Below are 56149 nucleotides of genomic sequence, written 5' to 3' on the forward strand. Positions count from 1 at the left end.
ACCAGCAGGGCATCCGCAAGTTCGTGATGCTGAACGCCCATGGCGGCAACTCGCCCCTGATGACCATCATCGCCACCGAAGCGCGGGTGCGGTTCAACATGCTGGCGGTCGCGACGAGCTGGACCCGTTTCGGCCAGCCGGACGGCTGGATTTCGCCGGCGGACAAGGCACTCGACATCCACGGCGGCGACATCGAAACCTCGGTCATGATGGCGCTCCATCCAGACAGGGTCGACATGGCCAAGGCCGACCGCTTTTCCTCGCGCCAGGAACAGTTTGCGGAGCGCTTCAAGCATCTGCGCGCCTATGGGCCCCACGCCTTCGGCTGGAGGATGCGCGACCTTAACGCCATAGGCGTCGCCGGCAACGCCGCTGCGGCAACGGCAGCACGCGGCGAAATCCTGATCGCCCATGCTGTCCGAGGCTTCATCGAACTTCTCGAAGACGTCAGGGATTTCGATCCGAACGATCTGGCCTGAATGGCCGGCAAACACTTTGTTTGCGCTTTTGCGCTATCAGAACTGCAGCTGACAGCGTCCGACAGAGAACCCCATGGCGAAGATCATTGCGCTCGGCGCCTATTTCTACCAGGCCGTCATCGCCTTCGGCCTGCTGATCGTCGTCGCCCATTGGCTGGCGCCGGCCGACTATGCCAGCTACTCGCTCTTCATCTCCATCTGCCAGTTTGCTGCGATCGCCGCCTTCGAATGGGTGCGGTTTGCCTGCACGCGCTTCTACCCTGGGCCGGATGCTGCAAGCGAAGCGGCGGAGCGGCGCGCGATCCTCGTCGAAGCATTCGCCTGCGCCGCCCTCTGCCTGATCGCGGCTTGCCTGTCGCTGTTCTTTGGCGTGCCACCTGTCGTGGCGCTTGTCGGCGGCCTCGTCTCGATCGCGCAGGGCGGCAGCGACCTGCACCTGACCATGCTGCGCTTCCGCCAGGACTTTCGCGCCTTTTCCGTACTGCAGGGATCCCGTGCCACCATCCTCGCCGCCGGCACACTTCTCGGCGCGCTGGTCTCCCCCAGCTTCCTTTCGACGGTCACCGGCCTGCTCGGCGGCTATGCGGCCTATGGCCTGCTCGCGCTTCTCCTGTCGCGCCGCGCGAAGACCCGCCCTGCCGCAGCGCTCGACAGCGCCCGGGTCCGCAAACATCTCGTCTATGGCAGCGTTTCGGCAGGTGCCGCGACAGCCGCCATGTTCGCGCCGCTGGCGCTGAAGGCGATCTTCACCGCAGCGCTCGGAACCACGGGCGCCGCCGGCGCGCTGCTCGCGCTCGACCTTTTGCAGCGCCCCTTCGTGCTGATCGTTTCCGCCCTCCAGGCGATCCAGTATCCCGAAATCGTCGCCGCGCATGACCGGGCCGAAGATCGCGCCGCCCTCCCCCGCCAGCTCGGTCATTACTACGCCTTGCTGACGAGCTTCGCGCTGATGATGGCAGCCGGCATCTTTGCCGTGCTTTTGCCCGCCGCCTGGCTCGTCATCAGCCCCGACCTGCAGCAAGGTTTCCTCGCCACCGCGCCCGCCATCATCGTGCTCTCGCTTGTTCGCACGCTGACGCAGATCATGCTGCCGACGCCGCTGCACTTGAAGCAACGCCTGGCGCTGATCCTGCTGCTCGCGGTGATCGACTGTGCGTTCCTGAACCTCGGCGCGCTGACGGCCCTGCTCACCGCCGGGCCGGATGGCGCAGCACTCGCATGGGGCAGCGCCGTCGGCGCGATCCTCGCTGCCTTGGTCGGCCTGCGGCTGATGTCCTCGCTTGCCTTCGAGTTTTCCTGGCCGCCTGTGCTCTTCGCCGCCGCCGGGCTTGGCGCGGCCGTGTTTGCGTTCATCCTCTCCGGCGAAACCAGCTTTGCCACAATCGGCGCCGGCATCATCGGCGGCGGCTTGCTTTGCCTGCTCTCGCTCAACCAACTGCGCCTCATGCTGCGGGCGCCGGGACCTGGATCGGCATAGGCGCTAACTGAAACTGCACGATTTTCCGGTTAGATCGCCGCCGAAACGAGCGGGGGAGCACATCCATGAACATCGTCGTCGGCATAGCGACCGCGGGCCGCCGCGAAGTCCTCTCCGAAACCCTGTTGCATCTGACGCGACAGACCCGTCTGCCCGACGCGATCTTCGTCTGCCCGAGCGCTGCGGATGATATCGACGAGGCCTTCGCCCGGACATTGCCGGTTCCCGTCACCATCGTCGCGGGCGAGCGCGGGCTCACGAAACAGCGAAATGCCATTCTCGACCGCGCTGGAGCCGCGGATCTGTTCGTCTTCTTCGACGACGATTTCCTGCCGCGCGGCGATTTTCTTGCAGAGGCGCAGAGGCTTTTCGAGGCAGCACCCGATCTCGTCGTTGCTACCGGGCTCGTCCTCGCCGACGGCATTCATGGGCCGGGCATATCGGTCGAAGACGGCCTGGAAATCCTGCGACGTGATGGCGCAACGACCGCGGGCCACCCGCCGACCCCGGTTTACAACGCCTACGGCTGTAACATGGTCTTCCGATTTTCCGCCATCGCCGCCGACAAGACCCGCTTCGACGAGCGCCTGCCGCTCTATGGCTGGCAGGAGGATGTCGATTTCTGCCGCCGCCTTTCCAAGCGCGGGCGGATCGTGAAGTCTGACGCTTTGCGCGGCGTGCATCTTGGCAACAAGCGCGGCCGCACCTCCGGGCTTCGGTTCGGCTACTCGCAAGTTGCCAATCCGCTCTATCTCTTTCGCAAAGGCACCGTCAGCCTGAAATGGGCGCTGCGCCTGATGGGCGGCAACATAGCCGCCAATCTCGCCGGCAGCCTCAAGCCGCAAGGCCTTGTCGATCGGCGCGGCCGCCTCAAGGGCAACGCCATCGCCTTTCTCGATCTCCTGCGCGGGCGCATGGATCCGCAACGCATGCTGGAACTCTGATCGTTTCGCGCGCCCTAGGCTGCGACGACTAAGCTCGCTGTGCCGCCAGCATATTGAGCAGCACCACCGCACTTCCATCCCAGGAAAAGCGCTTGGCATTGTCGTGGCCGGCCTGCGTCAGCTCGCGGCGCAAAGGCGCGTCGGTGGAGATCGTCCGCATGGCCTCGACCAGCGTTTCCGTCTTCAACGGATCGAAGTAGCGCACCGCATCGCCGCAGGCCTCGCGCACCGGTGGAATGTCGGCAGCAAGCACCGGGCAGCCTTGCGTCATCGCCTCGAGCGGCGGGATGCCGAAGCCTTCGTAAAGGCTCGGAAAGACGAAGGCGACGGCGCGGCGCTGCAGCCCGGCGATCTCCGCGTCGGTCAGACGTCCGGGAAAGATCAGATTGCCCTTCGATGTCGGCGCGATGTCGCGAAACACCGATGGATCCGTGCCGCCCACCACGACCAGCTTGTGGTCACCGACACCCAAGGCCTCGAAAGCGCGCACGGCAAACTCGACATTCTTGTTGGGCTTCAGCGTGCCGACCAAGAGGAAGAAGGGCGTGTCGGCAAGTCCGAGCCGCGCGATGACGCCGTCGTCGGGCTGAAGGCCCGCGAAGTGGTCGGTCGCATTGTAGATCACGTCGATACCGGCCGAAGGCACGCGGAAGACCTCGGCAAGTTCCTTGCGTGAGAAGTTCGAGACCGTACCGATCTTCGCCCTCCGCGCAAGAAGATAGCCAAGCGTTCCATGGAATATTCGGTAGCCTCGACCAAAGGAGGCCGGATGGCGAAAGAGCGTGACGTCGTGGATCACCACCACCTGGTCGCCATGCAGCACCGGTCCGCTGCCGCCGAAGCCGATGAGCGTGTCGCGGCGCGACCGCCAGAAGAGCGCCCCCTGCTCCCAGAGATGGCCTGGGCCGGAGCCGAAGCGCTCCACCGAAATCGCCTTGAGGCCGAGATCGTCGACAGCCTTGCCCGGCGCAAGCAGCCGCCAGCGCACGTCCTTCAGCGCATGCGGCACGGCACCCGATGCGATGCGGTGATCCAGCGCCCGGGTCATCTCGCGGGCGAAGCGCTGCACGCCGGTAAGCGGCTGGGTCAGGAACCGACCGTTGATGGAAATCGTCTTCACATACGCACCCCTACGATATGCCCCGCACTCTCGCCGATCTTGATGAAAGGAGGGTTATCGGGATCGTAGCGAGCAACGCCGCCCGACCGGCAAAATCGCCTGCGCCATTTGCGCATCGCCGCCGCATCTCCTATATGAGACGCGACTAGGATGCCTGCTCCCGCATCCGGAAATCCCAGAGGTTCCCATGACCGAAACATCCCCGCAGAAGCCGATCCCCGTCACCGTGCTCACCGGCTATCTCGGCGCCGGCAAGACGACGCTTTTGAACCGCATCCTCAGCGAGAACCATGGCCGCAAATACGCGGTCATCGTCAACGAGTTCGGCGAGATCGGCATCGACAACGACCTGATCGTGGAATCCGACGAGGAAATCTACGAGATGAACAACGGCTGCGTCTGCTGCACCGTGCGCGGCGACCTGATCCGCGTGGTGGAAGGCCTGATGCGCCGCCCCGGCCGCTTCGACGCGATCATCGTCGAGACGACGGGCCTTGCCGATCCGGTGCCGGTTGCCCAGACCTTCTTCATGGACGATGACGTGCGCGCCAAGACCGAGCTCGACGCCGTCGTCGCGCTGGTCGACGCCAAGCATCTGCCGCTGCGTCTCAAGGACAGCCGCGAGGCGGAAGACCAGATCGCCTTTGCCGACGTCGTGCTTTTGAACAAGACCGACCTCGTCAGCCCCGAGGAACTGGAGCGCATCGAAGCAACCGTGCGGGTGATCAACCCGTCGGCCCGTATCTACCGCACCCAGCGTTCAGACATCGATCTCGCCAAGGTTCTCGACCAGGGCGCTTTCAACCTCGAACGGGCGCTCGAAAACGATCCGCATTTCCTCGACCAGGACGATCACGAACACGATCACACCTGCGGTCCCGACTGCGGCCACGATCATCACCATCACCACCATGATCACGACCACGATCACGACCATCACCACCACCACGATGCCCCCTCGCCGATCCACGACGTGACGGTGCAGTCGATCTCGCTGCGCGGCGGTGAGATGAACCCGGATCGCTTCTTCCCCTGGATCCAGAAGATCACCCAGACGGACGGCCCGAACATCCTGCGTCTGAAGGGCATCATCGCCTTTGCCGGTGACGCCGAGCGTTACGTCGTTCAGGGCGTGCACATGATCATCGAGGGCGATCACCAGCGTGCGTGGAAGGAAGGCGAAAAGCGCGAAAGCCGCCTCGTCTTCATCGGCCGTGACCTCGACCGCGAAAAGCTCGAACGTACGTTCAAGGCCTGCGAGGCGCAGCCGAACTGATGCCGACTGTCGCTCCCCTCGATCTCGAAGGTCACGTTGTCGGCGTGGCCTTTCTCAAAGGCGTCCCCTTCTTCGCCGAAGCAACCGGCGCCATTCACCGCCTCGATCTCGGCCACAAGACGACGGAGGTCCATGAGGGCCTTTTGTCGCTCGTCGTCGACGAAGCCAACGACACGCTGCTGACCGGCGGTGAAGACGGCAAGGTCATGCGCACCGCCGCAGACGGCACGACGTCGCTGGTCGCCGAAGCGCCGCGCAAGTGGATCGCCCAGGTTGCCGCCGGCCCGCAAGGTGCCGTTGGCTATGCCTATGGCAAGACCACGCACGTGAAGCTTGCCGACGGCGCGACGAAGGAATTTGCCGAAGACCGCACCGTCGAGGGCCTGGCCTTCGCGCCGAAGGGTCTGCGCATCGCGGCCGCCCGCTACAACGGCGTGTCGCTGCACTGGGTCGGCATGTCCGGCCAGCCGATCGATCTCGAATGGAAAGGCGCCCATACCGGCGTCACCTTCTCGCCGGATGGACGCTTCCTCGTCACCACCATGCAGGAAAACGCGTTGCATGGCTGGAAGCTCGACGCCAAGCCCGGCGCCGAAGCGCGCCACATGCGCATGACCGGCTATCCGGCCAAGGTGAAGTCGTTCTCTTGGTCGGCCAAGGGCAAGTGGCTCGCCTCCTCGGGCGCGCCGGCCGCCATCGTCTGGCCCTTCCAGGGCAAGGACGGCCCGATGGGCAAGGCGCCGCTCGAACTCGGCACCCGCGCCGACATCATGGTGACCTCCGTCTGCTGCCATCCGGCCGAAGACATCGTCGCCATCGGCTACCAGGACGGCATGATCCTCGGCGCCCGTTTTGCCGACAGCAAGGAAGTGCTTCTGCGCCGCCCCGGCAAGGGCGCGATTACCGCCATGGCCTGGAACAAGGATGGCCGGCAGCTCGCCTTCGGCTCGGCCGAGGGTGATTGCGGCGTCGTCGATATCGCCGGCTGACGGGTGGCGCATGACCGCATTGAATGAGACGCAGCGCTACGAAGGCTCGCTCGCCACACCGCTCGCCGATGGCGCGGTCTGGAGCCTGATCCGGGCGGAAGCGCGCGCGCTTGCCGCACGTGAACCGGTCATGGCGCCCGCCCTGATGCCGATCATCGATGCCGGATCGGATGCCGAATTGCTGGCCGGCGTGCTCGCAGCCGGCTTGGCCGTCGCGCGCGTCGACGAACGCTCTCTTGCGCAGTTGCTCGCCGACGTCTTCAAGGCAAATCCTCAGATCCTGCTGGCGACCGAAGCCGATCTTCAGGCGGTGAAAGAGCGTGACCCGGCCTGCCCGGGCCTCAAGCATGTGCTGGTGAACCTTAAGGGCTTTCAGGCACTGCAGACCTACCGCGCTGCTCACCAGCTCTGGGTCGACGGCCGCCGTGAAGTCGCGAGCTGGCTTTCGAACCTCGCCTCGCTCGTCTTCGGACCCGACATTCATCCGGCCGCCTGCATCGGCAAGGCTGTCATGCTCGACCATGGCTCCGGCATCGTCATCGGCGAAACCTCCGTCATCGAAGATCAGGTCTCGATCCTGCAGAACGTTACGCTCGGCGGTACCGGCAAGGAAACCGGAGACCGCCACCCTAAGATCCGCCGCGGCGTGATGCTCGGCGCCGGCGCCAAGATCCTCGGCAATATCGAGGTCGGCGCCTATAGCAAGGTCGCCGCCGGCAGTGTCGTCCTCAAGACCGTTCCGCCGCGCACCACCGTCGCGGGCGTGCCGGCAACCGTCGTGCGCATCCATCGCGTCGATGAAATTCCGGCAGCGGAGATGGACCAGACGATCGTCTGACCCATCCTGTTGCCCGTCAGATCTTCACCAGCGCCGCGGTGGCATACATGAATGCCGCACCGGCTGCGAGGCCGGCCAGAACCGGCGGCGTCAGGAACACGTCGCTCCTGCGCTCGCTCTGGCGCATCAGATAGGCGCCCACTTCGACGATCACCTGCAGGATCGCACCAGCCCCGACCGCCAGCGCCAGCGCCGACCACTGCGCCGACGTCGCAAGACTGCCGAGCCACATGCCGATGACGGCTGGACTGCCAGCAAGCAGCGTCAAGCCGACGAAGACCGGGAACGGCGGCCTCTTCTTCAGGATCGGCGCGGCGATGCCGATGCCTTCGGTGACGTTGTGGAGCGCAAAGCCGAGCGCGAGGAAGGTGCCGAGCCCGGCGGAGCCGGCCGTAAAGGCGGCGCCGATCGCCAGCCCCTCGCCAAGATTGTGCAGGCCGATGCCGAGCGCGATGTAGGTGGAGAGCGCCAGCCCGGTCGGGGCACCGCTACGCCGGCCGATTGCCATCAGCAGGAGGAAACTGCCCAGGCCTGCCAGCACCACCATGACAGGGCCCTGGAAGATCGCCGCCGCCTCGCCGGCAAGCTCGATCGCCTCGCCGCTGGCATCAACCAGCAGGAAGCCGAGCAGGCCGATCGTCAGCGACAGCAGAAAGGCCATGCCCTCGCGCCCAACACCACGCAGCACCGGATAGAACATCAGCCCGACGGCCACGGGCACGATGCCGACGATGATGCCGACCAGGGCTTGCAGCCGCAACTGGCCCGTCGTCGCCTGGGGCGTCGGCACGGCAACCGCTATTTCATGCGCAAAGGTGGCGCCGGTGTTGGTCACCACCTTCACGGCATGCGCCTCGCCTAGCATCCAGGGAAACGGCAGCTTCAGCCATGCGGCCCCGCCACGCGCGATCGGCCCCGGCGGATCCTGGGTGAATTGCCAATAGGCGTCGTCCACCTGGACCTGCGCCACCGTCATCGGTTCCGACCCGCCGGCGCGAACAAGCAGGCTGAGACCGCTGTCGTCGAACACGGTCCTTTCGAAGGTCAGGTTCTCGACCGGCGGCGCACCGTTGCGGAAGCCCGACAGCGGATCGGTCGACACGAGCCAGGCAACGGCGATGCCAAAGACGATGAGAGGCAATGCCAGCCACACCAGGTTGGTCTTTGCCGCGCGAATGGCAGCTCTTGGCATCTCGTTCATGCGAGCGCCTCCACCACATCGAACATGCCGACCCAGCCGAGCTCGGTGAACTCGGTCTGGTGCGGGTGAAACATGTAGAGCCCGGGTTCGTGCTCGGCAAAGGTGAATTCGAGGATGCCGCGCTGCGCCTGGCACTGGGTGATGAGATCGACGGTTTTCAACGTCGGCGTCAGCGTCGTGCCCTGATCGTAATAGTCGAAGAAATTGGCGTGCAGGTGAAAGGAGTTGATCGGATCGAACTCGATGACGTTGACGAGATAGATGCGCACCGGCTTGCCCTTCACGATCCGGATCGGCCGCTTCATGAAGGCGTGCGCGACGGTGTTGACCGCATAGAATTCGTTCTCGGCATCGAAATTGGTGTCGAAGGCGTTCATCACCATCACCAGTTCCTGCCAGCCGGCATTCTCTGGTGTGCCGAGCAACCTGGAGCGGGCGACCTCCACATGCTCCGGCCGCCGATCCGGGTCCGGATCGATGACGAAGGCGCCGTACATGCCCTTGTGGATATGCCGGCGCAGCGGCATCGCGTGGCAATGGTAGAGATGGCAGCCGAAGGGCTTGGCATCGAACTCATAGATAAATTCGTCACCGGGATCGACCATCCCGGCACCCGGCACACCATCCATGCGCGCCGCGTGAATACCGTGGAAATGGATCGAGTGGGGGTGTGACGCGTAGTTGCGGAAAACGATCCGCAGCCGCTCGCCTTCCTTGGCCCGCAGCGCCGGGCCGGGAACCCGGCCGTTATAGGTCCAGGCGGGAAATTTGATGCCGGGCGCGATCTCGATTTCGCGATCCTCAGCCGTCATCTCGAAGGTGCGCAGCGTCCGTCCGTCCGGCAGCGTCGAAACCGCGCCGGTATCCCAGTCGGTGAGCATGTCCGTCGGATCGAAGCCGTTGACGGCGCTATCGACCTCGCCGACCGTCATCATCGCGCCATGCCCCATGGCGGGCATTGGCTCTTGCCCCGCCGCTGCCGGTGGCGCGGCATGACCGACATGGCTCGTCTGTTGTTGTCCGAGGGCGGCGCTGGTGCAGATCGCCGTCCCACCCGCGGCCGCCAGCCCACCCATCAGCAGACTGCGCCTTCGCATCAGGTCCGGTCTTGTCGGCTTGTCCATATTCGCCCCTCTCCCTCATTGCGTAACACGCGCCGCGTTGTGCCCGACTGGGCGCCAAAAAAGCGGTCCACATGCTTCTGCAAATCATTTGCAACAACAGCAATAATGCAAATGCAACCCATTCGCAACTGACTCGGGCACGCGGGATGGTCCGCAGGGACCGGCAGGTCCGCGCGCTCTGGGCGACGCCCCTTTAGCGATCCTGAAACGAAAACGTCCCCGGACAGCGCGCGGCTTCGGGGACGTTGGGTTGGACTTCGGCGCCGGACCGGAAACGGACATGTCCGCATGGCCTCGGCAGGCGGTGGTCGCGCCTCACCATTCGAGTTCGAGTTGCGGCACCCCGTTGGAGGTTTTTTCGATCGTACGGCCGTTCTCGTCCACCGTCGCCGTGACCCGCTGGCGGAAGGCCGAGAAGCTGTCGAACGTGACGACGTCGACCGGTGCATCGAACTTCATCGTCAGGCGGTAGCGCCCCGGCTGCGCCGTCAGCGCCTGCACCGAGAGGATCTCGCCCTCGAAGGCCTGGCCGAGATAGCGCCCCTTCACGCGGGATCCGAGCATCCAGGGATTGAACGGCGGACGGTTGCCGACAGCGGCGTGCAGCGTGTTCCAGTCGCGATAGCCGTACTGGGCGGCGATCAGTTCGAGCGAGCGGGAATGGCCGATGGTTTCGCCTTCGGATGCAAGGCGGGTACGCAGACGCTTGGCCTGGTCTTTCAGGGCGTCGAGCGAGGGAAGCGGGCTTGATCCGCGCGTCATGAGAAGGTCTCCTGCAGCGGCATGCATTCCTTGAAGATGGGAGCCCGCATTGCCACCGGTTCGCATGCCGTTTCGGCTGACCGTGTCTCAAAAGAAGGACTTCACCAAAGCGTGACGCTCGCGGACGGCAGGGACCTTCACCCTGCCGCTTCCTTAGGGGATGCCGCTTCGGCTGTCAAACATAGCGCTGAACCGGCGTCCGCGCGAAAGACGATTGCGCACGCGCAGAAGCTGTGGGACGACTACCGGATACGACGGAGGAGGACGTGATGACCGAAATGACGATACTTGCATTCGCGCTGGTTGCCTTCATCGGCATCGCGACACCGGGCCCGACGGTCCTGCTCGCACTCACCAATGGATCACGCTACGGCGTCAGGCGTGCAAGTGCCGGCATGGTCGGCGCCGTGCTCTCCGATTTCGTGCTAATCGGCGCCGTCGCGCTTGGCCTCGGCGCGCTGCTGGCGGCCTCCGAATTCTGGTTTACCGTCGTCAAATGGCTGGGTGCTGGCTATCTCGCTTTCCTCGGCATCATGCTGCTGCGGTCGAAAGGGACGATCCAGGTGGCAACCGAAGCGGGCGGGACTGCTCCCGTTTCCTCTATGGCGATCTTCCTGAAAAGCTACCTGGTCGCTGTCACCAATCCCAAGGGCTATCTGTTCTTCACGGCGTTCCTGCCGCAGTTCATCGATCCGGCGGCGCCGCAGGCGGCGCAATATGCCGTGCTCGCCCTCGTCTTCGCCACCGTCGATTTCACCGTGATGTTCGGCTATGCGCTGCTCGGCGCGAAAGCTGCGGTCTTCCTCAAACGATCCGGGGCCATATGGCTCGATCGCCTGTGCGGCGGCGCCTTGCTGGCACTGGCCGGCTCGCTCGCGCTTTACCGCCGCGCCACCGCCTGAGATGCTGTTTCGCCAAGACGTGCTCGCTGGCATCGCCAGCGGCGACGTGACCTTGGCCTTCCGGCGTTGGACCAAGCCGACGGTCAAGGCCGGCGGCACCTTGCGCACCGCAGTCGGTGTTCTCGCCATCGATGCCGTCGACGAGATCGAGGAAGGCGCGATTACCGACAGCGATGCCCGCAAGGCCGGCTTTGCCGATCGCGCCGCCCTCGCGAAGGAACTGGCCGCGCGCCCCGAAGGGCGCTGCTACCGCATCGCCTTCCACCGGGCCGGTGACGACCCACGCATCGCCCTGCGGGACGCGGCCGCCCTCAACGATGAAGTGCGGGCAGAAATCGACCGCAAGCTCGCGCGTTTCGACGACAGCGCCGGCATGGCCTGGACCCGTCCGGTGCTGCAACTGATCGCCGCCCGTGACGGAACGACTGCGGCGGAGCTGAGCGCCGCCATCGGCATGGAAAAACTGAAGCTCAAGGCGCGCATCCGCAAACTGAAGGAGCTCGGCCTCACCGAAAGCCTCGATGTCGGCTATCGCCTGTCCGGCCGCGGGCGTGCCTATCTCGGCGGAAAATAGCTCGCGTGAAAAAGCGGACGGTGACGCGGACACGATCGGTCATTCCTTCCAATCCCGATCGCCGCTGTTGCGTGACTAAAGCAGGTGTGAGACGACTTGCCACCGAAACGGACCACACCCATCAGGCAGGACGAGGAGACAGGCATGATCGGCTATACGATGGTCGGAACGGCGGACCTGAGGCGCGCCGAGCGCTTCTATGATCCGGTGATGGCGCTGATCGGCCAGGAGCGCTGCTATTGCGACGAGCAGGTTTCCTCCTGGGGCCGTAAGGACGATGACAAGGCGCCGCGTTTCTTTGCCTGCCATCCCTTTGACGGCGGGACGGCCTCCGTCGGCAACGGCGCCATGACCGCCTTCCTGGTGGAGAGCCCCGGCGTGATCGACCGGCTGTTCGAAACAGCCATGGCGCGCGGCGGCAGCGAAGAGGGAAAACCGGGTTTCCGCCCGCAATATGGCGATGGCTTCTACGCTGCCTATGTGCGCGATCCCGACGGCAACAAGCTGGCCTTCGTCTGCTACGATGCCCGCGAGACGCAGAGTACGTCCTAGTCCGTCTTAGCGGCGCGTTGACCGGCCGAACCAGATCGCGACGGCCGCAAGCATCAGTGCGAGCACGCGCCGCACCAGCCGCTCGCGTGCCGGCGAGTTGAGGACCGGCTCCAACGCCCCGGCCAGAAGCACGATCGCCGCGTGAACCGCGGTCGCAACACCCACATAGAGCGCGGCAAGCGTCAGGTTCTGCGGCAATAGCGGCCGGGTATCGTCGACGAAGGTCGGAAGCACGGTGACGAAGAACAGCGCCGCCTTCGGATTGAGCAGATTGGTGATCAGGCCGCGCCGGAAATAGAAGGATGCGGGCTTGCCGCTCGGCCCCGCCTCCTCGCCGTCACCGTTCCAGGCTTCGAAGGCGAGATAGAGCAGGAAGCCGACGCCTGCCCAGCGAAGCGCCCCATAGAGCATGTCCGACTGACCGACGAACTCGGCAACGCCGAAGGAGGCGGCAAGGCCGACGATCGCGAGGCCCAGCGCCACGCCGGCGGCGGTCGCCATGCCGGGCCTGCGCCCCTCCGAGGCCGCGACCATGGCGAGATAGGCCATGTTCGGCCCCGGCGTCAGTTCGATGATGGAGGATGTCAAAAGAAAGGGCAGCAGGGTCGCTGCCCGAAAATGAACGGATCCATGCGCGAGACTTCCATCCGCTTGCAACAGGGCCCACCGGCTTGCGGCAAGGCCTTGTCTGCAAGGTCAGGTCAGCGACACCGCATTGTCAAGGAAGATCACGAACCCATCAGCAGGGAGCGCCCGGCATTGCATGCGTCTGCCCCCTCGCCGATCAGATCGAACCAGCGAGGGAGCAGCGAAAAATCCGTCACTGCAGGGTTGGCGACGGAAAGCGATCTCAGGCGGCGCGGCGAACCGGCGGCATGGCGAGCTTGCGGCCGCTGGCGACGATCAGGCCGGCAGCACCCTCGAGCCAGCTGTCGCGAAGCTCGAGCGCCAGGAACCGGTCGCGTTCGAACGGACCCGGCATGACGAGATGCTGGGTGCGGCTGGCAAAGAAGCCGAAGCGCTCGTAATAGGCCGCGTCGCCGACGAGCAGGATCGCGCCGTGGCCGCGGTTCTTGGCCTCTTCGATGGCAGCGCGCATCAGCATGGCGCCGATGCCCTTGCCCTCATGCGCCGGGTCGACGGCGAGCGGACCGAGCAGCAGCGCCGGCACGGCATGGCCTTCGCGGCTGACGCCGGCCTCGACGTTCCAGAGGCGCACGGTGCCGATCACGTGACCGTCGACATCGCGGGCGACGAAAGCAAGGCCTTCGGCCGGCAGCCGGCCGCTGCGCAGCTTCTCCGACGACTTGCGACGCCGCTCCGGCCCCATGGCACGGTCGAGCAGGTTCTCGCGCGCGACGACGTCGCCCGGATTCTCGGCATCGATTACAAATGTAGTGGGCGCGAAAAACGCGCGCAGAGCGTCAACAACAGCGGCCATCGGGGCCTCCCGTCATACGACAGCGCCGCGCGTCTATTCAGACGCGCAAAGGTCGCTGTAACACCTTTAGCTGCTGCATAATTTTGTCCTTAAATCGAAACCGATTTAGGGAATTATGCAGTAACCGCTTCAGGCGGACCGAACGAAAATTGTGAAATGGCGCTCCCGCCCAAGGACGGGAGCAGACCGGATCAGATCACATAGGCCTTCAGCGGCTCGAAGCCGTTGAAAGCGACGGCCGAGTAGGTCGTCGTATAGGCACCGGTGCCTTCGATCAGAACCTCATCGCCGATCGAAAGCGTGATCGGCAGCGGATACATGTTCTTCTCGTAGAGCACGTCGGCCGAATCGCAGGTCGGGCCGGCGAGAACGCAAGGTTCCATTTCGTCGGTGTCGCGCGCCGTGCGGATCGGGTAGCGGATCGCCTCGTCCATGGTCTCGGCGAGACCACCGAACTTGCCGATGTCGAGGAACACCCAGCGATGGGCGTCGTTGTCCGACTTCTTCGAGACGAGAACGACTTCCGCCTTGATCACGCCGGCGTTGCCGACCATGCCGCGGCCGGGCTCGATGATCGTTTCCGGGATGTGGTTGCCGAAGTGCTTCTTCAAGGCACCGAAGATCGCCTGGCCGTAGGCTTCCGCCGTCGGCACGTCCTTCAGGTACTTCGTCGGGAAGCCACCACCCATGTTGACCATCTTGAGCTCGATGCCCTGCTTGGCCAACTGCACAAAGACGCGCTTGGCATCAGAGAGCGCTGCATCCCAGGCATCCAGCTTCGTCATCTGCGAACCGACATGGAACGAGACGCCGTAGGAAACGAGGCCATGCTGGTGAGCGTAGACGAGCACGTCGACGGCCATCTGCGGGACGCAGCCGAACTTGCGCGACAGCGGCCATTCGGCGCCTTCGCCATCGGTCAGGACGCGGCAGAACACGCGGGCGCCGGGGGCTGCGCGGGCAACCTTCTCGACTTCCTCGTGGCTGTCCACCGCAAACAGGTTGACCCCAAGCGCGTGGGCGCGGGCAATGTCGCGCTCTTTCTTGATGGTGTTGCCGTAGGAGACGCGGCTGGCGGTCGCACCGGCGTCGAGCGCCATTTCGATTTCGGCGACGGACGCGCAATCGAAGGAGGAGCCCATGCCGGCGAGCAGGCGCAGAATTTCCGGCGCCGGGTTTGCCTTGACCGCATAATAGATCGAGCTGTCCGGCATCGCGTGGCGGAAAGCCTTGAAATTGTTGCGCACGACGTCGAGGTCGACAACAAGGCACGGGCCTTCCGGTCGTCGGGTGTTGATGAAGTCGATGATGCGAGCCGTGGTCATGGCCATATTCCCCTGATCCAAGATGCCCCGCTTTCGCGGAGGACAAAGGGCATACGCGCACATGCTCTGGAACCAGCCGGTGGAGACCCCGGAACCATGCATGCGCTCGATGCGCGAACGGTGAATCAAAGCCCGCCTAGGCTTCAATTCGGCTTTGTCTGCCATGGATTGGAGGGGGTAACCCAACCGCACTTCCGGCAATGAAGGTGTGCCTCTTCAGTAACCCCGGCTGTTGGAAAGCCGGCAGACACCAGAAAGGCCCGCACCGTCGTTGCTTCAAGATGTCCTCGCATTTCCCGGTTGGCCGGAATAGCGACTGGAGGGGTTAGTTCCAGGTACCTTACCGATACCCTCACCTAATCGAGGGTCGGCGGACACCCACAGGCACGTGCGACTTTGGGCAAGGGCGTAGGTAAGAAAAAAGCCCGTCGTAATCAAGAGTTTTTTCACAACCGCGGTTGAATTTTTTTCCAACCGGGCAAAACTGTCGATGTTCACAAATCCTGAACGACAAGCGCCGGATCGATCACCGATCTAAAGCATTGAAAGAAGACTATTATTTTGAGAAACCGGCGCCAATGCCAGAACCCGGCGCGATGACGCAAGCGACGGACAATCTGCCGCCGGCATCATCGACGCGGAAAGAGGCCTTCGCCGGCGAATCGGCGAAGCACGATTGAGAACACGAAAGAAAGATCGCCATGGACACACTCACCCGTATCCGCGCCTTTATCGATGTCGTGGACGCCGAGGGGTTCTCGGCCGCCGCAAGGCGTGTCGGCAAGTCGAAGGCGCTGCTTTCCAAATATGTGCGCGAGCTTGAGGATGAACTGGGTGCGCTGCTCCTCAACCGCACGACACGGCAATTCTCGCTGACCGAGGCCGGCCACACCTATTACCGCACCGCGTCGGAGATCCTGAAGGAGATCGACAATCTCGCCGACCTCGTGCGCGCCAACAATTCCGACCTTAAGGGACGGCTGCGCATCACCGCGCCGCGCACCTTCGTCGATGCGGAGATCGGCCAGTCGCTGGTCGATTTCGGCAAGCAGCATCCCGAACTCTCGCTCGAAATCATCTCCGACGACCGGTTCGTCGATCTGGTAGAGGAAGGCTTCGACGTCGCCATCCGCATCACCCGGCTCGAAGATTCGACGCTGATCGCCCGCAAGCTCGACGATTTCCAGGTGCTGATCTGCGCCGCCCCCGAATTCCTGGAAAAGGCTGGCCCGATCGCTCACCCGACGGACCTTTCCAAGCTGCCCTGCATTCTCGATACGAACGGCCGCTCCTATTCCAACTGGCGCTTCGTCGAGCCTGACGGTTCTGCCTTTACCGTGCCCGTCAGCGGCCCGATCGAGGTCAACAGCCCGCTTGCCGCCCTCAGGGCCACCGTCTCCGGCCTCGGCGTATCGATCATTCCGGATTTCATCGCCCGCCCGAAAGTCGCCACCGGCGAACTCGTAACGCTGTTCGACGATTTCCTGCCCCGCGACCGCGGCATTTACGCGATCTATCCGCATCGCCGCTACCTCCCGACCAAGGTCAGGACCCTCGTCGACTTCCTGCACGCCTGGTTCCGCAAGCCGCGGTGATCGGGCACCTAAGCCTCAAAGTCCCAATTCTGTCCCATTTCCGGTACATTCCCGGAAACGAATCGCGGAGCGATCGCTCCAGCCGAAAGGATTGCCGCCACATGAGAACCAAATGCCTCGTCATGGCCGGCCTTGCCACCTTGGCTGCCCCGTCGCTGGCCTTTGCTCACCCGCATATCTTTGCGGAAGCGCGCCTCGAGGTGGTCTCCGACGACAAGGACGAGATCAGCGAACTCCGCAACGTCTGGCGCTTCGACGAACTGTTCTCCTCCAGCGTCGTGCTCGATTTCGACAAGAACTCGAACGCGACACTCGATCCGGACGAGCTGGCGGAAGTCGGCCAGACGGTGATGGAGTCCCTGTCCGAGTACAATTACTACACGACGATCCTCGACAACGGCAAAACCATCAAGGTCAACAAACCGGACCACATCACCGTCGACTACAAGGACGGGCAACTGCTGATGATGTTCGCGGTCAAGCCGGCCGAGCCGATGCCGCTCAAGGGCAAGCTCTCCTTCGGCGTCTACGATCCAACGATGTATACCGCGATGGACTTCGCGAACGACGATGACCTGACGGTCGTCGGCGACAAGATCAATGCCTGTGAGCACAAGGTCGTCCGCCCTGATCCCGACGAAGTTCTCGCCGAGAACAAGGACACCTTGACCGATGCCTTCTGGAGCGATCCGACGGGCACCGACATGTCGAAGCTCTTTGCAACCAGGATCGAGATCTCATGCTGAATACCCGCGGGATTGGACGCCTGGTCACGGCAGCGCTCATCGTCACGGCGCTCTCCGCAACGATCGCCGCGGCCCAGTCGCCCCTCGGCATCGGCACGGCCGAGCCGGCGTTCAAGACGACCGGTTTTCTCGGCGGTTTCTTCGCCTGGATCAACATGGAGCAGCAGGGCTTCTATCGGCTGATGACCAACGCGCTGAAGGGGATGCGTGAGAACCCCTGGCAGCTCTGGTCGCTGGTCGGCCTGTCCTTCACCTATGGCGTGCTGCATGCCGCTGGCCCCGGCCATGGCAAGGCGGTGATCTCCTCCTACATGATCGCCAACGAGACGGAGCTGAAGCGCGGCGTGCTGCTCTCCTTCCTCTCCTCGATCCTGCAGGGCGTGGTCGCGATCCTTTTGATCGGCGCCGTCTACCTCATCCTGCGCGGCTCATCGATCAGCATGACCAGCGCGACGCGCTGGCTGGAGATTGCGAGCTACGCACTGATCGCTGCCTTTGGCGGCTGGCTGCTCGTGCGCAAGCTGCGGTCGATGCTGCGCCCGGTTGCGGTGGCTTCCGTGGCCGGCGGCGGGCAGGTCCATCTCGCGCACGATCACCATCACGATCATCATCACAGCCACCATCATGAACACCACGGGCACAGCCATGGTCCGGGCGAGGTCTGCGCGAGCTGCGGCCATGCACACGCCCCCGATCCGTCGATGCTGAAGGGCGATCGTTTTGCGCTGCGCGAAGCCTGGTCGGCGGTCATCGCCGTCGGCCTGCGTCCCTGCTCCGGCGCGCTGATCGTGCTGTCCTTCGCACTCCTGAACGGGCTTTACCTCGGCGGCGTGCTTTCGGTCTTCGCCATGTCGATCGGCACGGCGATCACCGTCTCGATTCTCGCCACCATGGCCGTTACCGCCAAGGGCTTTGCGCTCCGTTATGCGGCAAACGGCGCGGCGGCTGCCCGGATCTCGAACGGTATCGAGATCGCCGGCGCTGTCCTTGTTCTGTTGCTGGGATTGGCGCTGCTCGGCGCGGCGCTACAGAGCTGACACAGACGGCCTGATCAGGCCGTCACAGTCCGCGCTTGCGCTGGTAGCGCGCGCGGAGCCAGAAGAGCAGGAAGAAGCCGAGAACGAAGATCACGCCGAAGGCGGCGGCAAGCCAGGGCGAGATATCCCCGAGCTTGAGCATGATGGACGGCAACACGAAGAAGCCGAGGCCGGCGACGACGAGAATGATCGCAGCGGCGATCGCCGGTGACTTTTCCTTGTTCTGCATGACTTCCCTGCTGTTGTCTGCCGCGGCCTGAGCAGCCGGCGCCTATTTGGACGCCTGCCGCTCCAGGTCCGAGCGTATATCTTCAAGCCGCCGCTTCTGGCGACCGTCTTCATCGAAATTATCAGCTGCAAGCCAGGTTTCGAATGCGGCATTGAGCAGCGGCCATTCGCTATCGATCATCGAAAACCAGGCCGTGTCGCGGTTGCCGCCCTTGGAAATCATGTGCTGCCGGAAAATGCCTTCGAAGGTGAAACCGAGGCGTGCCGCAGTCTGACGGCTGGCCATGTTCTCGCTGTTGCACTTCCATTCGTAGCGGCGGTAGCCCAGATCCTCAAAGACGTGCTTTGCCATCAGGTAGTGGACTTCGGTCGAAAGCGGCGAACGCGCCATTGCCGCGCCGTGCGCCACGGAGCCGACCTCGACGACGCCATTGGCAGGATCGGGGCGCATGTAGTTGGCCATGCCGACGACAATGCCGGTTGCCTGGTCGCGGAACACTTCGGTGACCCAGCTGGACTTCTGCTGAGCCGCCGTCAGCCAGGCGTCGAAGTCTTCGATCCCGGCGAAGTCCGGCTGCGCGAAATACTTCAGCAGCGGATTGATCGCCATGCCGCCGAGGCCGTCCCAGAGATCCTGCAGATGCCGGTCGCGCTCATAGGGCTCAAGCTTGACGAAACGCCCTTCGAGCGCGACGCCCTTCGGCGCCGGGCACCCTTTCCAGTTCTTCAGGTCCTGCATCGGCCGCTCCTCCTTCATCCCTGCCCTTCGGCATAGGCCAGAGTGGCGGCCGACACAAATTCAAACTGGTGATGACCCCTGTTCGAACCGGTGATGAAACCGTGCCGGCCGAACCGATCCCCTACGCGGTGGCCGGCACCTTGGCGGCCGAAACCGTCGCCTCGATGTGATCGACCAGCGCATCGGGAAGACCGAGGCGGCCGGCGAGCAGGTCGAGATAGCCGCGCTCCGCACGGGTTTCCGGCTCGATCGTCAGGCGCGACGCGGTGTAGACCTCCACGCGCTCCTCTTCGGTCTTTGCCGCGCCGACAATCGCGTCGATATCGACCGGGTTGGCAAGCTCGCCCTCGAGGAAGCTGGTGGCATCGGCCGAGAGGCCCGATACCGACAGCTTGTCCATGATGTGCTGGCGCTCGGCATCGTCGATATGCCCATCGGCGCGCGAAGCGGCGATCATCGCGCGCACCAGCGTCAGCGCAAAATCATGGCTGACGGCTTCCGGCGCGGAGGCAAAACCGGAATCGGCCGGCGGCGGCAGAAGTTCCGGGTCGCCCTTGGCGACCGTTGCGCCGCCGGGCGTGTTGCCGGCCTGATAATTCTTGTAGGCCTGGTAACCGAGGCCGGCGATCGCCGCGAGGCCGCCGAGCACGGCGGCGTTGCCGGCCAGCTGGCGACCCGACTTGGTGCCGAGCAGAACAGCGGCGATGGCGCCGCTCGCCAGCGGATTGTCCTTGGCAAGCTGCGTCGCCTGGGTCGCGCGATCGCGCACCGTGCCGCCGGCACCGGGCACTTGCGATCCCAGAAACTGATCCAGCAATTTCTTCGCGTCGAACATCGGGTTTCGCTCCTTGTCGGTTCCGGGCGTGTGAAGACAAATGGGATGGCGCGCCGCCCGCGATCGCGCCGTCGAATGGAGTGAGACATAGGAACGTTGCAGCGGAAATACAAATTCGCGCGAGAGATGCGCCTCCAACAAAAAAGCCGGGCTCTCGCCCGGCTTTCGAAATCGGATCGTGCCTTTTGTTGCTCAGCCCTTGAGGGCAAAGGCTTCTGCCGCAAGCTTGGTGATGCCGGCCCAGTCGCCCTTGGCAACCAGTTCCTTCGGCGCAACCCAGGAGCCGCCGACACAAACGACGTTGGGCAGCGTCAGATAGTCGCGCGCATTGGCAAGGGAAATGCCGCCCGTCGGGCAGAAGAGCGTGCCGGCAAGCGGCGAGGACAGCGACTTGAGGTAGGCGGCGCCGCCGGCCTGCTCGGCCGGGAAGAACTTCATGACGTCGTAGCCTTCTTCACGCAGGCCCATGACTTCGCTCGCCGTCGCCGCACCCGGCAAAAGCGGCACCTCGTGGTCGTTGGCCACATCGATCAGTTCCTGCGTCGTGCCGGGGCTGACGATGAACTTCGAGCCGGCTTCGACCGCGGCTTCGAACTGGGCGGCGTTGAGGATCGTGCCGGCGCCGGCAACGGCACCTTCCACTTCGTTGGCAACGGCGCTGATCGCTTCGAGCGCTGCCGGCGTGCGCAGCGTGATTTCGATCGCCTTCAAACCGCCGGCAACCAGGGCGCGCGCCAGGGGCACAGCAGTGGCGACGTCATCGATGACGAGAACCGGCACGACCGGCTGCAATTTGAGGATGGAAAGAAGCCTGTCGGATTTCGCGCTCATGCCGATCGTCCTTTTTAAAACGATTGAATATGCCCTCCGCATACTCCCCCGGCCACCGGTTGTCGAGACCCAAGGCGGCGGGAGCGCGGCTTTCGCATGTAAGGCAACGGTAATATGCAACTTGCGACAAAGAGATGACTTGAGCCTTTGCGTGAAAGCGATAGGTTGAAGGCCGCGGGCCCTCGAAATGGCGGATTTTCCATGGCGAAGGAAATAGAGCGCAAGTTTCTGGTCGCTTCCGATGGGTGGCGAGAGCGTGCGGACAAGGGCATTGACCTCAGGCAGGCCTATGTCGTGACCATGGACGACCGCTCGCTGCGCGTGCGCATCCACGGCGACAAATGGGCGCGCCTCACCATCAAGATCGGCAAGTCGGCGCTCGTCAGGAACGAATACGAATACGACCTGCCGATGGAGGATGCCCGCGAGATGCTGACCCAGGCGGTCGGGATCGTCATCGAGAAACGTCGCTACCGCGTGCCGCACAAGGGCTTTACCTGGGAAGTGGACGTCTACGAAGGCGCGCTCAAGGGCCTCGTCGTTGCGGAAGTGGAAATGAAGCGCGAGACCGACATGCCGGCGCTGCCCGATTGGGTCGGGCAGGAGATTACCGGCGATCGCCGCTACTCCAACCAGTCCCTCGCCACCGAAGGACTGACGGAACCGCAACCATGACTTACGCCTTCGAACCTGGACGGCCTTTTTCTGAAGACTTCCGCACGATCGCCGCCGAACAGCTCACACAGGCGGTGATGACGCTCGAGGATCGGCCTGACGGGGTGCACGAGGCGATCCATGACGCCCGCAAGAATTTCAAACGCCTGCGCTCGCTGTACCGTCTCGTCGCAGCGGACGTGCCGCTTTTTCAGAAGCATGAAAATGCGCGCATCCGCGACATGGCCCGCAACCTCTCAACCGTTCGGGACGCGGCCGCACTGGTCGAGAACGCCCATTACCTCAAGGCAGCCGCGTGCAACGAGGAGGAAGAACGGGCGCTCGACCATGTCTGCGAGCGGCTGACGACCCGCCGGGACCGCATCACCGCAAGCGCGACCGATATCGAGGACCGCGTGGCAGCCACCATCGTGCGCTGCGAGCAGGCACTGCAGGCCCTCAGCCAAGTGACATTCGACGATCGACGCCGCAAGACCGCAGACCGGCTGACGAAGGGATGGCGGCGCACTCTGAGGCGGGCCAAGCGCGCCAGGCAGGCATGCAGCGAGACTTCGGAAGCCCCGGCGTTCCACGAGCTGCGAAAGCGGGCGCAGGACTACCGCATGCATCTCGGCCTGATGCACGCGGTCTGGCCTTCCGCCCTGCAGGCCAAGCGCACCGAGGCTAAAGCGCTGGTCGACACGCTCGGGCACCTCAACGATCTCGCGGTCATGACCCAGTTGATCAACGAGGATCCGGGGCTTGCCGGTAACAGTCAGGATCAGGCCCACCTCATCGCGGCCGTCATCGACCGACAGGGAAGCTTGCGCAAGCACGCTCTTGATCTCGCCGCCGAGGTCTTCCAGGAGGAACCGGACGACGAAAGCCGAACGATCCGGTTGCTCTGGCTCGACGCCGCGCGCTGATGTTTCGGCGAAATTTCGGCGGGCGGACCGACTGTCCGCGCCGCGACAGAGTGCCCCTGGGCCCCGCCGCGATTGCGCTTGCGGCGCGAAAGCTGTATTTGCACCGGCCATGACCGACATTTCCACGACCCCGCTCGCCCAGACCCATGGTGAGACGCATGGCCAGTTTCTGGTGGCCGCGCTCTATCATTTCGCACGCTTCCCGCGTTTCGCCGACTTTCGCGAACCGCTGCAGGCCGTCTGCGACGAAAACGGCGTCAAGGGAACGCTGCTTCTGGCGCATGAAGGCATCAACGGCACGATCGCCGGCACGGATGCCGGCATCGCCGCGGTGCTCTCCTTCCTGCGCGCGCAGCCCGAATTCGGCGCACTGGAGCACAAGGAAAGCCGCGCATCCTCCATGCCGTTCCTGCGCATGAAGGTGCGGCTGAAAAAGGAAATCGTCACCATGGGCGTCGAGAACATCGACCCCAACAAGATCGTCGGCACCTATGTCGATCCAAAGGATTGGAACGCGCTGATCTCCGACCCCGAGACGATCGTCATCGACACGCGCAACGACTACGAAACCGCGATCGGCATCTTCAAGGGTGCGGTCGATCCGCAGACCAAGACCTTCCGCGAGTTTCCGGACTGGGTGCGCAACCACACCGGCCTGCACAACAAGCCGAAGATCGCCATGTACTGCACCGGCGGCATCCGCTGCGAGAAGGCGACCGCCTTCATGAAGGAACAGGGCTTCGACGAGGTGTACCACCTCAAGGGCGGCATCCTGAAATATCTCGAGGAAGTGCCGCAGGAAGAAAGCCTGTGGGAAGGCGCCTGCTTCGTCTTCGACGACCGCGTCTCCGTCACCCATGGCCTAGAGGAAGGCGAGCACACGCTCTGCCACGCCTGCCGCCAGCCGTTGACCAAGGCGGACCTGGCTTCACCACACCACGAGGACGGCGTCGCCTGCATTCATTGCCACGAGGTCCGCACCGACGAGGACCGCGAACGCTACCGCCAGCGCCAGAAGCAGATCGAGCTGGCCAGGAAGCGTGGCGAACGCCACCTCGGCAGCTGATATCCGCTTGGGCGTCCACCCTTCGCTGGCGCGAGAGGGAAGCGCACCTCATCCGCCTGCCGGCACCTTCTCCCCGCAAGCGGGGCGAAGGGACTTGCGGCATCGCTCCAGCCCACAAAACGAACCCCACCTTGCGCCTGCGACTTGCAGGCGGTTCCGCGGGTACCGAGAGCTCCGGTCCGCGGCGCCCAAGCGTGGCAGGTCCCCTCGCCCCGCTTGCGGGGAGAGGGTGAGGGGCGGTTTCACTCGCGAACGCAGTCAACCCGGCAACGCTTCGCATTCCTCAAGCGCCAACGCGCTGCGGTCCCATTCATGGCGGCTACGGGTAAAAATCGCGTCGGTCGGGCGAAACACCGAGGGGTCGTCGAGCGTGCCGGCATAGATCGACACACGCGGATCATCCGGCGGACCTGAGCCGTATACCTGGCTGCCGCAGGTCTCGCAAAAATGGCGGATCGAGGGATTGCCGTTTTCGGCGCGCGTCTCGTAGCCGCGGCCTGTACCCGACATCGTCACATCGGCGCGGTCGAAGATCATATAGCAGCAATGGCCGGTCCCGGTCGTACGCTGGCAGTCGCGACAATGGCAGAAGCCGGAAAAGAGAGGCTGAGCCTTCAGCTCATACCGGATCGCACCGCAGAGACATCCGCCCTTCATGACACTCATGGTTCGTCCTCCTCGAAGTGCCAGGAGGATAGCCATGCAAGTCATGCGGTCAAAGAAAAACCGCGCGCCGGGGTGCGGCGCGCGGTCGATGGTTCGCTTAGGCGAGATGCTTACCAGCTCGGGATCAGCGCGCCCTTGAAGGTGTCGTTGATGAAGGCACGCACCTTTTCGTCGTGGTAGGATTCGACCAGCATCTTCACCCACGGCGCATCCTTGTCGGCCTTGCGCACGGCAATGACGTTGGCGTAGGGCGACTTTTCGCCTTCAATCGCAATTGCGTCCTTCTTCGGATGCAGGCCGGCTTCCATCGCGTAGTTGGTGTTGATCACGGCCGCGTCGACGTCCTGCAGCGAGCGCGGCAGCTGGGCGGCGTCGAGCTCGGCAAACGTGATGTTCTTCGGGTTTTCGGTGATGTCGGCCGGCGTGACCTTGAGGCCAGCTTCTTCCTTGAGCTTGATCAGGCCCTTGGACGCGAGAACGAGCAGCGCGCGGCCGCCATTGGTCGGGTCGTTCGGGATCGCGATCGTGGCGCCGTCCTTGATCTCGTCGAGGCTCTTCACCTTCTGCGAATAGACGCCCATCGGGGTGGTGATGGTGGTGCCGACGCTGACGATGTCGAAGCCGCGATCGGCGATCTGGTTGTCGAGATAGGGCTGGTGCTGGAACGAGTTGGCGTTGAGGTCGCCGTCAGCCAGAGCCTGGTTCGGAACGACGTAGTCGGAGAATTCGAGGATCTCGATGTCGAGGCCCTTGGGAGCTGCGACTTCCTTCACCTTCTCCATGATCTGGGCGTGTTCGCCCGGCGTGACGCCGACCTTGATGGTCTCGGCGAATGCCGCGCCGGCGGAAAGAGCGGCAATCGCTGCCGCGATGATAAGCTTCTTCATGGTGGTCTCCTTGTTCACGTTTAAGCCTTGGGAGGAAATCAGGTCTTGCGGTTCTTCTTGTCGAAGCGTCGCGCGAGGCCATCGCCGGCGCTCTGGACGAGCTGCACCAGCACGATCAGCACGATGACGACGACGAGCATCACGTCGGGCATGAAACGCTGGTAGCCGTAGCGGATGCCGAGGTCGCCAAGCCCGCCGCCGCCGACGGCGCCGACCATGGCCGAATAGCCGATGAGGCTGACGGCGGTCATGGTGAGCGCCAGGGTCAGCGCCGGCCGCGCTTCGGCAAGCAGCACCTTGAAGACGATCTGCATCGGGGTCGCCCCCATGGCACGCGCCGCCTCGATCAGCCCCTTGTCGATTTCACGGATCGCCGCCTCGACCAGACGCGCGACGAAGGGGATGGTGGCGATCGTCAGCGGCACGATCGCAGCCTTCGTGCCGATCGAGGTGCCGGTCAGAAGCCGGGTGAAGGGAATGATGGCGACGACCAGGATGATGAATGGCGTCGAGCGCGTGGCGTTGACGATCAGCCCGACGATGCGGTTGAGCGTCGGCGCCGGGAAGAGCTCGCCCTTGCCGCTGGTGGCAAGGAAGATGCCAATCGGCCCACCGATCAACGAGCCGATCAGGCCGGCGATGGCGACCATGTAGATCGTGTCGACGGTGGCGCCGCCGATGCGCAGGAGAATATCAGGCGACATAACCGAGCACCTCCGTGACCAGACCGTTTTCGGTAAAGAAGCGCTCGGCGCGGCCGGACGTCTCGGCATCCGCGCCATAGGCGACGACCAGCGAGCCATAGGGCGCGCCGCCGATCTCGTCGATCGTGCCGGCGATGATGTTGACCTCGGCGCCGACCGACTTGATCAGCTGCGAGATCAGCGGCTTTTCGGCCGCAGCCCCGAAGAAGGTGAGCCGCACGACGGCGCGATCGCCGGCCGCCGGTGCAGGCTTCAGCGCGCGGGCGACCGCGTCTGGAAGCTTCGAGCCCGGCAGGCCCGAAAGCAGCGCCCGCGTCGTCTCGTGCTTCGGATGGGTGAAGACATCGAAGGTGTGGCCACGCTCGACGATGCGGCCGTGATCGATGACGGCAACATCCGAAGTTACCGCCTTCACCACTTCCATCTCGTGGGTGATGAGCAGCACCGTCAGGCCGAGATCGGCATTGATGCGCTTCAAAAGCTCCAGGATCGACTGGGTCGTCTCCGGATCGAGCGCCGAGGTCGCCTCGTCGGAGAGCAGGAGCTTCGGCTCGGTCGCAAGCGCCCGGGCGATGCCGATGCGCTGTTTCTGGCCGCCTGAAAGTTCGGCCGGATAGCGCCCGTGCTTGTCGGCGAGACCGACGAGATCGAGCAGCGGCCGAACGCGCTGTTCGATCGCGCGCTTGTCCATGCCGGATATTTCGAGCGGCAGCGCGACGTTTCCGAACACGGTGCGCGAGGACAGCAGGTTGAAGTGCTGGAAGATCATGCCGACGGAGCGGCGAAGGCTCCGCAGCGCCGCCTCGTCGAGCCCGCCGACATCGACGCCGTCGACCAGCACCTTGCCACCCGTCGGCTTTTCGAGCCCGTTGACGAGCCGGATCAGCGTCGACTTGCCAGCGCCGGAGCGGCCGATGATGCCGGTGATCGAGCCACGATCGACGGTCAACGAGACCTTGTCGAGCGCGGTGAAGGCGCCGCTGGTGCCGGAAGCGGGGAAATGCTTGGAAACGCCGTCGAAGACGACGGCCGCGTCAGCCGATGGCGCGGTGTTTTGGGCGGAAACGCTCATCGTTCGGAAATCCCCGAATGAGGCGCAGTCGGAATGTGCGGGTACATAAGTGCTCTCGGATGTTCAAAACTCATGATCCCGGGCCTGGCCGGGATGGAACGCGCGTCTGGTCAGGCCGACATTCGACAACGCATTCGGAACAGGGAGCACTTCTCTAACATCAAGCAACCAGTCAGTTCAACTTTGGCGCCGCATGGCCCGCACGCGACATAATCTACGGCTCTTATGGAGAATTGCCGCGCCCTTTCACAGGCATGATTTTCCTGATTATGGCAAACAGCGGCAAAACCATGCTCTTTTGCGTGGCAGGGCACCGTCATCCCGCAAATCGCCATCTTGGATATCCTTGTTCGGGCGGACTGTGCCCGACCGCATTTCATGCTAACGGGCAGGAACAGGATTACGAGGTGAGAAATGCGCATCGTCTTGACCGGAAGTTCCGGCCGCATCGGCAGAGCGATCTACAACGCGCTCGCCGCCGCCGACCATGACGTCATCGGCATCGATCGCGCGCCCTTCGGCACCACGGCCATCGTCGGCGATCTCGTCGATGGCGAACTGCTGGAGCGCGCGATGGAAGGGGCGGACGCCGTGATCCATACGGCGGCCCTGCACGCGCCGCATGTGGATGCGGTTGCCGATCAGGAATTCGAGCGCGTCAACGTGATGGGCACCCATCTGGTGATCGCCGCAGCCCAGGCCGCCGGTGTCGGCCGCATCGTCTTTACCAGCACGACGGCACTCTACGGCCACGCGGTCACGGAAGGCGGTTGCGCCTGGATCACCGAGGAAACGCCGCCGAAGCCGCACACCATCTACCACCACACCAAGCTTGCGGCCGAAGCCCTGCTCGAAAACGCCGCCGATCGAGCTTTGCATGTGCGCGTGCTGCGCATGTCGCGCTGTTTCCCGGAGGCCGCCGATCGTATCGCAAGCTACCGCCTGCACCGCGGCATCGATGCGCGCGACGTGGCTGCCGCGCATGTGGCAGCACTCGACAATGGCGGCCCGGCTTTTCAACGCTACATCATCTCGGGCGAAACGCCCTTCCTTCCAACGGATTGCCGCCGGCTGGCGGAGGACGCGGCGGGGCTCTTGCGTGAACGCGCGCCAAAACTGAGCCAAGCTTTTGCCGATCGCGACTGGTCGCTGCCCGCCACCATCGACAGGGTCTACGACCCGAGTGCTGCGATCGAAAAGCTCGACTGGAAGCCGCGTTACGGCTTCAAGGAAGTGCTGGCCCAACTCGACCGACAGAGCCTGGAAGTCCTGCCGGTCCGGCGATGAAGTGACCGGACCACGGAAGCATCACGGGCGGGTGAGCCGCCCGCTTAAGCGTCAGACGTGGTTGCCCTTCGGAAACTGTTCGGCCAGCGCCTGGTACCACTGACCGCTCTTCTTGATGGTGCGGACCTGGGTGTCGTAGTCGACATGCACGATGCCGAAACGCATCTTGTAGCCCTCGGCCCATTCGAAATTGTCCATCAGGCTCCAGGCGAAATATCCGCGCATCGGATACCCCTCGGCGATCAGATCCGCCGTCACCGACAGATGGTCGGCGATGTAGTCGAGTCGCGGCTGGTCGTCGACGATGCCGTTATCGACGCCCATGTTGTAGCAGGCACCGTTCTCGGTGATGTAGCAGTCCGGCAGCTCGTATTTTGCGTTCAGCGTCTTGACCAGGCTGCCGAGCGCCGGAGCGTAAACCTCCCAACCGATATCCGTCTTTGTCTCGCTCACCGGCTTGGCATTGATGGTTGCCGGGTATTCTGCGTCCTTGGCCGGATCGTCGCTCACCCGCATCGGCGTGTAGTAGTTAAGCCCCCACCAGTCGAGCGGCCGCGAGATCGTCTCCATGTCACCGTCTTCGATCGCTGGCATGCGGTGCCCGAGCGCACTCATGAAACTCTCGGGGTACGCCCCCCCAAAGATCGGGCCGAAGAAGACGCCGTTGTGGAAGTCGAAGGCGCGGTCGGCGGCTTTCTTGTCGGCCGCGCTGTCGCTGCCCGGATAGACCGAATGCGCGTTGATGACGATGCCCGTCGGCAAGTTCGGCCGCTCGGAGCGGATGCCGTCGACGCCGAGTCCGTGCGCCAGATTGGTGAAGTGCAGCGCATGCAGGGCTGCATCCATGTTGCGCTCGCCCGGCGCATGGATGCCGTAGAGATGGCTGAGCCACACCGAGCACCAGGGCTCGTTGAAGGTCGCGACCGCATCGAGCCGGTCGCCGAGCCGGGCGATCACCGTCTTGGCGTAGCGCTGGAAGGCATAGGCCGTCGTGCGTGCCGTCCAGCCGCCATCGCCCATCAGCGCCAGCGGCAGGTCCCAATGGTAAAGTGTGGCGAAGGCCTTGATGTTGCGGGCCTTGAGGCCGTCGACGAGACGGTCGTAGAAATCGAGACCCTTTTCGTTGATCGGACCGGTACCCTCAGGAATGATGCGCGGCCAGGCGATCGAGAAACGGTATGCGTCAACGCCGAGGCTCTTGATCAGGTCCAGATCTTCTTCCAGCCGGTTGTAGTGGTCGCAGGCGACATCGCCGTTGTGACGCCCGAAGACACGGCCCGGCATGTTGGAAAAAGCATCCCAGATCGACGGCTTGCGCCCGTCGGCCTTGGTGGCGCCTTCGATCTGGAAGGAGGCGGTCGCCACCCCGAATACGAAATCGCCCGGAAAGCGCTCAGCCAGGATCTTGGGATCGGTCATCTCTTTGTCTCGTCTCGTTCCGACCCCGCTGTCAGCGGGACCTTGTCTTTCGGTTTGTAGAGGGCCGACCTAAAACGATGCCGGCAAATGTCAACTCGCGAAAAAGGGCGGGAAAGCCCCGCCCTTCCGCAGGTTTTGGCCTGTGGCTATACCTTTACCCACGCCCCATTTCGTTTGGATGACTGGACGCAGGCATCGACGAAGACCATGCCCTTCATGCCGTCGTCGATGGTCGGATAGGTGACGGCCGGATCGATCTTCTCGCCCTTGCGCTTGGCAAAGATGGCGCGCGCCGCCTCCGTGTAGATGTTGGCGAAGCCTTCGAGATAACCTTCCGGATGGCCCGACGGAATGCGGCTGACGCGGTTGGCTGCAGCCCCCGCACCGGCACCCGCGCGCGTGAGCAGGCGCTTCGGCTCGCCGAACGGCGTGTACCAGAGATAGTTCGGGTCCTTCTGCGTCCATTCGAGCCCGCCCTTGGTGCCGTAGACGCGCACCATCAGACCGTTCTCGTGGCCGGGCGCCACCTGGCTGCACCAGAGCAGGCCCTTGGCGCGCTCGCCGTCCTTCGCCTTGAAGCGCATCATCACATGGGCATTGTCATCGAGCTGGCGGCCGCCAACGAAACTGTCGAGATCGGCAGCGAGCTCTTCGAGTTCGAGACCCGAGACGAAGGCACCGAGATTATAGGCGTGCGTGCCGATATCACCGGTCGACCCGCCGGCGCCCGAACGCGCCGGATCCGTGCGCCAGGCCGCCTGCTTCTGGCCGGACTGTTCGATGTTTTCCGTCAGCCAGTCCTGCGGATACTCCATCTGCACCAACCGCACCGCACCGATCTCGCCATTGGCGACCATCTCGCGCGCCTGGCGAACCATCGGATAGCCGGTGTAATTGTGCGTCAGCACGAACAGCGCGTCGCTCTCGTCCGCCGCCTTTTTCAGCTTCTTGGCATCGCCAAGCGTCGAGGTCAGCGGCTTGTCGCAGATCACGTGAATGCCGCGCTTCAGGAATTCCTTGGCCGCGGCATAATGCACGTGGTTCGGCGTGACGATCGCCACCGCCTCGATGCCATCCTTCAGCTTCGCCTCACGGATCGCCATCTGCTTGAAGTCGGAATAGACGCGCGACGGATCGAGCCCAAGCTCGCGGCCCGAGCTTTCCGCCTTTTCCGGCGTCGACGACAGCGCGCCAGCCACCAGTTCGTAGTGGTCGTCGAGCCGGGCTGCGATACGGTGCACCGCGCCGATGAAGGCGCCGGAGCCGCCGCCCACCATGCCGAGCCGGATGCGACGCTCGCGCTTCTCGCTCGTTCCTTCGATTGCCATGGTCTTCTCCCCTGTTTCCGTTCCGTGTCGTTTGTTCGTTTCGCAGATACCCGCACCGTGAGGCTGCCCCTTATCCGCCTTCCGGCACCTTCTCCCCGCTCGCGGGGAGAAGGGATATGCCGCACTCTCTCGCCCGATCTCAACGCTTCTCACTGCCCGTGGTCCAACGTCACCCTCACCGCACAAAGGCATTTGACAAGTGAGGGCCTCGCCGCAATCCGCGTCCCCTCTCCCCGCCTGCGGGGAGTGGGTTAGGGTGAGGGGCAGACGGTCAAGATCCTACAAGGGGTAAACGCTTAGATCCCCAGCATGCGCCGGTTGGCCGCCTCGTCCGTACCGGCACCGGCAAAGTCGTCGAACGCCTTCTCGGTCACGCGGATGATGTGGTGCTTGACGAAATCAGCACCTTCGCGGGCACCATCCTCCGGATGCTTCAGCGCGCATTCCCACTCGACCACCGCCCAGCCGGCGAAATCGTTGGCGGCCATCTTCGAGAACACGGCACCGAAATCCACCTGGCCATCGCCGAGCGAACGGAAACGGCCGGCGCGGTTGACCCAGCCCTGGTAGCCGCCATAGACGCCCTGGCGCCCGGTCGGGTTGAACTCCGCATCCTTGACGTGAAACATCCGGATGCGGTCCTTGTAGATGTCGATATTGTCGAGATAATCGAGGCACTGCAGCACGTAGTGCGAGGGGTCATAGAGCATGCAGGCGCGGGCATGGTTGCCGGTGCGCTCCAAGAACATCTCGTAGGTGATGCCGTCGTGCAGGTCTTCCCCCGGATGGATCTCGTAGCAGACGTCGACGCCGCAATCCTCGGCGTGGTCGAGGATCGGCTTCCAGCGCTTGGCCAGTTCGTCGAAGGCCGTCTCGACGAGGCCGGCCGGCCGCTGCGGCCAAGGATAGACGAAGGGCCAGGCAAGCGCGCCGGAGAAACTGGCCATAGCGTTCAGCCCGAGGTTCTTCGAAGCCGTCAGCGCCAGCTTCACTTGCTCCACCGCCCAGGCCTGGCGTGCTTTCGGGTTGCCGCGCACCTCGGGTGCTGCAAAGCCCTCGAAGGCTTCGTCATAGGCCGGATGCACGGCGACGAGCTGGCCCTGCAGATGGGTCGAAAGCTCGGTTACCTCGACGCCGTTGTCGCGGGCCGTACCGGCAAACTCGTCGCAATAGGCTTTCGAGGTCGCTGCCTTTTTCAGATCGATCAGCCGCGCGTCCCAGCTCGGCACCTGCACGCCCTTGTAGCCGCAATCAGCCGCCCATTTGGTGATCGCATCCCAGGAATTGAACGGCGCCGCATCGCCTGCGAATTGCGCAAGAAAGAGCCCTGGCCCCTTGATGGTCTTCATGCTGATTTTCCTCCCGATGGAACGGCCGAAATTGGTGTTGGCCCTATCCTGACAGTCGGCAATGAAAGGCGATTGTACGCCTTCGTTTTCTCGCAGAACTGCCGGATCTGAAACGTTGCAGGCGCCGAAGCTAGCAGATTTTCAGCGAGGGGCAACAGCGCACGACCGGATTCCGAAAAGTTTTGTAATCGATTTCATTTCGAACGGCACTAGGCACGCCGCCGCCGGTGCTTAAGGCAGAAATCCGCGACATCAATCATCGCCGCCCGTGCGCGTCGACGAAGAAAAGGGCGCCATCATGGCGCCCTTTCGATACCCATTCTCTGCTCAGACGTAGCGGTTGACGACGTTTTCGAGCAGTTCCTGCTTGCCCGACTTCGGCTGCGGGTTGAGATCCGACTTCAGCACCCAGGCCTCGATCTCTTCCAGCGAGAAGCCGCCGTCGAGCATCTTCTTGGCTTCCGGCACCTGCCAGCCGGCATAGCGGCTTTCGAGCGGTGCGGAGAGCGCCTTGTCCTCGATCATCTTTGCCGCTGCCTTCAGGCCGCGGGCGCAGCAATCCATGCCGCCGATATGGCCGATCAAGAGGTCCTCGGGATCGATCGACTGACGGCGCAGCTTGGCGTCGAAGTTCGTACCGCCGGTCGCAAAGCCGCCGCCGGCTAGAACCTGGTAATAGGCGAGCGCCATTTCCGGCACGTTGTTGGGGAACTGGTCGGTATCCCAGCCGGACTGATAGTCGTTCCGGTTCATGTCGATAGAACCGAAGATGCCGAGCGCGTTGGCAAGCGCCAGTTCGTGCTCGAAGGAGTGGCCGGCAAGGATCGCATGGCCCTGCTCGATATTGACCTTCACCTCGTTTTCGAGACCGTAGTTCTTCAGAAAGCCGTAGACCGTCGCGACGTCGTAGTCGTACTGGTGCTTGGTCGGCTCCTGCGGCTTCGGCTCGATCAGGATCGCACCCTTGAAGCCGATCTTGTGCTTGTACTCGACGACGAGATTGACGAAGCGCCCAAGCTGGTCGAGTTCGCGCTTCATGTCGGTGTTGAGCAGCGTCTCGTAGCCTTCACGACCGCCCCAGAGCACGTAGTTCTGGCCGCCGAGGCGCTTGGTGGCGTCAAGGCAGGTTTTCACCGTCGCGGCTGCGAACGCGAAGACATCCGGATCCGGATTGGTAGCCGCACCCGACATGTAGCGCCGGTTGGAGAAGAGGTTCGCCGTGCCCCAGAGCAGGTTGACGCCGGACTCGGCCTGCTTCTTTTCGAAGTAGTCGACGATCTCGTTGAGGTTCTTCGTGTTCTCGACGAAGCTTTTGCCTTCCGGACGCACGTCGGCATCGTGGAAGCAATAGAACGGGACGCCGAGCAGGTCGAAGAATTCGAAGGCGACATCGGCCTTCAGCTTGGCCGCAGCCATGTCGTCCTTGAACCAGGGACGTTCGAAGGTCTGTCCGCCGAAGGGGTCGCCGCCCGGCCAGACGAAGGTGTGCCAGTAGGCAACCGCGAAGCGCAGGTGATCTTCCATGCGCTTGCCGAGCACGACCTCGTCCTTGTTGTAATGGCGAAAGGCGAGCGGGTTGGTGCTTTCAGGTCCTTCATATTTGATCTTGGCGATATCGCCGAAAAAGCCAGTGCTCACGGGTCTTGCTCCTCTTTCAAGAGTGGTGTCGGCCGGCATCGCCATTGCGATAGGCGCGGCCATTACGTGGAAGGTAATTGGTTTCATTCCCTCGACCGGCGATATCGGAAGCATCGAAACGCCAAACGGAAGGAACACTTCGATGCACGACTTCAACGCCATCGCTAGAGCCTACATGACCGCCTGGAACGCCACCGACGCTGCTGAGCGCGCGGCCCTGATCGAGAAGACGTTCGCCGCCGACGTCGCCTACCGTGATCCGATCATGCAGGGCGACAGTCATGCTGGCATCGATGCGCTCATTGCCGGTGTGCAGGCGCAATTTCCCGGCTTCCGCTTCACGCTGAAGGGTGACGCCGACGGTTATGCCGACACGATCCGCTTTTCCTGGGCGCTCGGTCCGGACGACATTCCCTCTGTCATCGAAGGCACCGATGTCTGCCAGATCGAAGAGGGCCGCCTGAAGACGGTCACCGGTTTCCTCGACAAGGTTCCGGCCCGCTGAACACGTGGCAGCGGATCGAGAGATAGGGAGCCGTATCACGACGCGGCGCCCTTGATCGCCGGATAGAGGCGGCGGTAGCGCTGATAGCTCTCCTCATAGGCCGAAACCAGCGACGCCTCCGGCGCGATGGTCTCGGCTGTGCGCGGCGCGTAGCAGGTGGCGACCGGATCGGCGCCGGTCGCGGCAATGAGGCCGAGGCGGGCCGCCCCGAAGGCAGCACCGAAATCGCCGTCGGCCGGCAGATCGACCGGCACGTTGAGCGCCGTCGCGATCGATTTCAGCCAGTAGCGCGAGCGCGAACCGCCACCGATCGCGGTCACCCGCGTGAGCGTCGTGCCGGCGGCGCGAAGGGCTTCGAGGCTGTCGCGAATGGCGAAGGACACGCCTTCCATCACCGCCTGGGTCAGCACCACCCGGCTGCTTTCATGACCGAGCCCGACGAAGGCGCCGCGGATCGCCGCGTCGTTGTGCGGCGTGCGCTCGCCCGAGAGATAGGGCAGGAAGGTGACGCCCGAGGGTGCCTTGATGGTGTCGCCGAGCTCGGCGCTCAGGTCGGCAGCACTGCGGCCGGCGATGCCGGAGTACCAGTTCAGCGCATCGGTCGCCGACAGGATCACGCCCATCTGGTGCCAAGTATTCGGCAGCGCATGGCAGAAGGCATGCACGGCGCTTTCCGGGTTGGGCAGATAGCTGGCATTGGCCGCAAAGAGCACGCCCGAGGTTCCGAGCGAGACGAAGGCATTGCCCTCGCCGACCGTGCCCATGCCGCAGGCCGAGGCCGCATTGTCGCCGGCGCCGCCGGCAACCACGACGTCACCGGAAATCCCCCAGCGGGCGGCGAGTTCCGAACGCAGCTTCCCGGCCGCATCGGTCCCCTCGACCAGGCTCGGCATTTGCTTTTCGTCCATGCCGGTAGCGGCAAGCAGGCTTCCCGACCATTGCCTCTTGCCGGTGTCGAGCCAGGCGGTGCCGGCGCTGTCGGACATTTCCGACATGTGCTCGCCGGTCAGCCACAGGCGCAGATAATCCTTCGGCAGCAGCACCCAGCGCACCTTGGCGAAGATATCTGGCTCGTTGGCCCGCACCCAGGCAAGCTTCGGTGCGGTGAAACCCGGGAAAACGATGTTGCCGGTGATGGCGCGGAACTGCGGGTCCGCATCGAGCGCTGCCGCCTCGCGGAAGCTGCGGGTGTCGTTCCAGAGGATGCAGGGCCGAAGCACGCGGTCGTCGGCGTCGAGCAGCGTCGCGCCGTGCATCTGGCCCGAGAGCCCGATGCCTCTGACGGCCGCAAGCTCCTCGGGATGCGCCGCCTTCAGCCCGGCAATCGCCTCTTCGGTGGCGCGCACCCAATCGGCCGGGTCCTGTTCCGACCAACCGGGATGCGGCCGCGAAACGTCGAGCGCGCCGGAGGCCGAACCGACGATGCGCTGGTCGCCGTCGATCAACATTGCCTTGACGCCCGAGGTGCCGAGATCCAGTCCGAGATACATGCTTGCCTCCATTGAGCAGTTCCTCGAAGGAACTGCGAAAATTCAAAGCACTACGCCGGATCGACCGGCAGATTGTCCTTCAGGAAAATCTCGATGCGGATGCGCTCCTGCGCGCCGATCACCGCAAGCCCGTCAGCACGGGCCTTCAGCACCCGGATGGCGCTGCGCACCTCATGGCCGGCGTCCTGATTGAGGAGCGCGTCGAGCGTGCCGGAAAGAAGTGCCGCACGGCTATGCGGCGTCAGTTCATGGGCAATGGCGCAAACGGCCTTCTCCCGACCCGCCTTTTCCAATGCCGCGATCAGGCCGCGGTTGCCGGCGCCGAGACTGTAGATGCCGGCAAGCTCCGGGTGATCGGCGAGCAGGCTGGAGACGAGGCGATCGACCTCGGCCGGATCGTCATGTCCTTCGACGACGGGTAGAAGCTGGCGCCCGGGCGCGCTCTCCGCCATGGCCGCGCCAAAACCTTCGAGACGGTCGCGATGGTCGCGCACCAGCATCGAGCCGGCAACGATCGCGACCGGGCCGCTTCGGCCACCGAGGAAACGCCCCATCAGGGTGCCGGCGGTCCGGCCGGCAGCAACGTTGTCGACACCGGCAAAGTGATCGCGCGAAGACCCCGGCAGGTCGGACACCAGCGTCACGACGGCGATGCCGTCCTCACGCAGCGCGTCCACCGCGCTGACGACTTCGGGCGCATCGATCGCGACGACCGCAACGCCGGCCGGGTCAAGCGCCCGCGCTTCATGAAGTGCTTCAGCCAATGCTGCCGGGTCGAACGCCGGCACGGACAAGACCGTGATCGCCGTGCGCTCGACGGCGGAGCGGACCTTTGCCGCCTGCACCTCGGCCGCAAGGCCGCGCATGAAGGTGTTGTCGCCCTCCGGCAGGATGAAGACCAGCGGATAGATCCGGCTCTTGGCGAGGTTGGCGGCCGCCACATCGCGCACATAGCCGAGCGTTTCGATGGCGCGCTCGACCTTGTCGCGGGTGACGCTGCGCACGCCCGGGCGGTTGTTCAAAACCCGGTCGACGGTCGCGAGGCTGACCCCGGCTCTGGCAGCGATATCGTGAACTGTCGGGCGCATGTTTTCCTCCGGGTTCTGCCTTTAGAGGAATTTCTGATGTACGTAAATCAAAAATCCGCAAGACGTAAAAAACGGAGCGCCGCGCCGCTGTCCGGAGAAGACGGATCCGACGCCTTAACGATTTGATTAAGCTAGTTTTTTGACCTACGAAAGGTGCTTGCTGAAGGCAGCGGTAAAGACGACCTCGCCATGGCTCTGTCCGGCCTCCGCCAGCGCCACGTCCATGAAACCATCGGTAACGCGCACGAGGGCAAAGCCGCCTATGTAAGCCGCCTTCGGTTTGATGAGATCGAGCCCGCCCTGGCGGTAGATCATCGCCGTTTCGTGCTGGTGGCCGTGGAACAGGCCGATGACGTTGCTGCCCTTGACGGTATCGAGCAGCGCCTGGCGCTGAGGCACGCTCCACCAATGCGCAGCGCCGTCGCCATCGTCGTCGAAGGTTTTCGCCTTGGCATCCCACACCTCGGTCGAAAACGCGTCCCAGCCATAGTGCTGGAAGAGGATCACCGGCCGGCCATCGCCGGCATAGTTCGCAAGATCCTGTTTCAACCAGGGCAGCGCATTGACGGCGCCCTTGGTTTCGTCGCCACCGAAGCGCTGCAATTGCACCAGATGCAGCCCGCCCCAGTCCCAGGAGTAGCAATCTGAAAGCGGATCGTAATTGGTGACCGGCACAGGCGGCTTGTAGAAAACCGACTGGCGGTGGTTGAGTTCGACATAGTCGCGCAGTTCGCGGCGATACCAGTCGACATGCGGCGGCGGCCCGTCCTGGTCGAGGTCGTGGTTGCCGAGGCCGACATAGACGGGCATATGGACGTGGTCCGGCCCTGCCCCTTCCTGGTAGCGGCTGGAGAACTGCTGCAGCTGCCGCCCCTCGCGCGGCTGACGCACCTGGCCGCCGCCGTCATCGGTGAGGTCACCGCCAAGCACCAGGCCGAGCGGCTTGCCGATCTCCCGCCCGGCGCTTGCAAGCCCGCTCGGCTTGCCGGCGACCGTTTCCGGCCAGCGCATGGCGTGCACGGCGTTTAGCGCTGCCACATGGCGCAGCAGGCTGGCGTCCGTCTTGCCTTCGGCCGCGCAGTTGGGAGCAAGCCCTTCGATCGAAACGAGGCAGGCATGGATGTCGTTGGAAAACAGGAACGTCGCGTCGATGGCCGGGACGGCAGCACGACTCCGGGAGGCCGCAAGCGCCGCCCCGAGACCGGCAAGGCCGGTCAGGAAAGACCGTCGTGAAAAAGACGCCAGAGCCGATCTGCGCATGCTTCCACCCCTCCGCTATCCGTGGAGAGGAGTGTGCCGCACGGCTTCGTTCGCGTAAACCGTGCGGGCTGCGTTATGCCGGTGTCAGTGACCGCCGCCGCTGGGGCCGACGCCCTCGGGCTTCTTGATCATCATCACGCCGAGGATCAGCGACAGGAACAGCACCGTCAAAAGCATGAAGATATCGCCGAAGGACAGGATGATCGCCTGCTTCTGCGCCATGCCGGCAAGCTGCTTGATGGCGATCGTCGTGCCGTCGAGACCATGGGCGTTGAAGTTGGCGGCCATGTTGTTGAACCGCTCCATCGCCTCCGGGTTGCCCCACTGGATATGCTCGGCAAGCCGCGCATAGTGGAAGTCCTGGCGCTGCGTCAGGATCGTGTTGATCACCGCAAGCCCGACTGCACCACCGAGATTACGGGTCAGGTTGAACAGGCCCGAGGCACCGCGCATGCGCGCCGGCGGCATGGTGCCGAGCGCGATGTTGTTGATCGGCACCATGCACAGCATCAGCCCGACGCCGCGCAAGATCTGCGGGATGAACAGCTCGTAGAAGTCCCAGTCGGCCGTCAAGTGGCCCATGATCCAGGTGCCGCTAGCAAAGCTGGTGAAGCCGATCGTCATCAGCACGCGCGGGTCGAGCTTGCCCGAGAGAATGCCCGCGACAGGCGCCGTGAAGAACATGGCAAGGCCCGAGACGAACATGGTCTCGCCGATCATCAGCGAATCGTAGCCGCGGATACGGCCGAGATAGAGCGGATAGAGATAGGTGAGGCCGTAGAGGCCGATGCCCATGACAAAGGAGAACATCGAGCCGAAGGCGAAGTTTCGGTTGGCAAAGGCTCTGAGGTCGACGACCGGGAATTCCACCTTGAAGGCGCGGTAGAAGAACACGATGGCGGCAATCGCCGAAGCGACCGCACCCATGACAATGTGCTCGTCGTTGAACCAGTCGTTGGTGTTGCCCTCTTCCAGCACGTATTCGAGCGCGCCGAGGAAGACCGCCATCGAGGCCAGGCCCCACCAGTCGAACTTCTTGAACAGGCTGAGCTCCGGCTTGTCGAAGTCGATGAAGGTCCAGGTGAGCGTCGCGACGATGATGCCGGGAATGACGTTGACGAGGAACAGCCAGTGCCAGGAGAAGGCGTGGCTGAGATAACCGCCGACCGTCGGGCCGATCGTCGGCGCGAGCGTCGCGATCAGGCCGATGATCGGCGAGACGATGTTGCGCTTCGACGGCGGGAAGATGGTGAAGGCGGCCGCAAAGACCGACGGGATCATGCCGCCGCCGATGAAGCCCTGGATCGCACGGTAGACGATCATCTGGTCGATGTTCGTCGCGGTCGCCGCCAGCGCGCTTGCCGCGGTGAAACCGGCCGCTGAAACCGAGAACAGCACACGCGTCGAGACGATGCGCGCAAGCGTGCCCGAGAGCGGGATCATGATGACTTCGGCAATGAGGTAGGAGGTCTGCACCCAGCCGATCTCGTCCGAACCGGCGGAAAGGCCGGCCTGGATTTCGGCAAGCGAGGCCGAGACGATCTGGATGTCGAGGATGGCCATGAACATGCCGACGACCATGGCGAAGAAGGCGATCAGCCTCTTCGGGTCCATATGTTCCTCGACCTTCGGTGCGGCGGCCGCCACCGAGCCTGCTGTTGCCGTTGCGGCCATCTCAGCCACTCCTTGCATGGGCGCGCTTGGGCGCCAGCGTTTTGGACATGCGCGTGTTTCGCCGCGCCGGCGTTCCGGATTTCACCCGCGCTCCGTGGCGCCGGGGTCTCGGCAAAAGGCGCGCCCAAGGGCGCGCCAGCATTGCGTCCGCTTACTTGGTTGCGGCAACCTTGGTCTGGTCCGGCGCCGTGCGCGTGTCGACATCGACGACGACGCTCAAGCCCGCGCGCAGGTGCCCTTCGGCCAACACATCGGCCGGCAGGGTGATGCGCACCGGCACGCGCTGGATCACCTTGGTAAAGTTGCCGGTGGCGTTTTCCGCCGGCAGCAGCGAGAAGACCGAACCGGAAGCCGGCGAGATCGAGGTGACCGTGCCTTCGATCGCATGGTCCTCATAGGCGTCGACATGCACCTTCACCTTGGAGCCCGGCACCAGATGTGCGATCTGGGTCTCCTTGAAGTTGGCGTCGATATAGAGCTGATCGACCGGAACGAGCGCGGCAAGCCGCTGGCCGGCCGACACGAGATCGCCCACCTGCACCGCGACGTTGCCGACGATGCCGTCATAGGGCGCCTTCAGCACGGTGAAGCCGAGGTCGCGGTTGGCCTTGTCGCGCGCAAGCTCCAGCGAACGGATCTCGCTTTCGGCTTCCGTGCGCTGCGCTTCGAGAACAGTAATGCTGGCATTGGCAGCGGCAATGTTGGCGTCCGCGCCGGCAAGGTTTGCCCGTGCCTGGTCGAGCGCCACATCGGCGTTGTCGAGCGAAGCGACGGTGCCAACGGCCTTGGACTGGAGGTCGCTCGCGCGCTTCTGCGCGAGTTCGGCGCCGCGCACCGTCGCTTCGAGAGCCTTCTTCTGCGCTTCGGTCTGGGCAAGGCTAGCCTTGGCGCCGGCAATCTGCGCATCGAAGCGGCTGAGCGCCAGCTTCTGGGTGGCGATCTTCGCCTCGGCCTGCTCGGCTGCGATGCGGTAGTCGCCGTCGTCGAGTGTGACCAGCGGGTCGCCAGCCTTCACCTTCTGGTTGGCGACAGCGTCGACCTTGGCGACATAGCCGGAAACCTTCGGCGAAATCGTCGCGATGTCGCCTTCGATATAGGCGTCGTCGGTGGAGATCATGAAGCGGCCATTGGTCCACCAGTCGTAGCCATACCAGCCGCCGGCAGCCAGAAGCGCCAGGCCGAGCACCGGAAGGATGGGCTTGCGCGCCTTCTTCTGCGGCGCGGCGGCTTCCTTTGCCGGAGCCGGCGCGACCGCCTGCTCCGCAGCGGGGGCCTTCGCCTCGAGCGCGGTTTCCTGCTGCACTTCGAAAGTCTCGTCGACGGGACGGACGCGGGCAGCGCTGGACGTGTTGGATGCGGACATTGGGCACCGGCCTGGTTAAGGATTGCTGAACGAACTGAACCGTTCGGTTCGATTGGAACTTGACATAAGCCCTTTCTGGTCGCATATCAAGAGGAAATCGAACCGCGCGGTTCGATGACTAAGATTTAATATGAGCAGGACGGAAACAAGCGACCATCATGAGTGGGGCAAAGAGCGGAACCCAGGACATCATGCAGCCGGCAGCCGGCATGGATGAGGATCTCTGTTCGGGCGGCGGCCGACACGCTGCCGGCGAGGATCCCGCCAAGCGTGAGCAGATCCTCGAAGGCGCGCGACGCGCGTTCCTGAGCCAGGGCTTCGACGCCGCCAGCATGAACGACATCACCCGCGAGGCCGGCGTCTCCAAGGGCACGCTCTACGTCTATTTCGAGAACAAGGAAGACCTTTTCAAGGCGCTGATCGTCAAGGGCAAGACCCGGGTGGTCCAGACCGCCAAGCACGCGCTCAACGATCACGACGACGTGGAAGAGTCGCTCTACGATTTCGGTGTGACGCTGACGACCAGCATGACGGCGGAAGAGACGATCCGCTCCATGCGCATGGTGATCGGCGTGATCGACCGCATGCCGCATCTGGCCGAGCGCTTCTTCAGCGAAGCACCGGAGAACGGCTACACTGTGCTCAAGGCCTATCTCGACCGCCAGGTCCCGACCGGCGTGCTCGACATCGACAACACAGAAATGGCCGCCCGCCAGTTTATCGAGATGGCCCAAGCCGGCCTCTTCAAGCACCGGCTTTTCGGCGGCATGTGTTCGGCACCGCCGAAAGAACAGATCGAGGCGACGGTCACCGCCGCTGTCCGCGTCTTCATGTCCGCCTACGGTCCGAAGAAGAAGAAATAGGCGGACTGACGCCGAACCTCATTCAGCCCTCCTGCGTTTCAATCGAGCAATTTCGATCAAGCGCGCCTTCAGCCGAGCGCCTATCAAAAGGGCGTTGCCAGGGGAGTGAAGATGAGTGCCATCGGACGGGCGGTCTGGTTCATCGAGAGCCATTTCGCAAAAGAGATATCGCTGGATGAAATCGCCGGGGCCGCGGGCCTTTCGCGCTTCCATCTTTCGCGCGTTTTCGGGCTGGTCACCGGCCGCTCGATCACCGCCTATATCCGCGGACGGCGTCTCAGCGATGCCGCCAGCGCGCTTGCCGATGGCTCCATCAGCATTCTCTCGGTGGCACTCGATGCGGGCTACAGCTCGCACGAGGCTTTCACCCGTGCCTTTCGCGACCAGTTCGGCGTGACACCCGAAACGGTTCGCAAGCAAAGGCACATTCGAAACATCGAACTGATGGAACCTTTAAGGATGGACGATAACCGCCTCTTGAAAATCGACCCGCCGCGCTTCGAAGACAGCCCGCCGTTGCTTTTGGCGGGCCTTTCGGAAACCTACGCCTACGGCCGCACCCAGGGCATCCCGTCGCTCTGGCAACGATTCAACCGCCATTTCGGGTCGATACCCGGGCAGAGGGGCGACATCGCCTATGGTGTGTGCAGTGACAGCGACGGCGAGGCCGGCACCTTCCGCTACATGGCGGCGGCCGAAATCAGCGACGCCGACGATTTGGCCGAGGGCTTTTCGACAGTGAGGTTGCCGAAACAGCGCTACGCTGTCTTTCTGCATCGTGGCCACATCTCCGCGATCGCCAAAACCGCCGACTACGTCTTCGGAACATGGCTGCCGGAATCCGGGCTGCAGCACGGAGAAACACCTGACCTTATCGAACGCTATGACGAGCGCTTTGACCCGCATTCGGGCATGGGCGTCGTCGAAATGTGGATTCCGGTCAAATCGTAAACGGTAAAGCGCCGCCACAATAAGGCGGCGGCGCTTGTCTCTTCCGCAATGTTTCTTAAATACTTTCGGCGATTCTCGCGCGACGACGCGCCATCCCCCACAACGCCGCGCGTCCATCGGACGCGCAAAGGCTGCTGTGGAACTTTTGAAGTGCTGAAAGAGAAAGATCGCCGATGCAGGATATCCTGTTGCTTGCCCAAGACCCCGCCGCCTGGGTCGCCCTCATCACCCTCGTCGTCATGGAGGTGGTTCTCGGCATCGACAACCTGATCTTCATCTCGATCCTCACCAACAAGCTGCCGCCCGAACACCGGGAAAAGGCCCGCCGCATCGGCATCGGCCTTGCGCTCGTCATGCGCCTGGCGCTGCTTGGCACCGTCGCCTGGATCGTCAAGCTGACGACGCCTGTGTTCGAGGCCTTCGGCCACGGCTTCTCCTGGAAGGACATGATCCTGATCGCCGGCGGCCTGTTCCTCGTCTGGAAGGCGACCAAGGAAATCCACCACAGCGTCGATCCGAGCGATCACGGCGAGGATTTCATTGCCTCCTCGGCGATCAACAGCTTCGGCGCCGCGATCGGCCAGATCCTTTTGCTCGACCTCGTCTTCTCCGTCGACAGCATCATCACCGCCGTCGGCATGACCCCGCACCTGCCGATCATGGTCATCGCCGTGGTTGCCGCGGTCACCGTCATGCTCGTTGCCGCCAATCCGCTTGCCAACTTCATCGAGAAGAACCCGACGATCGTCATGCTGGCGCTCGCCTTCCTCCTGATGATCGGTACGACGCTGATCGCCGAAGGCATGGGCCTGCATGTGCCGAAGGGCTACATCTACGCCGCCATGGCCTTCTCGGCACTGGTCGAAATCCTCAATATGGTGGCGCGCAATGCGCGCCTGAGGAAGGCCGGAAAGCTCGACTGACGAGCCGGCTGAAAAACAATCCCGTCATGAAAAAGGCCCGCATCTAGGATGCGGGCCTTCTGCTTACGGGAGTTCTGGAAGACGCGGAGCCCGAAACCGGCCGTCAACCGCGAGCCATCGGCGGCAAGACAAACGGGGTCGTTTCCCCTTGCCGTCGAGCCTGCCGGGGCCGGTCTCCACGCCTTCTGGTTGGACAACGCATCTCTTCAGGAAACGTTCCGATCCGGTTTCAACCCGTCAAACATCCGGACGATGGCCGACCTCGACCAAGATGTTGCCCGGGATCGTCGCGTAAAAGACGTAGGCACCGTGCCGGTCGGCAGGCGGGATCACCTGGACACCGGCTTCGCGCACCCGCTGGTAGACGTCGTCGACCTCGGCCCGCACCGGCAGCAGAAAGCCGATGTGGTAGGTCTGGGCCCCAAGGCTGACCTGATCGCCGCCGCCGAGCGCGGTGATCGGCGGGCTGACGACAAGCACCAGGCCGGAACCGTCCGTCAGGCGATAGAAGGCATCCTTGCCGCGTTTTTCGACCAGCGTCAGGCCGAAATGATCGATGAGGAAGGACGCCGTTTCGGCAACGACAGGGCTATGGAGGTCGATATGGTTCAGTCGCATGTTACAGTCTCCGTGTTCGAGAAACGCGGCGGACTGCGTCGATTGCATACACCCCGCCGCGGACCGATGCGATTGCATCGGAACCACGTCGTGGGTTCGAACGGGACGTTCGAGCAGAGCTTCGTTTATAAAACCGAAGGGACCGGGCTTACCTTATCCGGTCCTGCCTTTTTCGACGTCCCCTGCTTAGCGCAGAATGGCCAGGGACGGAAGACGGGGCGGCGATCAGTTCTTGCCGGCGCCGGGATCGATGTGCTGGAGTTCCTGCAGATAGGCGTCGAGACGGTCGAACTTCTGCTCCCAGAAGCGGCGGTAGCCGTCGAGCCAGCTGTTGACGTCCTTCAGCGGAGCGGCTTCAAGCTTGCACGGTCGCCACTGCGCTTCGCGGCCGCGGCTGATCAGCCCGGCGCGCTCGAGAACCTTGAGATGCTTGGAGACTGCCGGCAGGCTCATTTCGAAGGGCTCCGCCAGCTCGCCGACCGAGGCCTCGCCAAGTGCGAGGCGGGCGAGAATGGCCCTTCGCGTTGGATCGGCCAGGGCTGAGAGCGTCGTCGACAAGCGATCTTCCGGCATTTTCTAAAAAACCTTTCAGTTAAATAACCTTTTGGTTCATTAACGCCCGCAGGCGGCAGTGTCAACAAAAACCGGCGTGATCGGGTTTCCGTTGACATGATCGGCGTTCTATGGTCTCACGCGAGCCTATTGGAATAGCCTGCCGATACCGTTGTTGCGGCACCCTTGCGGGCCTTTCCTTCCCATAAAATGCGCGCCCCCGGCGGCCGGTTTCTTCTCCGGCAAGGGGCGAAAAGCACGTCAGACGGGCAAAGACCATGGCAAATTCAGCAGTCCGGGTACGCATCGCACCCTCCCCCACCGGCGAGCCGCATGTCGGCACCGCCTATATCGCTCTGTTCAACTACCTCTTCGCAAAGAAGCACGGCGGCGAATTCATCCTGCGCATCGAAGACACCGATGCCACCCGCTCGACGCCGGAGTTCGAACAGAAGGTGCTGGACGCGCTGAAATGGTGCGGGCTCGAATGGTCGGAAGGTCCTGATGTCGGTGGCCCCTACGGTCCCTACCGCCAGAGCGACCGCAAGGACATGTATCGCCCCTACGTCGAAAAGATCGTCGAGAACGGTCACGGCTTCCGTTGCTTCTGCACGCCCGAGCGGCTTGAGCAGATGCGCGAGAGCCAGCGCGCCGCCGGCAAGCCATCGAAGTATGACGGCCTGTGTCTCCACCTGTCCGCCGAAGAAGTGACGTCGCGCGTCGCGGCCGGCGAGCCGCATGTCGTGCGCATGAAGATCCCGACAGAGGGCTCGTGCAAGTTTACTGACGGCGTCTATGGCGACGTGGAAATTCCGTGGGATGCCGTCGACATGCAGGTCCTCCTGAAGGCCGACGGCATGCCGACCTACCACATGGCCAACGTGGTCGACGACCACCTCATGAAGATCACCCACGTCGCCCGTGGCGAGGAGTGGCTGGCCTCCGTGCCGAAGCACATCCTGATCTACCGCTATCTCGGCCTCGAACCGCCGGTCTTCATGCACCTGTCGCTGATGCGCAATGCCGACAAGTCGAAGCTGTCGAAGCGCAAGAACCCGACGTCGATCTCCTACTACTCCGCTCTTGGCTACCTGCCGGAAGCGCTGATGAACTTCCTCGGCCTGTTCTTCATCCAGATCGCCGAAGGCGAGGAGCTGCTGACGATCGAGGAACTGGCTGCAAAGTTCGACTCGGAGAACCTCTCCAAGGCCGGCGCGATCTTCGACATACAGAAGCTCGACTGGCTGAACGCCCGCTGGATCCGCGAGAAGCTTTCGGAAGAAGAATTCGCCGCCCGCGTCCTTGCCTGGGCCATGGAAAACGACCGCCTGAAACAGGGCCTGAAGCTCAGCCAGTCGCGCATTTCCAAGCTCGGCGAACTGCCCGATCTCGCAGGCTTCCTTCTGAAGTCGGACCTTGGCCTCAAGCCCGAAGCCTTCGCCGGCGTCAAGTCGACGCCCGAAGAGCTGCTCGAGATCCTCAACACCGTTCAGCCGGACCTTGAAAAGATCCTCGAATGGAACAAGGAATCGATCGAGGCCGAACTGCGTGCGGTCGCCGAGCGGATGGGCAAGAAGCTGAAGGTGATCCTGGCGCCGCTCTTCGTGTCCGTGTCCGGCTCGCAGCGCTCGCTGCCGCTGTTCGACAGCATGGAAATCCTCGGCCGCGCCGTGGTCCGCCAACGCCTCAAGGTCGCGTCCCAGGTGGTCGCCTCCATGGTCGGCAGCGGAAAGTAAGGAGAGCACGATGAACGACAAGACCGAGACCACTGGCCTCTCCTCCGACGCCACGGAAGTTCGCGCACAGAAGCTGAAGCTTTTGCGTGAGCAGATCGGCGACGTCTATCCGGCGCATTTCCACCGGACGATGAGCAATGCCGAGCTGACCGCCAAGTACGAGAGCCTGGAGCCGGATACCGAGACGCAGGATGTCGTGACCGTCGCCGGCCGCGTCTACTCCTCGCGCAACTCCGGCATGTTCATGGACATCCATGACGCGTCGGGCAAGATCCAGATCTTCAGCCACAAGGACGTGACAAGCGAGGAAGCCCGCGGACTGCTGCCGATGATCGACATCGGCGACATCATCGGCGTGACCGGCGTCGTGCGCCGCACCAAGCGTGGCGAGCTGACGATCAACGCGCAGGCGATCACGATGCTGACGAAGTCGCTGCTGCCGATGCCCGAGAAGTGGCACGGCCTCTCCGACATCGAGATCCGCTACCGCAAGCGTCACCTCGACATCATGACCAACGAGGAATCGAAGCTGCGCTTCCAGCAGCGCAGCAAGATCGTCTCGGGCATCCGTCGCTTCATGGAAAACGACGGCTTCATGGAAGTCGAGACGCCGATGCTGCATTCGGTCTATGGCGGCGCCACCGCCGAACCGTTCAAGACGCATCACAACACGCTGAAGCTCGACATGTTCCTGCGCATCGCGCCGGAACTGTACCTGAAGCGCACGCTGGTCTCGGGCCTCACCGACAAGGTCTTCGAGATCAACCGCAACTTCCGCAACGAAGGCGTCTCCACCCGGCACAATCCGGAATTCACCATGATGGAGTGCTACTGGGCCTATGCCGACTACGAGGACATCATGGACCTCGTCGAGCGGCTGTTCGGTGAGCTGGCCATGGCGATCCACGGTTCGACCGAGTTTGCCTATGGCGACAAGGAAATCTCCTTCAAGGGTCCGTTCCGTCGCGTGCCGATGCCTGACGCCGTCAAGGAAGCGACCGGTATCGACTTCCTGGCGATGAAGACCGACGAGGAAGCCCGCGCTGCCGCCAAGGCTGCCGGCTTCGAGGTCGAGAAGGACTGGACCTGGGGCGAGTGCCTCGCCTTCATCTTCGAAGAGAAGGTCGAAGGCACGCTGATCCAGCCCGCCCACGTCACGCATTTCCCGAAGGACATCTCGCCCTTTGCCAAGGAAGTGCCGGGCGAGCCGCGCCTCGTCGAGCGTTTCGAGACCTATTGCAACGCCTGGGAACTGGGCAATGCCTTCTCCGAACTGAACGATCCGGAAGAGCAGCGCGCCCGCATGGTCGAGCAGTTGGAGCAAGCGCATGCGCGCGGCGAAAAGGCCAAGCAGCTCGACGACGAGTTCCTCGACGCGATCGACCAGGGCATGCCGCCGGCCGGTGGCCTCGGCATCGGCGTCGACCGCCTGATCATGCTTTTGACCAATGCACCGTCGATCCGCGACGTCATCCTCTTCCCGGCCCGCCGGCAGAAGGCTGACTGATCAAGGTCGCATCGCCACGAACACGAAGGCCCGCCGCTCACGCGCCGGGCCTTTTTCAGTTTCAAAGGGATCGGATAGCCGGACGTGACCCGGGTCTAGTGGCCCGCGGGCGCCTCGGCGGTCTCGGCCGGCTTGGCCTCGTGTTCGCCGGCGCCGCCCTCGGCGGTCGCGCCATCGGCCGGTGCGGCCGACGGATCGATGCATGGCGAATGGTCGTCCATGGCCGCCATCATCGTCCGGATGTCATCCATCGAAAGGTCGACGGTCTTGCCATGGAAGACGCCGACAGAATTGGCCGTGCCGTCATTGTAGAACGCCCGAAACGTCTCGCTCATGCCCGGAACGCTCTGTGGACCGGGGGCGAAGAGCACCTCCGCACCGATCGCGGCACCGCGGACATCGGCCCGGTTTTCAGGGCCGGCGGAATCGAGCACGACGACCTGATAGAGATCTGCCCGCTCAGCTTTCGCCAGGGCACCGACGACGCGCAACGCCGTTCGCATGCGCGCCTGGCCGTCGGCGCGGTCGGTCTTGACGTGCATCCGGATCCAGCGTTGGCCGTTGTGGCCGAGCTTCAGCGTGCGAATGGTCGTGCATTCGAGGCCCGATACCTTCGGTTTGGAAAGTTCCGCCATCAGCGCGTCGCGGCTGACATAGACGGCAGCGCCGCCCGAAGCGGCGGAAACACCGAAGGCCGCCGTGAGAATGACGAGCAGTCTCTTCGATGGCCTGATCTTGCCGAGGATAGCCTTCACGAGGGTGGACTCCGCCGTCATATCCAGAAATTGCAAAAAGCCCGGAACGGGCAGCACAACATTAGGCGCGCGACCTTTCGGAAAGTTTAAATTGCGGTAGCGATCTGCCGGCAACCCGCAGGAGACCGGCGGCAGGAGATCAACAAAAAGGGAGGCGGGCGATTGCGCGCCCGCCTCCCTCTCAAAGCTCTACGTCGATCAGTCCACAGCGATATCGATGCGGTCACGGCACTCGCGGTAAGGCGAAAAATGCACCTTGCCCGAGGCGTCGACCCATCGGCGGTTTTCGACGCAATAGGCGCCCGACTTCGTCAGGATGACCTTGGGGCGCCGCCGGTTGTAGCTGTCGTTGGAATGGGTGAAGGAACCGATGCCGGCATACCAGTCGCTGCTGTCGGAAGAACCGTGTCCGTCGCCACCGCCGCCGCGGCCCTTGCCACCGGCGCTTTGGGCAAAGGAGGGAGCGGCAAACGACGTTGCCGCGGTGACGACGATCATGGAAACAAGGACCAGCCTATGCATGACATTACCTCCCGGTTGACTGGATGAGCCGTTCCCATCCACACGCAAAGCTTGCCATGCTCGCCACGTTGGTGATGTTCCCTTGGAAACCATGGACAGAGCCACGGCCGCTCCTCGCGTCAACCCGGAGGGCGATTGACATTCGCGGCCATCTTGCCTCCATTGCGAGCCGTCAAACACAAGAACAAGAAAAGAAGAACGAGAATGCATAAAGTCATCTTTGATACGGATCCGGGCATCGACGATGCAATGGCGCTGCTCTTCCTGCACCGTCACCCGGCCATCGACCTGATCGGCATCACCACCGTATTCGGCAATGCCTCGGTCGAAACCACGACCCGCAACGCGCTGTTCCTGAAGCAGCGTTGGGGCATCGGTGCGCCCGTCGCCAAGGGTCTCGACAAGACCTTCAATCCCGACCGCCCGCATGTCGGCTGGCCGACCTTCATCCACGGTGATGACGGCCTCGGCAACATCGACGTGCCCGAGACGATCGACCTGCCGGTCGACCCGCGCCCGGCGCACCGCTTCATCATCGACACCGTTCGCGCCCATCCCGGCGAAGTGACGCTGATCGCCGTTGGCCGCATGACCAACCTGGCGCTAGCGCTGCGCGAGGATCCCGAGTTCGCAGCGCTCGTGCGCGAAGTCGTCATCATGGGCGGCGCCTTCGATGTCAACGGCAACATCACGCCGGCTGCCGAAGCCAACATCCACGGCGACCCGGAAGCCGCCGACGTTGTCATGACTGCGCCCTGGCCGGTCACCGTCGTCGGTCTCGACGTCACCACCCAAACCGTGATGACAAAGGCGATGATCGCCGATGTCGCCGAACGCGGCGGCGACGCCGGCAAGCTGCTCGCTGACATCTCCAAGTTCTACGTCACCTTCTACGAGCAGCACGTGCCCGATGGCATGGTCGTGCACGACAGCTGCGCCTGCGCCTATGTCGTGGCGCCCGACCTGTTCACCGTCAGAAGCGGCGCGATCCGCGTCGTCTGCGGCGGCATTGCCGATGGCCAGACGATCCAGAGCCCCGACACCAGGCTGTTCCCGCCGAGCCCCTGGGACGGTCTGCCGAGCCAGAAGGCCTGCATCGACATCGATGCCGCCCGCACGCTGAAGCTGATCATCGACACGCTGGTTCTACCGGGTTGAACCGGATCGAGGCGCAGCAAATGTTGCGCCTCGAAAAACTTGAACAAGACGGCTGGCGAATGTGCATTCGCCGGCTATCTTTCAGTCCATGAAACCGGACGCCCTGCTCTATCCCGCCCCCAAAGGCCTCTATTGCCCGATCGGTGACTTCTACATCGACCCGGTTCAACCGGTCGAAAGGGCGCTGATCACCCACGGACATTCCGACCATGCCCGCGCCGGCCATGGCCAGGTGCTCGCCACCCGCGAGACCCTGGACATCATGCGCATCCGCTATGGCGACGACTTCTGCGGCACGAGCCAGCCGATCGCCCTTGGCGAAACGCTCACCGTCAATGGCGTCGAGGTGGGCTTTTATCCTGCCGGCCACGTGCTCGGCTCGGCGCAGATCTCCGTTCGCACAGACGGCACGCGCATCGTCGTATCTGGCGATTACAAGCGACGGCGGGACCCGACCTGCGCCGGCTTCGAGCCGGTCGCCTGCGATGTCTTCATCACCGAAGCGACCTTCGGCCTGCCGGTCTTCCACCACCCGGACGACCGCGCGGAAACGCGCAAGTTGCTGACGTCGCTCGCGCAATTCCCCGAGCGCACCCATGTGGTCGGCGCCTATGCGCTGGGCAAGGCGCAGCGGGTGATCGCGCTGCTGCGCGAAGGGGGGTATCACCAGCCGATCTTCATCCATGGCGCCCTGCAACGGCTGTGCGACTACTATCAGAGCCAGGGCGTCGACCTTGGCGACCTGCGCCCGGCAACGCTTGCAGCCGACGACAAGCAGGATTTCAGGGGCACGATCGTGATCGGCCCGCCCGCCGCCTTCGCCGATCGCTGGTCGCGGCGCTTCTCCGACCCGATTGCCAGCTTCGCTTCCGGCTGGATGCTGATCCGGCAAAGGGCAAAACAGCGCGGCGTCGAGCTGCCCTTGATCATCTCCGACCATTGCGATTGGGCCGAACTGACGGCGACGATTACCGAAATTGGGCCGGCCGAAGTCTGGGTCACGCACGGTCGGGAGGAGGCACTGGTGCGCTGGTGCGAGCTCAAGGGCATCGCCGCCCGTCCGCTGCATCTCGTCGGCTACGACGACGAGGGAGAGTGACGGATGCGCGCCTTCGCCGAACTGCTCGACCGCCTCGTCCTCAGCCCGCAGCGCAACGCCAAGATCCGCCTGCTTGTCGATTACTTCCGCACCGCGCCGGACCCCGATCGCGGCTATGCGCTTGCCGCAATCGCCGGCACGTTGTCGCTCAACACCGTCAAACCGGCGATGATCCGCGACCTCCTGCTCGAACGCATGGACGCGGTGCTTTTCCAGTATTCCTACGACTATGTCGGCGACCTTGCCGAAACGGTTTCGCTCGTCTGGGAGCCGCCTGCCGGCACCGTGGAGGCGGACATTCCGCTTGGCGAGGCCATCGAGCGCCTGCAAAGGACCGGACGCGCCGATGTGCGCGGCGTCGTTCGCGACATGCTCGACCGATTGGACACCTCGGCGCGCTTCGCCTTCCTCAAGCTGGTGACGGGAGGCCTTCGCATCGGCGTTTCAGCCAAGCTCGCCAAGCAGGCGCTCGCCGACATGGGCGGCCAGGACGTCGCCGAGATCGAGACCCTCTGGCACGGCCTGTCGCCGCCCTACCTGCCGCTCTTCCGCTGGCTTTCGGGAGAGGCGGAGAAGCCCGCTCTTTCGACGCCGGCCGTCTTCCACTCGGTCATGCTCGCCAACCCCGTCGGTGACGGCGATCTCGACGGGCTCGAACCAAAGGATTTTGCCGCCGAATGGAAGTGGGACGGCATCCGCGTTCAGCTTGCCAACATCGGCGGTGTGCGCCGGCTCTATTCCCGCAGCGGCGACGAGATTTCCGGCGCCTTTCCGGATGTGCTGGAAGCCGCCGACTTTACCGGAGTGATCGACGGCGAACTGCTGGTCGGCGGCACCGCGCGCACCAATCGTGCAACGCGAACCTTCGCCGACCTGCAGCAACGGCTGAACCGCAAGACGGTCAGCCACAAGCTCATCGAAACCTATCCCGCTTTCGTTCGCGCCTATGACATTCTCTTCTCAGGCGAAGAGGACGTTCGCCCGCTGGACTTCGCCGCAAGGAGAGCAATGCTCGCCGGCCTTGTGGAGCGCGCCTCACCGCAGCATTTCGACCTCTCGCCGCTGGTGCCCTTCTCGTCCTGGGAAGAACTCGACCGGCTGCGCGCCGATCCGCCGGATCCCGTCATCGAAGGCATCATGCTGAAACGGCTGGATTCGCCCTATACGCCGGGCCGCGCCAAAGGCCCGTGGTTCAAGTGGAAGCGCGCGCCCTTCAATATCGACGCGGTGCTGATGTATGCCCAGCGCGGCCACGGCAAGCGCTCGAGCTATTACTCCGACTACACATTCGGCGTCTGGACCGACATCGAGGGCAAGGAAACGCTGGTGCCCGTCGGCAAGGCCTATTTCGGCTTCACCGATGCGGAACTCGAAATCCTCGACCGCTTCGTCCGGGACAACACGACCGAACGCTTCGGCCCGGTGCGGGCCGTGAGGGCGGAACCCGATTTCGGTTTCGTCGTCGAGGTCGCCTTCGAGGGTATCAACCGCTCGAGCCGCCACAAGTCGGGCGTCGCCATGCGCTTCCCGCGCATCGCGCGCCTGAGACAGGACAAGCTGCCGCGTGACGCCGACCGGCTGGAGACGCTGCAGGCGATGATCGAGGCGCGAGAGAGCACATAGGAGCGCCTGCAAAGATTGAGGGAACACTGACGACGGCTGCGCGTTGGGACCGGGCAACCAACCGAAAGGCCCAACCGAAAGGCAATGTGCCATGCCAGCCAAATCGAAAGCCCAGCAGCGTGCAGCCGGCGCTGCCCTTGCCGCCAAGCGCGGCGACGTCAAGAAATCCAGCCTCAAGGGCGCGTCGCGCGAGATGGAAAAATCTATGAGCGAAGGTGAACTCGAAGAGCTTGCAGAAACCAAGCACAAGAAGCTGCCCGAGCGCAAAGGTGACTGAGGCGCGAAGGAATAAAAGCGGCACCTAAAACAAGGTTTATTAAGACCCTTTTGGGATTATCCGGCTCAAGACATAGCCATTCGCGTGCCGCCGGGGTGTTTCGTGCCTGCCAGACATGCTTTCAACCTCGGAATGAAGAGGCTCTCCAGGGTTTTGACGCCGAGCTATCTTCCGGCGATCATCGCCGCCTTCGTGGTTCTGGTCGCCGGCATCCTTGCGGACAACCAGAACCAGGTGGTCGACGAGGCGCGCCAGCGCGCACGCGTCGCCGAGGAACTCAACCCCATCCGCTCCAAGCTCGAGGCCAACGTCAATGGCAACGTCCAGCTCGTTCGCGGGCTGATCGGCACCCTGGTCACCGAGCCGGCGATGGACCAGCCGCGTTTCGCCGCTCTGGCGCGCAGTGTCTTCACCGAGCGCTCGCAATTGCGCAGCATCGCCGGTGCGCCCAATCTGATCGTCTCGCTCGTCTATCCGCTCGAACAAAATCGCCGCGCACTCGGCCTCGACTATCGCAAGAACGAGGCGCAGCGCGCCGCCGTCATGCGTGTAAAGGACACCGGCCAGATGGTACTTGCCGGGCCTGTCGATCTCGTCCAGGGCGGCAAGGGCCTGATCGGCCGCTTCCCCGTGTCGATCGATGCGGGCGGCGGCAGCAACCGCTTCTGGGGCATCGTCTCGGCCATCATCGACGTGGACCGGCTCTATCGCGACAGCGGCCTTTCTTCCGATGAACTCGGCATCGACGTCGCCATTGCCGGTCGGGACGGCACGGGCGCGCAGGGTCCGGTCTTTTACGGCGACGCAAACATTTTCCGCGATGCACCGGTCGAAATGACCGTGTTTCTGCCCGGTGGCTCCTGGCATATCGCCGCCGTTCCCAAAGGCGGCTGGCCGACGACGGCTGGCAATGCCTGGCTCATTCGCGGCCTCATCGTCATCGGCGGCCTGATGATCATCCTGCCGATGGTGTTGACCGGGCGCCTCCTGAGCGAGCGGCAAGGCAACATTCGTGCCCTCAGGCACAGCAAGGCGCAACTCCAGGAGCTCTCCCATCGGCTGAAGATCGCGCTCGACTCCTCCCAGATCGGTATCTGGGAACTCGACGTCGCCAGCAGGAAGCTCCTCTGGGACGATCGGACCAAGGAGCTCTATGGGCGGACGGCATCGTTGCGGCAGGCCTACGACGACTGGAAGGACACGCTGCACCCGGACGATCTCGAGCGCGCCGAACGGGAATTTGCCGAGGCGCTGGAATCCGGGCTCGCCTACAATTCCGACTTCCGCATCCGCCTGCCCGACGGCGGCACGCGCCACATCCGGGCCAACGGTTCCTTCTATATCGGCGCCGACGGCCACCGGAAGATCGTCGGGGTCAACTGGGACGTGACCGCCGACTTCGAGACCCGCGAAACGCTTTTCGAAGCCAAGCGCACGGCCGAGGCGCACAGCGTCGAGCTCGAAGCGGCGCGCCACCGTATGGAGTTCAACGCGCTGCACGATCCGCTGACCGGCCTGCCGAACCGCCGGTTCCTCGACCAGGTCCTGGCTGAGCGCGACCGGCATTTCGCGCGCGAGGCGAAGCTCAGCATCTTCCACATGGATCTCGACCGGTTCAAGCAGATCAACGATACGCTCGGCCACGCGGCCGGCGACGAGATCCTCAGGCATGCCGCCGAACTGCTGCGCGGCAATGCCGACGAAAAGGACTTCGTCGCCCGCATCGGCGGCGACGAATTCGTCCTCGTCCGCCAGGATGGCGGCATGGAGCCGGACGCCCGGCTGGCGTCGCGCATCATCGAGGCGATGAGCGTGCCCGTCCGCTACAAGGACCAGGAGTGCCGCATCGGCGTCAGCATCGGCATCGCCGCCCAGAACCAGGCGAACGAAGAGCTGTCGCACGTGCTCGTCAATGCCGACATTGCGCTCTATGAAGCCAAGCGCCGCGGCCGCAACCGGCACGAGATCTTTACCGGCGAACTGAAGACGGCCGTCTTCAAGACCAAGCAGACCGCCGACGAGATCCTGCGCGGGCTCGAGCACAACGAGTTCATCGCGCATTTCCAGCCGCAGTTCTGTCCGCGCTCGCTGGACATTATCGGTGTCGAGGCGCTGGCGCGCTGGGATCATCCGACCAAGGGCCTGCTTGGTCCGCACACGTTCCTGAAGACGGC

General features: G+C 63.7%; 55 protein-coding genes (2 of these 55 cut by a window edge). 27 read left to right on the top strand and 28 right to left on the bottom strand.

From position 1 onward, the window contains the following. The 3 genes from IB267_RS28315 to IB267_RS28325 all read left to right on the top strand — a co-directional run. A protein-coding gene (locus IB267_RS28315) for a creatininase family protein (protein WP_192450787.1) crosses the window boundary here: on the top strand, nt 1-479 show its 3' portion. The gene continues 313 nt to the left of window position 1, outside the view; only the last 479 of its 792 coding nucleotides appear in the window; its start codon lies beyond the left edge, outside the window; the stop codon is at nt 477-479. 73 nt (nt 480-552) lie between these two features. Further along, on the top strand, nt 553-1956 hold the full coding sequence (locus tag IB267_RS28320; RefSeq protein WP_192450788.1) for a hypothetical protein: 1404 nt from the start codon (nt 553-555) through the stop codon (nt 1954-1956). A gap of 65 nt (nt 1957-2021) precedes the next feature. Further along, nucleotides 2022-2900: a glycosyltransferase family 2 protein gene (locus IB267_RS28325; protein ID WP_192450789.1), complete on the top strand. Its 879-nt coding sequence runs from the start codon at nt 2022-2024 to the stop codon at nt 2898-2900. Nucleotides 2901-2928: 28 nt separating this feature from the next. Here the strand turns inward: IB267_RS28325 and IB267_RS28330 are convergent, their stop codons facing one another. Then, nucleotides 2929-4020: a glycosyltransferase family 1 protein gene (locus IB267_RS28330; RefSeq protein WP_192450790.1), complete on the bottom strand. Its 1092-nt coding sequence runs from the start codon at nt 4018-4020 to the stop codon at nt 2929-2931. A gap of 187 nt (nt 4021-4207) precedes the next feature. Between IB267_RS28330 and IB267_RS28335 the strand changes: the two genes are divergently transcribed. Genes IB267_RS28335 through cysE form a run of 3 tightly spaced genes read left to right on the top strand, consistent with a single transcriptional unit; the run spans nt 4208 to nt 7123 of the window. Further along, nucleotides 4208-5296, top strand: coding sequence for a GTP-binding protein (locus IB267_RS28335; protein WP_192450791.1), 1089 nt, complete (start codon nt 4208-4210; stop codon nt 5294-5296). Then, complete coding sequence (locus IB267_RS28340) at nt 5296-6285, top strand: WD40 repeat domain-containing protein (protein ID WP_192450792.1); 990 nt, start codon at nt 5296-5298, stop codon at nt 6283-6285. The genes IB267_RS28335 and IB267_RS28340 overlap by 1 nt, the downstream gene beginning before the upstream one ends. Before the next feature lie 10 nt (nt 6286-6295). Continuing rightward, entirely contained in the window at nt 6296-7123 is an 828-nt protein-coding gene (gene cysE / locus IB267_RS28345; RefSeq protein ID WP_192450793.1) for a serine O-acetyltransferase, read from the top strand. A gap of 16 nt (nt 7124-7139) precedes the next feature. Here the strand turns inward: cysE and IB267_RS28350 are convergent, their stop codons facing one another. The 3 genes from IB267_RS28350 to IB267_RS28360 all read right to left on the bottom strand — a co-directional run bounded on the left by IB267_RS28350 (nt 7140) and on the right by IB267_RS28360 (nt 10210). Further along, nucleotides 7140-8324: a ZIP family metal transporter gene (locus tag IB267_RS28350; RefSeq protein WP_192450794.1), complete on the bottom strand. Its 1185-nt coding sequence runs from the start codon at nt 8322-8324 to the stop codon at nt 7140-7142. Next, nucleotides 8321-9448 carry a multicopper oxidase domain-containing protein gene (locus tag IB267_RS28355; RefSeq protein ID WP_246810873.1) on the bottom strand — a complete coding sequence of 376 codons (1128 nt, stop codon included), beginning with the start codon at nt 9446-9448 and terminating at the stop codon, nt 8321-8323. Before IB267_RS28355 ends, IB267_RS28350 begins: the two co-directional genes overlap by 4 nt. 315 nt (nt 9449-9763) lie before the next feature. Continuing rightward, nucleotides 9764-10210: a glyoxalase superfamily protein gene (locus IB267_RS28360; RefSeq protein ID WP_192450795.1), complete on the bottom strand. Its 447-nt coding sequence runs from the start codon at nt 10208-10210 to the stop codon at nt 9764-9766. Between the two features lie 269 nt (nt 10211-10479). Here IB267_RS28360 and IB267_RS28365 point away from each other — a divergent pair, with 269 nt between their 5' ends. The 3 genes from IB267_RS28365 (at nt 10480) to IB267_RS28375 (ending at nt 12238) form a co-directional block, all read left to right on the top strand. Then, nucleotides 10480-11112, top strand: coding sequence for a LysE family translocator (locus tag IB267_RS28365; protein ID WP_192450796.1), 633 nt, complete (start codon nt 10480-10482; stop codon nt 11110-11112). Nucleotide 11113: 1 nt separating this feature from the next. Beyond that, complete coding sequence (locus IB267_RS28370; protein ID WP_192450797.1) at nt 11114-11686, top strand: hypothetical protein; 573 nt, start codon at nt 11114-11116, stop codon at nt 11684-11686. 144 nt (nt 11687-11830) lie between these two features. After that, nucleotides 11831-12238: a VOC family protein gene (locus tag IB267_RS28375; protein ID WP_192450798.1), complete on the top strand. Its 408-nt coding sequence runs from the start codon at nt 11831-11833 to the stop codon at nt 12236-12238. 6 nt (nt 12239-12244) lie between these two features. Here the strand turns inward: IB267_RS28375 and IB267_RS28380 are convergent, their stop codons facing one another. The 3 genes from IB267_RS28380 to odc2 form a co-directional block, all read right to left on the bottom strand. After that, entirely contained in the window at nt 12245-12826 is a 582-nt protein-coding gene (locus IB267_RS28380; RefSeq protein ID WP_246810874.1) for a LysE family translocator, read from the bottom strand. 262 nt (nt 12827-13088) lie between these two features. Continuing rightward, on the bottom strand, nt 13089-13679 hold the full coding sequence (locus IB267_RS28385; RefSeq protein WP_192450799.1) for a GNAT family N-acetyltransferase: 591 nt from the start codon (nt 13677-13679) through the stop codon (nt 13089-13091). A 191-nt stretch (nt 13680-13870) separates the two neighbouring features. Then, nucleotides 13871-15010 (bottom strand): ornithine/lysine decarboxylase, encoded by a 1140-nt coding sequence (gene odc2, locus IB267_RS28390; protein ID WP_246764948.1) that lies wholly within the window; start codon nt 15008-15010, stop codon nt 13871-13873. 695 nt (nt 15011-15705) lie between these two features. On the opposite strand from odc2, the gene IB267_RS28395 reads away from it, so the two are divergent. The 3 genes from IB267_RS28395 (at nt 15706) to IB267_RS28405 (ending at nt 18382) form a co-directional block, all read left to right on the top strand. Beyond that, nucleotides 15706-16599 carry a LysR family transcriptional regulator gene (locus tag IB267_RS28395; protein WP_192450801.1) on the top strand — a complete coding sequence of 298 codons (894 nt, stop codon included), beginning with the start codon at nt 15706-15708 and terminating at the stop codon, nt 16597-16599. 101 nt (nt 16600-16700) lie between these two features. Beyond that, complete coding sequence (locus tag IB267_RS28400; protein WP_192450802.1) at nt 16701-17345, top strand: DUF1007 family protein; 645 nt, start codon at nt 16701-16703, stop codon at nt 17343-17345. After that, a complete protein-coding gene (locus IB267_RS28405) occupies nt 17339-18382 on the top strand; it encodes a nickel/cobalt transporter (protein ID WP_192450803.1) in 1044 nt (347 codons plus the stop codon). The genes IB267_RS28400 and IB267_RS28405 overlap by 7 nt, the downstream gene beginning before the upstream one ends. 22 nt (nt 18383-18404) lie before the next feature. Here IB267_RS28405 and IB267_RS28410 read toward each other — a convergent pair whose 3' ends face one another. The 4 genes from IB267_RS28410 to IB267_RS28425 form a co-directional block, all read right to left on the bottom strand. Further along, nucleotides 18405-18611, bottom strand: coding sequence for a hypothetical protein (locus IB267_RS28410; RefSeq protein WP_034786975.1), 207 nt, complete (start codon nt 18609-18611; stop codon nt 18405-18407). 42 nt (nt 18612-18653) lie between these two features. Continuing rightward, complete coding sequence (locus IB267_RS28415) at nt 18654-19349, bottom strand: GNAT family N-acetyltransferase (protein WP_192450804.1); 696 nt, start codon at nt 19347-19349, stop codon at nt 18654-18656. A gap of 121 nt (nt 19350-19470) precedes the next feature. Next, on the bottom strand, nt 19471-20184 hold the full coding sequence (locus IB267_RS28420; protein ID WP_192450805.1) for a tellurite resistance TerB family protein: 714 nt from the start codon (nt 20182-20184) through the stop codon (nt 19471-19473). A gap of 192 nt (nt 20185-20376) precedes the next feature. Beyond that, a complete protein-coding gene (locus IB267_RS28425; RefSeq protein ID WP_192450806.1) occupies nt 20377-21015 on the bottom strand; it encodes a 2-dehydro-3-deoxy-phosphogluconate aldolase in 639 nt (212 codons plus the stop codon). A 201-nt stretch (nt 21016-21216) separates the two neighbouring features. Between IB267_RS28425 and IB267_RS28430 the strand changes: the two genes are divergently transcribed. The 3 genes from IB267_RS28430 (at nt 21217) to IB267_RS28440 (ending at nt 23661) form a co-directional block, all read left to right on the top strand. Continuing rightward, nucleotides 21217-21690: a CYTH domain-containing protein gene (locus IB267_RS28430; RefSeq protein ID WP_192450807.1), complete on the top strand. Its 474-nt coding sequence runs from the start codon at nt 21217-21219 to the stop codon at nt 21688-21690. Then, the gene (locus IB267_RS28435) at nt 21687-22595 is read left to right on the top strand and encodes a CHAD domain-containing protein (protein WP_060517526.1); all 909 of its coding nucleotides are present in this window, start codon (nt 21687-21689) and stop codon (nt 22593-22595) included. Before IB267_RS28430 ends, IB267_RS28435 begins: the two co-directional genes overlap by 4 nt. A 109-nt stretch (nt 22596-22704) precedes the next feature. Beyond that, on the top strand, nt 22705-23661 hold the full coding sequence (locus tag IB267_RS28440) for a rhodanese-related sulfurtransferase (protein WP_192450808.1): 957 nt from the start codon (nt 22705-22707) through the stop codon (nt 23659-23661). A gap of 258 nt (nt 23662-23919) precedes the next feature. On the opposite strand, the gene IB267_RS28445 is transcribed toward IB267_RS28440, so the two are convergent. The 4 genes from IB267_RS28445 to IB267_RS28460 all read right to left on the bottom strand — a co-directional run bounded on the left by IB267_RS28445 (nt 23920) and on the right by IB267_RS28460 (nt 26990). After that, nucleotides 23920-24327 carry a GFA family protein gene (locus IB267_RS28445; protein WP_246810875.1) on the bottom strand — a complete coding sequence of 136 codons (408 nt, stop codon included), beginning with the start codon at nt 24325-24327 and terminating at the stop codon, nt 23920-23922. Nucleotides 24328-24437: 110 nt separating this feature from the next. Further along, nucleotides 24438-25214 carry a MetQ/NlpA family ABC transporter substrate-binding protein gene (locus IB267_RS28450; RefSeq protein ID WP_192450809.1) on the bottom strand — a complete coding sequence of 259 codons (777 nt, stop codon included), beginning with the start codon at nt 25212-25214 and terminating at the stop codon, nt 24438-24440. A gap of 38 nt (nt 25215-25252) precedes the next feature. Beyond that, the gene (locus tag IB267_RS28455) at nt 25253-25918 is read right to left on the bottom strand and encodes a methionine ABC transporter permease (RefSeq protein ID WP_192450810.1); all 666 of its coding nucleotides are present in this window, start codon (nt 25916-25918) and stop codon (nt 25253-25255) included. After that, nucleotides 25908-26990 carry a methionine ABC transporter ATP-binding protein gene (locus IB267_RS28460; protein ID WP_192450811.1) on the bottom strand — a complete coding sequence of 361 codons (1083 nt, stop codon included), beginning with the start codon at nt 26988-26990 and terminating at the stop codon, nt 25908-25910. Before IB267_RS28460 ends, IB267_RS28455 begins: the two co-directional genes overlap by 11 nt. Nucleotides 26991-27404: 414 nt before the next feature. On the opposite strand from IB267_RS28460, the gene IB267_RS28465 reads away from it, so the two are divergent. Continuing rightward, nucleotides 27405-28277: an NAD(P)-dependent oxidoreductase gene (locus IB267_RS28465; RefSeq protein ID WP_192450812.1), complete on the top strand. Its 873-nt coding sequence runs from the start codon at nt 27405-27407 to the stop codon at nt 28275-28277. Between the two features lie 51 nt (nt 28278-28328). Here IB267_RS28465 and IB267_RS28470 read toward each other — a convergent pair whose 3' ends face one another. From IB267_RS28470 to xylA, 4 genes are all read right to left on the bottom strand, one after another. After that, entirely contained in the window at nt 28329-29696 is a 1368-nt protein-coding gene (locus IB267_RS28470) for a GH1 family beta-glucosidase (protein ID WP_192450813.1), read from the bottom strand. A gap of 146 nt (nt 29697-29842) precedes the next feature. After that, a complete protein-coding gene (locus IB267_RS28475; RefSeq protein WP_043618457.1) occupies nt 29843-31024 on the bottom strand; it encodes a Gfo/Idh/MocA family protein in 1182 nt (393 codons plus the stop codon). A 296-nt stretch (nt 31025-31320) separates the two neighbouring features. Continuing rightward, nucleotides 31321-32373 (bottom strand): sugar phosphate isomerase/epimerase, encoded by a 1053-nt coding sequence (locus IB267_RS28480; protein ID WP_192450814.1) that lies wholly within the window; start codon nt 32371-32373, stop codon nt 31321-31323. A gap of 327 nt (nt 32374-32700) precedes the next feature. Further along, nucleotides 32701-34011, bottom strand: coding sequence for a xylose isomerase (gene xylA / locus IB267_RS28485; protein WP_192450815.1), 1311 nt, complete (start codon nt 34009-34011; stop codon nt 32701-32703). 142 nt (nt 34012-34153) lie between these two features. Between xylA and IB267_RS28490 the strand changes: the two genes are divergently transcribed. Next, nucleotides 34154-34516, top strand: coding sequence for a nuclear transport factor 2 family protein (locus IB267_RS28490; protein ID WP_192450816.1), 363 nt, complete (start codon nt 34154-34156; stop codon nt 34514-34516). A gap of 35 nt (nt 34517-34551) precedes the next feature. Here the strand turns inward: IB267_RS28490 and xylB are convergent, their stop codons facing one another. The 5 genes from xylB to IB267_RS28515 all read right to left on the bottom strand — a co-directional run bounded on the left by xylB (nt 34552) and on the right by IB267_RS28515 (nt 41391). Beyond that, nucleotides 34552-36006, bottom strand: a complete 1455-nt coding sequence (gene xylB, locus IB267_RS28495) for a xylulokinase (RefSeq protein ID WP_192450817.1) — start codon at nt 36004-36006, stop codon at nt 34552-34554. A gap of 50 nt (nt 36007-36056) precedes the next feature. Further along, on the bottom strand, nt 36057-37094 hold the full coding sequence (locus IB267_RS28500) for a LacI family DNA-binding transcriptional regulator (RefSeq protein ID WP_192450818.1): 1038 nt from the start codon (nt 37092-37094) through the stop codon (nt 36057-36059). Nucleotides 37095-37238: 144 nt separating this feature from the next. Continuing rightward, the gene (locus tag IB267_RS28505; protein WP_192450819.1) at nt 37239-38354 is read right to left on the bottom strand and encodes a metallophosphoesterase; all 1116 of its coding nucleotides are present in this window, start codon (nt 38352-38354) and stop codon (nt 37239-37241) included. Between the two features lie 84 nt (nt 38355-38438). Continuing rightward, on the bottom strand, nt 38439-40028 hold the full coding sequence (locus tag IB267_RS28510) for a DHA2 family efflux MFS transporter permease subunit (RefSeq protein WP_156134123.1): 1590 nt from the start codon (nt 40026-40028) through the stop codon (nt 38439-38441). A 151-nt stretch (nt 40029-40179) separates the two neighbouring features. Beyond that, on the bottom strand, nt 40180-41391 hold the full coding sequence (locus tag IB267_RS28515; protein WP_192450820.1) for an HlyD family secretion protein: 1212 nt from the start codon (nt 41389-41391) through the stop codon (nt 40180-40182). A gap of 158 nt (nt 41392-41549) precedes the next feature. On the opposite strand from IB267_RS28515, the gene IB267_RS28520 reads away from it, so the two are divergent. The 3 genes from IB267_RS28520 to IB267_RS28530 all read left to right on the top strand — a co-directional run bounded on the left by IB267_RS28520 (nt 41550) and on the right by IB267_RS28530 (nt 44128). Beyond that, entirely contained in the window at nt 41550-42254 is a 705-nt protein-coding gene (locus IB267_RS28520) for a TetR/AcrR family transcriptional regulator (protein ID WP_192450821.1), read from the top strand. A 111-nt stretch (nt 42255-42365) separates the two neighbouring features. Further along, nucleotides 42366-43205, top strand: a complete 840-nt coding sequence (locus IB267_RS28525; RefSeq protein WP_192450822.1) for an AraC family transcriptional regulator — start codon at nt 42366-42368, stop codon at nt 43203-43205. A gap of 173 nt (nt 43206-43378) precedes the next feature. Further along, nucleotides 43379-44128, top strand: coding sequence for a TerC family protein (locus IB267_RS28530; protein WP_192450823.1), 750 nt, complete (start codon nt 43379-43381; stop codon nt 44126-44128). A gap of 237 nt (nt 44129-44365) precedes the next feature. Here the strand turns inward: IB267_RS28530 and IB267_RS28535 are convergent, their stop codons facing one another. Next, complete coding sequence (locus IB267_RS28535; RefSeq protein WP_043618485.1) at nt 44366-44746, bottom strand: VOC family protein; 381 nt, start codon at nt 44744-44746, stop codon at nt 44366-44368. Between the two features lie 225 nt (nt 44747-44971). After that, entirely contained in the window at nt 44972-45319 is a 348-nt protein-coding gene (locus IB267_RS28540) for a helix-turn-helix transcriptional regulator (RefSeq protein WP_043618487.1), read from the bottom strand. Between the two features lie 257 nt (nt 45320-45576). Here IB267_RS28540 and gltX point away from each other — a divergent pair, with 257 nt between their 5' ends. Together gltX and lysS are read left to right on the top strand one after the other, a co-directional pair. After that, entirely contained in the window at nt 45577-47034 is a 1458-nt protein-coding gene (gene gltX, locus IB267_RS28545) for a glutamate--tRNA ligase (RefSeq protein ID WP_192450824.1), read from the top strand. Nucleotides 47035-47044: 10 nt separating this feature from the next. Next, on the top strand, nt 47045-48541 hold the full coding sequence (gene lysS / locus IB267_RS28550; protein ID WP_113187302.1) for a lysine--tRNA ligase: 1497 nt from the start codon (nt 47045-47047) through the stop codon (nt 48539-48541). A 95-nt stretch (nt 48542-48636) separates the two neighbouring features. On the opposite strand, the gene IB267_RS28555 is transcribed toward lysS, so the two are convergent. Further along, the gene (locus IB267_RS28555) at nt 48637-49296 is read right to left on the bottom strand and encodes a hypothetical protein (RefSeq protein WP_371742655.1); all 660 of its coding nucleotides are present in this window, start codon (nt 49294-49296) and stop codon (nt 48637-48639) included. Nucleotides 49297-49494: 198 nt separating this feature from the next. Then, a complete protein-coding gene (locus IB267_RS28560; RefSeq protein ID WP_192450825.1) occupies nt 49495-49818 on the bottom strand; it encodes a hypothetical protein in 324 nt (107 codons plus the stop codon). A gap of 204 nt (nt 49819-50022) precedes the next feature. Between IB267_RS28560 and IB267_RS28565 the strand changes: the two genes are divergently transcribed. The 5 genes from IB267_RS28565 to IB267_RS28585 all read left to right on the top strand — a co-directional run. After that, nucleotides 50023-50976, top strand: coding sequence for a nucleoside hydrolase (locus IB267_RS28565; RefSeq protein WP_192450826.1), 954 nt, complete (start codon nt 50023-50025; stop codon nt 50974-50976). A gap of 88 nt (nt 50977-51064) precedes the next feature. Next, entirely contained in the window at nt 51065-52075 is a 1011-nt protein-coding gene (locus tag IB267_RS28570) for a ligase-associated DNA damage response exonuclease (RefSeq protein ID WP_192450827.1), read from the top strand. A gap of 3 nt (nt 52076-52078) precedes the next feature. Continuing rightward, nucleotides 52079-53698, top strand: coding sequence for a cisplatin damage response ATP-dependent DNA ligase (locus IB267_RS28575; protein ID WP_192450828.1), 1620 nt, complete (start codon nt 52079-52081; stop codon nt 53696-53698). Between the two features lie 91 nt (nt 53699-53789). Then, complete coding sequence (locus IB267_RS28580; protein WP_043618506.1) at nt 53790-53975, top strand: DUF3008 family protein; 186 nt, start codon at nt 53790-53792, stop codon at nt 53973-53975. A gap of 132 nt (nt 53976-54107) precedes the next feature. Beyond that, nucleotides 54108-56149, top strand: partial view of an EAL domain-containing protein gene (locus IB267_RS28585; protein ID WP_192450893.1) — the 5' portion only. Its footprint extends 598 nt past the window's final position; 2042 of the gene's 2640 nt are visible here — the first part of the coding sequence; its start codon is at nt 54108-54110; its stop codon lies off the right edge, out of view.

The organism is Ensifer sp. ENS09 (genome assembly GCF_014852425.1).
Lineage (GTDB): Bacteria > Pseudomonadota > Alphaproteobacteria > Rhizobiales > Rhizobiaceae > Ensifer.

Bases quoted from the DNA above. Each gene is read 5' to 3' on its own strand.
- IB267_RS28375 (WP_192450798.1), top strand. From the start codon at position 11,831: ATGATCGGCTATACGATGGTCGGAACGGCGGACCTGAGGCGCGCCGAG.
- IB267_RS28535 (WP_043618485.1), bottom strand. From the start codon at position 44,746: ATGCGACTGAACCATATCGACCTCCATAGCCCTGTCGTTGCCGAAACG.
- IB267_RS28395 (WP_192450801.1), top strand. From the start codon at position 15,706: ATGGACACACTCACCCGTATCCGCGCCTTTATCGATGTCGTGGACGCC.
- IB267_RS28480 (WP_192450814.1), bottom strand. From the start codon at position 32,373: ATGAAGACCATCAAGGGGCCAGGGCTCTTTCTTGCGCAATTCGCAGGC.
- IB267_RS28350 (WP_192450794.1), bottom strand. From the start codon at position 8,324: ATGAACGAGATGCCAAGAGCTGCCATTCGCGCGGCAAAGACCAACCTG.
- IB267_RS28520 (WP_192450821.1), top strand. From the start codon at position 41,550: ATGAGTGGGGCAAAGAGCGGAACCCAGGACATCATGCAGCCGGCAGCC.
- IB267_RS28410 (WP_034786975.1), bottom strand. From the start codon at position 18,611: ATGCAGAACAAGGAAAAGTCACCGGCGATCGCCGCTGCGATCATTCTC.
- IB267_RS28435 (WP_060517526.1), top strand. From the start codon at position 21,687: ATGACTTACGCCTTCGAACCTGGACGGCCTTTTTCTGAAGACTTCCGC.
- IB267_RS28440 (WP_192450808.1), top strand. From the start codon at position 22,705: ATGACCGACATTTCCACGACCCCGCTCGCCCAGACCCATGGTGAGACG.
- IB267_RS28560 (WP_192450825.1), bottom strand. From the start codon at position 49,818: ATGCATAGGCTGGTCCTTGTTTCCATGATCGTCGTCACCGCGGCAACG.
- IB267_RS28400 (WP_192450802.1), top strand. From the start codon at position 16,701: ATGAGAACCAAATGCCTCGTCATGGCCGGCCTTGCCACCTTGGCTGCC.
- IB267_RS28505 (WP_192450819.1), bottom strand. From the start codon at position 38,354: ATGCGCAGATCGGCTCTGGCGTCTTTTTCACGACGGTCTTTCCTGACC.
- IB267_RS28500 (WP_192450818.1), bottom strand. From the start codon at position 37,094: ATGCGCCCGACAGTTCACGATATCGCTGCCAGAGCCGGGGTCAGCCTC.
- IB267_RS28490 (WP_192450816.1), top strand. From the start codon at position 34,154: ATGCACGACTTCAACGCCATCGCTAGAGCCTACATGACCGCCTGGAAC.
- IB267_RS28405 (WP_192450803.1), top strand. From the start codon at position 17,339: ATGCTGAATACCCGCGGGATTGGACGCCTGGTCACGGCAGCGCTCATC.
- IB267_RS28465 (WP_192450812.1), top strand. From the start codon at position 27,405: ATGCGCATCGTCTTGACCGGAAGTTCCGGCCGCATCGGCAGAGCGATC.
- gltX (WP_192450824.1), top strand. From the start codon at position 45,577: ATGGCAAATTCAGCAGTCCGGGTACGCATCGCACCCTCCCCCACCGGC.
- IB267_RS28325 (WP_192450789.1), top strand. From the start codon at position 2,022: ATGAACATCGTCGTCGGCATAGCGACCGCGGGCCGCCGCGAAGTCCTC.
- odc2 (WP_246764948.1), bottom strand. From the start codon at position 15,010: ATGGCCATGACCACGGCTCGCATCATCGACTTCATCAACACCCGACGA.
- IB267_RS28510 (WP_156134123.1), bottom strand. From the start codon at position 40,028: ATGGCCGCAACGGCAACAGCAGGCTCGGTGGCGGCCGCCGCACCGAAG.
- xylB (WP_192450817.1), bottom strand. From the start codon at position 36,006: ATGTATCTCGGACTGGATCTCGGCACCTCGGGCGTCAAGGCAATGTTG.
- IB267_RS28525 (WP_192450822.1), top strand. From the start codon at position 42,366: ATGAGTGCCATCGGACGGGCGGTCTGGTTCATCGAGAGCCATTTCGCA.
- IB267_RS28575 (WP_192450828.1), top strand. From the start codon at position 52,079: ATGCGCGCCTTCGCCGAACTGCTCGACCGCCTCGTCCTCAGCCCGCAG.
- IB267_RS28445 (WP_246810875.1), bottom strand. From the start codon at position 24,327: ATGAGTGTCATGAAGGGCGGATGTCTCTGCGGTGCGATCCGGTATGAG.
- IB267_RS28415 (WP_192450804.1), bottom strand. From the start codon at position 19,349: ATGCAGGACCTGAAGAACTGGAAAGGGTGCCCGGCGCCGAAGGGCGTC.
- IB267_RS28420 (WP_192450805.1), bottom strand. From the start codon at position 20,184: ATGTTCGACGCGAAGAAATTGCTGGATCAGTTTCTGGGATCGCAAGTG.
- IB267_RS28570 (WP_192450827.1), top strand. From the start codon at position 51,065: ATGAAACCGGACGCCCTGCTCTATCCCGCCCCCAAAGGCCTCTATTGC.
- IB267_RS28430 (WP_192450807.1), top strand. From the start codon at position 21,217: ATGGCGAAGGAAATAGAGCGCAAGTTTCTGGTCGCTTCCGATGGGTGG.
- IB267_RS28475 (WP_043618457.1), bottom strand. From the start codon at position 31,024: ATGGCAATCGAAGGAACGAGCGAGAAGCGCGAGCGTCGCATCCGGCTC.
- IB267_RS28370 (WP_192450797.1), top strand. From the start codon at position 11,114: ATGCTGTTTCGCCAAGACGTGCTCGCTGGCATCGCCAGCGGCGACGTG.
- IB267_RS28565 (WP_192450826.1), top strand. From the start codon at position 50,023: ATGCATAAAGTCATCTTTGATACGGATCCGGGCATCGACGATGCAATG.
- IB267_RS28455 (WP_192450810.1), bottom strand. From the start codon at position 25,918: ATGTCGCCTGATATTCTCCTGCGCATCGGCGGCGCCACCGTCGACACG.
- IB267_RS28515 (WP_192450820.1), bottom strand. From the start codon at position 41,391: ATGTCCGCATCCAACACGTCCAGCGCTGCCCGCGTCCGTCCCGTCGAC.
- lysS (WP_113187302.1), top strand. From the start codon at position 47,045: ATGAACGACAAGACCGAGACCACTGGCCTCTCCTCCGACGCCACGGAA.
- IB267_RS28385 (WP_192450799.1), bottom strand. From the start codon at position 13,679: ATGGCCGCTGTTGTTGACGCTCTGCGCGCGTTTTTCGCGCCCACTACA.
- IB267_RS28470 (WP_192450813.1), bottom strand. From the start codon at position 29,696: ATGACCGATCCCAAGATCCTGGCTGAGCGCTTTCCGGGCGATTTCGTA.
- IB267_RS28460 (WP_192450811.1), bottom strand. From the start codon at position 26,990: ATGAGCGTTTCCGCCCAAAACACCGCGCCATCGGCTGACGCGGCCGTC.
- IB267_RS28530 (WP_192450823.1), top strand. From the start codon at position 43,379: ATGCAGGATATCCTGTTGCTTGCCCAAGACCCCGCCGCCTGGGTCGCC.
- IB267_RS28580 (WP_043618506.1), top strand. From the start codon at position 53,790: ATGCCAGCCAAATCGAAAGCCCAGCAGCGTGCAGCCGGCGCTGCCCTT.
- IB267_RS28340 (WP_192450792.1), top strand. From the start codon at position 5,296: ATGCCGACTGTCGCTCCCCTCGATCTCGAAGGTCACGTTGTCGGCGTG.
- IB267_RS28320 (WP_192450788.1), top strand. From the start codon at position 553: ATGGCGAAGATCATTGCGCTCGGCGCCTATTTCTACCAGGCCGTCATC.
- IB267_RS28365 (WP_192450796.1), top strand. From the start codon at position 10,480: ATGACCGAAATGACGATACTTGCATTCGCGCTGGTTGCCTTCATCGGC.
- cysE (WP_192450793.1), top strand. From the start codon at position 6,296: ATGACCGCATTGAATGAGACGCAGCGCTACGAAGGCTCGCTCGCCACA.
- IB267_RS28540 (WP_043618487.1), bottom strand. From the start codon at position 45,319: ATGCCGGAAGATCGCTTGTCGACGACGCTCTCAGCCCTGGCCGATCCA.
- IB267_RS28425 (WP_192450806.1), bottom strand. From the start codon at position 21,015: ATGAGCGCGAAATCCGACAGGCTTCTTTCCATCCTCAAATTGCAGCCG.
- IB267_RS28360 (WP_192450795.1), bottom strand. From the start codon at position 10,210: ATGACGCGCGGATCAAGCCCGCTTCCCTCGCTCGACGCCCTGAAAGAC.
- IB267_RS28450 (WP_192450809.1), bottom strand. From the start codon at position 25,214: ATGAAGAAGCTTATCATCGCGGCAGCGATTGCCGCTCTTTCCGCCGGC.
- IB267_RS28335 (WP_192450791.1), top strand. From the start codon at position 4,208: ATGACCGAAACATCCCCGCAGAAGCCGATCCCCGTCACCGTGCTCACC.
- IB267_RS28355 (WP_246810873.1), bottom strand. From the start codon at position 9,448: ATGGACAAGCCGACAAGACCGGACCTGATGCGAAGGCGCAGTCTGCTG.